Source organism: Sphingomonas elodea ATCC 31461, from assembly GCF_000226955.1.
Classification (GTDB): Bacteria; Pseudomonadota; Alphaproteobacteria; order Sphingomonadales; family Sphingomonadaceae; genus Sphingomonas; species Sphingomonas elodea.
In genome coordinates this window covers 1-57,671 of the sequence record NZ_AGFU01000023.1, presented here as the reverse complement: position 1 = coordinate 57,671, position 57,671 = coordinate 1, and the positions used below count along the sequence as shown (strand labels likewise).

Annotated in this window: 42 protein-coding genes and 3 pseudogenes (1 of these 45 running past the window's edge); 15 read left to right on the top strand and 30 right to left on the bottom strand. The window is 68.7% G+C overall.

All coding sequences use genetic code 11. From position 1 onward, the window contains the following. On the top strand, window positions 1-234 hold the 3' portion of the coding sequence (locus KK7_RS0107820) for a hypothetical protein (protein WP_010544089.1). It extends 120 nt beyond the left edge of the window; the window shows 234 of its 354 coding nt (coding positions 121-354); its start codon lies beyond the left edge, outside the window; it ends in the stop codon at window positions 232-234. Between the two features lie 53 nt (window positions 235-287). Here the strand turns inward: KK7_RS0107820 and KK7_RS20315 are convergent, their stop codons facing one another. The 3 genes from KK7_RS20315 to KK7_RS0107805 all read right to left on the bottom strand — a co-directional run bounded on the left by KK7_RS20315 (window position 288) and on the right by KK7_RS0107805 (window position 5,248). Then, entirely contained in the window at window positions 288-758 is a 471-nt protein-coding gene (locus KK7_RS20315; protein WP_157999993.1) for a cell wall hydrolase, read from the bottom strand. Window positions 759-1,099: 341 nt separating this feature from the next. Then, a complete protein-coding gene (locus tag KK7_RS0107810) occupies window positions 1,100-2,620 on the bottom strand; it encodes a tryptophan halogenase family protein (RefSeq protein WP_010544087.1) in 1,521 nt (506 codons plus the stop codon). Window positions 2,621-2,695: 75 nt separating this feature from the next. Continuing rightward, the gene (locus tag KK7_RS0107805) at window positions 2,696-5,248 is read right to left on the bottom strand and encodes a TonB-dependent receptor domain-containing protein (RefSeq protein ID WP_010544086.1); all 2,553 of its coding nucleotides are present in this window, start codon (window positions 5,246-5,248) and stop codon (window positions 2,696-2,698) included. A 151-nt stretch (window positions 5,249-5,399) separates the two neighbouring features. Between KK7_RS0107805 and KK7_RS0107800 the strand changes: the two genes are divergently transcribed. Further along, on the top strand, window positions 5,400-6,422 hold the full coding sequence (locus KK7_RS0107800) for a LacI family DNA-binding transcriptional regulator (protein WP_010544085.1): 1,023 nt from the start codon (window positions 5,400-5,402) through the stop codon (window positions 6,420-6,422). A gap of 9 nt (window positions 6,423-6,431) precedes the next feature. On the opposite strand, the gene KK7_RS0107795 is transcribed toward KK7_RS0107800, so the two are convergent. The 4 genes from KK7_RS0107795 to KK7_RS0107780 all read right to left on the bottom strand — a co-directional run bounded on the left by KK7_RS0107795 (window position 6,432) and on the right by KK7_RS0107780 (window position 11,217). Further along, window positions 6,432-7,574, bottom strand: a complete 1,143-nt coding sequence (locus KK7_RS0107795) for a glycoside hydrolase family 68 protein (protein WP_010544084.1) — start codon at window positions 7,572-7,574, stop codon at window positions 6,432-6,434. 32 nt (window positions 7,575-7,606) lie between these two features. Continuing rightward, window positions 7,607-8,923 (bottom strand): MFS transporter, encoded by a 1,317-nt coding sequence (locus KK7_RS0107790; RefSeq protein ID WP_010544083.1) that lies wholly within the window; start codon window positions 8,921-8,923, stop codon window positions 7,607-7,609. A gap of 117 nt (window positions 8,924-9,040) precedes the next feature. Then, complete coding sequence (locus KK7_RS0107785; RefSeq protein ID WP_010544082.1) at window positions 9,041-10,486, bottom strand: hypothetical protein; 1,446 nt, start codon at window positions 10,484-10,486, stop codon at window positions 9,041-9,043. Next, on the bottom strand, window positions 10,483-11,217 hold the full coding sequence (locus KK7_RS0107780) for an ABC transporter ATP-binding protein (RefSeq protein WP_010544081.1): 735 nt from the start codon (window positions 11,215-11,217) through the stop codon (window positions 10,483-10,485). The genes KK7_RS0107785 and KK7_RS0107780 overlap by 4 nt, the downstream gene beginning before the upstream one ends. A 115-nt stretch (window positions 11,218-11,332) precedes the next feature. Here KK7_RS0107780 and KK7_RS0107775 point away from each other — a divergent pair, with 115 nt between their 5' ends. Together KK7_RS0107775 and KK7_RS0107770 are read left to right on the top strand one after the other, a co-directional pair. Beyond that, window positions 11,333-11,536, top strand: coding sequence for a hypothetical protein (locus tag KK7_RS0107775; protein ID WP_237709163.1), 204 nt, complete (start codon window positions 11,333-11,335; stop codon window positions 11,534-11,536). 118 nt (window positions 11,537-11,654) lie between these two features. Continuing rightward, window positions 11,655-15,386, top strand: a complete 3,732-nt coding sequence (locus tag KK7_RS0107770) for a LamG-like jellyroll fold domain-containing protein (RefSeq protein ID WP_010544079.1) — start codon at window positions 11,655-11,657, stop codon at window positions 15,384-15,386. On the opposite strand, the gene KK7_RS0107765 is transcribed toward KK7_RS0107770, so the two are convergent. From KK7_RS0107765 to KK7_RS20295, 9 genes and pseudogenes are all read right to left on the bottom strand, one after another. After that, the gene (locus tag KK7_RS0107765; RefSeq protein ID WP_157999992.1) at window positions 15,383-16,063 is read right to left on the bottom strand and encodes a TorF family putative porin; all 681 of its coding nucleotides are present in this window, start codon (window positions 16,061-16,063) and stop codon (window positions 15,383-15,385) included. The genes KK7_RS0107770 and KK7_RS0107765 overlap by 4 nt on opposite strands. A 22-nt stretch (window positions 16,064-16,085) precedes the next feature. After that, window positions 16,086-17,276: a S8 family peptidase gene (locus KK7_RS0107760; protein ID WP_010544077.1), complete on the bottom strand. Its 1,191-nt coding sequence runs from the start codon at window positions 17,274-17,276 to the stop codon at window positions 16,086-16,088. Beyond that, window positions 17,273-17,893 (bottom strand): anti-sigma factor family protein, encoded by a 621-nt coding sequence (locus KK7_RS21500; protein WP_010544076.1) that lies wholly within the window; start codon window positions 17,891-17,893, stop codon window positions 17,273-17,275. The genes KK7_RS0107760 and KK7_RS21500 overlap by 4 nt, the downstream gene beginning before the upstream one ends. A gap of 2 nt (window positions 17,894-17,895) precedes the next feature. Beyond that, the gene (locus tag KK7_RS0107750; protein ID WP_010544075.1) at window positions 17,896-18,486 is read right to left on the bottom strand and encodes an RNA polymerase sigma factor; all 591 of its coding nucleotides are present in this window, start codon (window positions 18,484-18,486) and stop codon (window positions 17,896-17,898) included. A gap of 110 nt (window positions 18,487-18,596) precedes the next feature. Further along, entirely contained in the window at window positions 18,597-19,247 is a 651-nt protein-coding gene (locus KK7_RS0107745) for a PEPxxWA-CTERM sorting domain-containing protein (protein ID WP_010544074.1), read from the bottom strand. A gap of 176 nt (window positions 19,248-19,423) precedes the next feature. After that, window positions 19,424-20,885 (bottom strand): annotated as a pseudogene (locus tag KK7_RS20310) (tryptophan halogenase family protein). Window positions 20,886-20,919: 34 nt separating this feature from the next. Then, complete coding sequence (locus KK7_RS20305) at window positions 20,920-21,390, bottom strand: SapC family protein (RefSeq protein ID WP_010544072.1); 471 nt, start codon at window positions 21,388-21,390, stop codon at window positions 20,920-20,922. Between the two features lie 40 nt (window positions 21,391-21,430). Then, window positions 21,431-22,717, bottom strand: a pseudogene (locus KK7_RS20300) (TonB-dependent receptor domain-containing protein); the annotation flags it as partial. A gap of 71 nt (window positions 22,718-22,788) precedes the next feature. Next, window positions 22,789-25,017: pseudogene (locus tag KK7_RS20295) on the bottom strand (beta-glucosidase). A 407-nt stretch (window positions 25,018-25,424) separates the two neighbouring features. Here KK7_RS20295 and KK7_RS0107720 point away from each other — a divergent pair. Further along, window positions 25,425-26,621, top strand: coding sequence for an MFS transporter (locus KK7_RS0107720; RefSeq protein ID WP_010544070.1), 1,197 nt, complete (start codon window positions 25,425-25,427; stop codon window positions 26,619-26,621). Continuing rightward, window positions 26,621-27,646: a LacI family DNA-binding transcriptional regulator gene (locus KK7_RS0107715; protein ID WP_010544069.1), complete on the top strand. Its 1,026-nt coding sequence runs from the start codon at window positions 26,621-26,623 to the stop codon at window positions 27,644-27,646. Before KK7_RS0107720 ends, KK7_RS0107715 begins: the two co-directional genes overlap by 1 nt. Here KK7_RS0107715 and KK7_RS0107710 read toward each other — a convergent pair. Then, a complete protein-coding gene (locus tag KK7_RS0107710; protein WP_010544068.1) occupies window positions 27,643-28,296 on the bottom strand; it encodes an outer membrane protein in 654 nt (217 codons plus the stop codon). The genes KK7_RS0107715 and KK7_RS0107710 overlap by 4 nt on opposite strands. A 194-nt stretch (window positions 28,297-28,490) precedes the next feature. On the opposite strand from KK7_RS0107710, the gene KK7_RS0107705 reads away from it, so the two are divergent. Continuing rightward, entirely contained in the window at window positions 28,491-29,246 is a 756-nt protein-coding gene (locus KK7_RS0107705; RefSeq protein WP_010544067.1) for an IclR family transcriptional regulator, read from the top strand. A gap of 16 nt (window positions 29,247-29,262) precedes the next feature. Here the strand turns inward: KK7_RS0107705 and KK7_RS0107700 are convergent, their stop codons facing one another. From KK7_RS0107700 to rhmD, 5 genes are all read right to left on the bottom strand, one after another. After that, window positions 29,263-32,898 (bottom strand): TonB-dependent receptor, encoded by a 3,636-nt coding sequence (locus KK7_RS0107700; protein ID WP_010544066.1) that lies wholly within the window; start codon window positions 32,896-32,898, stop codon window positions 29,263-29,265. 251 nt (window positions 32,899-33,149) lie between these two features. Continuing rightward, complete coding sequence (locus KK7_RS0107695) at window positions 33,150-34,055, bottom strand: amidohydrolase family protein (RefSeq protein WP_010544065.1); 906 nt, start codon at window positions 34,053-34,055, stop codon at window positions 33,150-33,152. Window positions 34,056-34,071: 16 nt separating this feature from the next. Then, a complete protein-coding gene (locus tag KK7_RS0107690) occupies window positions 34,072-34,821 on the bottom strand; it encodes an SDR family NAD(P)-dependent oxidoreductase (protein ID WP_010544064.1) in 750 nt (249 codons plus the stop codon). Further along, window positions 34,818-35,675, bottom strand: coding sequence for a 2,4-didehydro-3-deoxy-L-rhamnonate hydrolase (locus KK7_RS0107685; protein ID WP_010544063.1), 858 nt, complete (start codon window positions 35,673-35,675; stop codon window positions 34,818-34,820). Before KK7_RS0107685 ends, KK7_RS0107690 begins: the two co-directional genes overlap by 4 nt. Window positions 35,676-35,686: 11 nt before the next feature. Then, window positions 35,687-36,877 carry an L-rhamnonate dehydratase gene (gene rhmD / locus KK7_RS0107680; protein WP_010544062.1) on the bottom strand — a complete coding sequence of 397 codons (1,191 nt, stop codon included), beginning with the start codon at window positions 36,875-36,877 and terminating at the stop codon, window positions 35,687-35,689. A 194-nt stretch (window positions 36,878-37,071) separates the two neighbouring features. On the opposite strand from rhmD, the gene KK7_RS0107675 reads away from it, so the two are divergent. From KK7_RS0107675 to KK7_RS0107665, 3 genes are read left to right on the top strand one after another with little or no spacing between them, the layout of a single operon-like run. Beyond that, window positions 37,072-37,908, top strand: coding sequence for an IclR family transcriptional regulator (locus tag KK7_RS0107675; protein ID WP_010544061.1), 837 nt, complete (start codon window positions 37,072-37,074; stop codon window positions 37,906-37,908). A gap of 13 nt (window positions 37,909-37,921) precedes the next feature. Further along, a complete protein-coding gene (locus tag KK7_RS0107670) occupies window positions 37,922-38,686 on the top strand; it encodes an L-rhamnose 1-dehydrogenase Lra1 (RefSeq protein ID WP_010544060.1) in 765 nt (254 codons plus the stop codon). After that, window positions 38,683-39,462 (top strand): rhamnogalacturonan acetylesterase, encoded by a 780-nt coding sequence (locus KK7_RS0107665; RefSeq protein WP_010544059.1) that lies wholly within the window; start codon window positions 38,683-38,685, stop codon window positions 39,460-39,462. Before KK7_RS0107670 ends, KK7_RS0107665 begins: the two co-directional genes overlap by 4 nt. Here the strand turns inward: KK7_RS0107665 and KK7_RS0107660 are convergent. Genes KK7_RS0107660 through KK7_RS0107645 form a run of 4 tightly spaced genes read right to left on the bottom strand, consistent with a single transcriptional unit; the run spans window position 39,459 to window position 43,001 of the window. Then, window positions 39,459-40,175, bottom strand: a complete 717-nt coding sequence (locus KK7_RS0107660; RefSeq protein WP_010544058.1) for a hypothetical protein — start codon at window positions 40,173-40,175, stop codon at window positions 39,459-39,461. The genes KK7_RS0107665 and KK7_RS0107660 overlap by 4 nt on opposite strands. Window positions 40,176-40,234: 59 nt before the next feature. After that, window positions 40,235-41,269, bottom strand: coding sequence for an aldo/keto reductase (locus KK7_RS0107655; RefSeq protein ID WP_010544057.1), 1,035 nt, complete (start codon window positions 41,267-41,269; stop codon window positions 40,235-40,237). Next, a complete protein-coding gene (locus tag KK7_RS0107650; protein WP_010544056.1) occupies window positions 41,266-42,141 on the bottom strand; it encodes an amidohydrolase family protein in 876 nt (291 codons plus the stop codon). Before KK7_RS0107650 ends, KK7_RS0107655 begins: the two co-directional genes overlap by 4 nt. Before the next feature lie 5 nt (window positions 42,142-42,146). After that, on the bottom strand, window positions 42,147-43,001 hold the full coding sequence (locus KK7_RS0107645; RefSeq protein ID WP_010544055.1) for a fumarylacetoacetate hydrolase family protein: 855 nt from the start codon (window positions 42,999-43,001) through the stop codon (window positions 42,147-42,149). A 307-nt stretch (window positions 43,002-43,308) separates the two neighbouring features. Here KK7_RS0107645 and KK7_RS0107640 point away from each other — a divergent pair, with 307 nt between their 5' ends. Both KK7_RS0107640 and KK7_RS0107635 read left to right on the top strand, forming a co-directional pair. Next, window positions 43,309-44,322 carry a zinc-binding alcohol dehydrogenase family protein gene (locus KK7_RS0107640; protein ID WP_010544054.1) on the top strand — a complete coding sequence of 338 codons (1,014 nt, stop codon included), beginning with the start codon at window positions 43,309-43,311 and terminating at the stop codon, window positions 44,320-44,322. A gap of 70 nt (window positions 44,323-44,392) precedes the next feature. Then, window positions 44,393-45,214 (top strand): IclR family transcriptional regulator, encoded by an 822-nt coding sequence (locus KK7_RS0107635; protein ID WP_010544053.1) that lies wholly within the window; start codon window positions 44,393-44,395, stop codon window positions 45,212-45,214. A 4-nt stretch (window positions 45,215-45,218) separates the two neighbouring features. Here the strand turns inward: KK7_RS0107635 and KK7_RS0107630 are convergent, their stop codons facing one another. From KK7_RS0107630 to KK7_RS0107620, 3 genes are read right to left on the bottom strand one after another with little or no spacing between them, the layout of a single operon-like run. Beyond that, window positions 45,219-46,646: an SLC5 family protein gene (locus KK7_RS0107630; RefSeq protein WP_010544052.1), complete on the bottom strand. Its 1,428-nt coding sequence runs from the start codon at window positions 46,644-46,646 to the stop codon at window positions 45,219-45,221. Beyond that, window positions 46,643-47,911: an alpha/beta hydrolase family protein gene (locus KK7_RS0107625; protein ID WP_010544051.1), complete on the bottom strand. Its 1,269-nt coding sequence runs from the start codon at window positions 47,909-47,911 to the stop codon at window positions 46,643-46,645. Before KK7_RS0107625 ends, KK7_RS0107630 begins: the two co-directional genes overlap by 4 nt. Beyond that, window positions 47,908-49,869, bottom strand: coding sequence for a beta-galactosidase (locus KK7_RS0107620; protein ID WP_010544050.1), 1,962 nt, complete (start codon window positions 49,867-49,869; stop codon window positions 47,908-47,910). The genes KK7_RS0107625 and KK7_RS0107620 overlap by 4 nt, the downstream gene beginning before the upstream one ends. A 202-nt stretch (window positions 49,870-50,071) precedes the next feature. On the opposite strand from KK7_RS0107620, the gene KK7_RS0107615 reads away from it, so the two are divergent. Beyond that, window positions 50,072-52,192: an alpha-galactosidase gene (locus KK7_RS0107615; protein ID WP_010544049.1), complete on the top strand. Its 2,121-nt coding sequence runs from the start codon at window positions 50,072-50,074 to the stop codon at window positions 52,190-52,192. Window positions 52,193-52,262: 70 nt separating this feature from the next. On the opposite strand, the gene KK7_RS0107610 is transcribed toward KK7_RS0107615, so the two are convergent. Continuing rightward, window positions 52,263-54,977, bottom strand: a complete 2,715-nt coding sequence (locus KK7_RS0107610; protein ID WP_010544048.1) for a TonB-dependent receptor — start codon at window positions 54,975-54,977, stop codon at window positions 52,263-52,265. 288 nt (window positions 54,978-55,265) lie between these two features. Here KK7_RS0107610 and KK7_RS0107605 point away from each other — a divergent pair, with 288 nt between their 5' ends. Both KK7_RS0107605 and KK7_RS0107600 read left to right on the top strand, forming a co-directional pair. Beyond that, complete coding sequence (locus KK7_RS0107605; RefSeq protein ID WP_010544047.1) at window positions 55,266-56,033, top strand: ATP-binding cassette domain-containing protein; 768 nt, start codon at window positions 55,266-55,268, stop codon at window positions 56,031-56,033. After that, window positions 56,030-57,553, top strand: coding sequence for an ABC transporter permease/substrate-binding protein (locus tag KK7_RS0107600; protein WP_010544046.1), 1,524 nt, complete (start codon window positions 56,030-56,032; stop codon window positions 57,551-57,553). Before KK7_RS0107605 ends, KK7_RS0107600 begins: the two co-directional genes overlap by 4 nt. Window positions 57,554-57,671 lie beyond the last annotated feature (118 nt).

Sequence of the window (57,671 nt, the reverse complement as noted above, 5' to 3'; positions counted from 1 at the left end):
GCGTTGCTGCTCGCGCTGGTCCAGGGGCCGGCCATGGCCGACTGGGCAGACGACCTGCCGCCCGGCCCGGTCGCCGCCGCGCTCCAGCCGCACGCCCATGCCTGGGCGGACCTGACCACCCGCGCGCACCTCGATGCGCCCGCCGCATGGCTGCGGCAGCACTGGAAGGCGGCGCAAGGCGCGCGCTTCGGGGCGGAGGAACCGGGAGAAGCGGGAGCGACGGCCGCGCCCTGAGCGGTCAGCGCCTGCTCGGAAATGCGCTCTTCCGCGAAGTTCCGAACGGTTTCTCAGCGGTAGAAGACGTGCCCGGCGACCCGCGCGACGCGGGTGCGGTTCGGCATGTCATAGCCGGCGGTGTGGAAGAACAGCGCGCCCGGCACCACGTCCTCGCCCTCGCCCTTCAGCGTCGTCCTGGCGATCTCGACCGCGCCGTCCCAGCGATCGTCGCCGCGCTCCGGATGATAGGCGTCGACATCGAAGAACTGGCCGGGCTGCTTGACGACGGCGCAGGCGCTCTTGGCGAAGCGGCCGTCTTCCATGCGGGCGCGGATCACCTGGGCGACCGCGAACTGGCCCTTGAGCGGCTGGTTGCCGGCTTCATGGATGATGACCTTGGCGACACAGGCGACGTCGCGCGGACTGGGTTCGGGTGCGGGCATTTCCGCCGCCGGCTGGGCGGCGGCGAGGGCCTCGACCGACTGGTCCTGTACTGGTGGGGAAGCCACGGGCTGCGCGGGGCTTGCCGCGGATAGTTTCATGCTCGTCGTTCCGCCGAGCATGACCGGCAACAGACATAGAACCATCGGGAGACGCTTGATCATCTAGCTATTCTTCTGTGCGCGGGGGCGCCCTGCGCATCGAAGAAATGCAAGCAGGAGAAGATGCGCCGGGTAACCCCCACGTCTCGCCCCCACGCGTGATCCGCGCCGACAGGCGGCTCCGGACGACATCATGGCGGGCTGAACGAGGCGCGGCCGCTAGCAGCAAACGCCGGACAGGTCAAAATCGGGGGCGGCGAACTGTCCCGTGACGGGACGGACAGAGAGAATCCCGAGGCATTCCGGCGCCGCCCGAGGCACGGGCGGCGAACCCGGATGCGTCAGCCAAGCCGCCGCGACTCGCCCCCCGCACCGCACAGGGCCGCGACATAATCGGCGTGAGTCGGCATCGTTTCGGCGGCACGGGCCATGGCGTCGGCGAGCTTGGCGAGATGCGCCCGCCCGTCGATGCCGCGCGCCGCCAGCAGCGGATCCCGCGCCTGCGGCCGGTTGCCCTGCCCGATATGTACCGCCAGCCAGGACGGGGCCGCGAACAGGTCGAACTCGCGCGCCACCAGCCGGCCGGCGCTGCGGAAATGGTCGATCTTCCACTGCAGCGTGTCGGGCACCGGCATCGCCGCGCAGTAGCGCCACAGTTCGGAATCGTCCCGGGTTGTCAGCTTGTAGTGGAGGATCAGGAAATCGCGGATCCGCTCGAACTCGGCGATCGAGATGCGGTTGAACTCGTCGACCAGCAGCGGATCCATGTCGCGCGTCGGGAACAGCGCGAGCAGCTTCGAGATGCCCGCCTGGATCAGGTGCAGGCTGGTCGATTCGAGCGGCTCGAGAAAGCCGCTCGACAGCCCGATGGCGACGACATTGTGGCTCCAGAAGCGCCGCCGGTGACCGGTGGTGAAGCGCAGCGTGCGCGGATCGGCGAGCGGCGCGCCCTCGAGATTGGCGAGCAGCAGCGCGGTAGCTTCATCCTCGCCCATATAGGCGCTGCAATGGACATGGCCGTTGCCGGTGCGGTGCTGGAGCGGGATGCGCCACTGCCAGCCGGCAGGCCGTGCGGTGGAGCGGGTATAGGGGGTGAAGTCGCCGCGCTCGCACGGCACCGCGATCGCCCGGTCGCAGGGCAGCCAGTGGCGCCAGTCGACATAGCCGGTGCCGAGCGTTTCCTCGATCAGCAGCCCGCGAAAGCCCGAGCAGTCGATGAACAGATCGGCGGCGATCCGCTGTCCGTCCTCCAGAACCACTGCCGCGATGTTGCCGCGCTCGCCTTCTCGCTCCGCACCCTGGATCCGCGCGTCGATCCGCATGACGCCGCGCGCCTCGGCATAGTCGCGCAGCAGCGCGGCATAGAGCCCCGCGTCGAAATGATAGGCATAGTCGAAGGTGGAGCCGACGCTGCGCGGATCGGGGAGCGGCGGCGAGAAGCGGCCGCGCTTGGCGGCCGCCCAGGCCATCGAGAGATCGTCGAGCGCAGGCGCTCCGCCTCTGGCCGCCGCATCCAGCCAATATTGGTGCAGCGGCACCAGGTCGAAATCGCGGCCGAAGGGGCCGAAGGGGTGGAAATAGCGCGCGCCGATCCGTCCCCAGTCGACGAACTCGATGCCGAGCTTGAACGAGCCCTTGGTGCGCCGCACGAACGCGGCCTCGTCGATGCCGAGCGTGCGGTTGAACAGCCGGATCGGCGGGATCGTCGCCTCGCCGACGCCGACGGTGCCGATCTCGCTCGATTCGACCAGCGTGATCGCCACGTCGCGCCCCAGCGCATTGGCCAGCGCTGCCGCCGTCATCCAGCCCGCCGAGCCGCCGCCGGCGATCAGGATGCAGCGGATGCGGCGATCGTCGGTCATCGCGGTACCTTAAAGCAAGCCCGGCGCGGCGGCGGAAGGGGGGATGCCGCCGCGCCGGGTTCCGAGGGTCGCCCCTTAGAAGCGATAGCCGGCCGAGACCGAGACCGTGCGGCCCTGGCCGACGCGGTTGGTCGCGGCATAGGGCACGCCGTACAGCCGCCCGAGCGCGGAGAGGTCGGCCACGCTGCCCTGGTCGAGCCGCCCGGCCTGATCCCAGGCGTTAAACAGGTTGTTGGCGTTGAGCGACACCTCCAGCCGTTCGAGCGGGCGCACCCGCACGAACGCGCTAACGATGTTCGAGCCCTTCTGCTTCAGCAGATTGTCGTCCTGCGGATAGCTGTCGGTCTGGCCGATCAGGGTGAAGCCGATCGCCGCCTTGCCGAAATCATAGGTCGGCGCGATCGTGTACATCAGGTCCGGCGTGGCGCGCGGCGTCTTGCCGGCATTGCCGCTGATCAGGTCCTCGGCGATCCGCGAATGGGTGTAGACCACATTGGCGAGCAGCGAGAAGCCGCCATTGGTGTACTGCGATTCGAGTTCGATGCCCCAGGTCTTGTACCGCTGGAAGGTCTGGCGCTGGGTGGTCAGGTCGAAATTATACTCCGTCGCCTGGCTGCGGAAGCCGGTGACGAACAGGCCGTAATTGCCGCCTGCCAGCCGCCCGCGCTGCTTGACGCCGAATTCCTGCTGGGTGACCGGATTGACCACCACCGCCTGGCCGATCGAGGTGAGCTGCCCCGTCGCGGTGAAGGCGCCGGCGAAGTCCGAGACGACGCGGTCGGCATTGGCGCGGTTGCCGCGCGAGACGCGGACGAACGCGCTGGTGCTGGGCGTGAAGCGATAGTTTCCGCCGAACGACCAGCTGGTATAATCGACCTTGTAGTCGATCGGCTGGGCCCCGGCGAAATTGGTCAGATAGACATTCTGCTCGGCGACGCTCAGCGTGCCGTCGCGGTTGATGTCGCGGCTGGTGCGGGCGCCGGTGGGGAAGAAGGTGCCGCCGCCTTTCATGTTGTCGAAGCGCACGCTGCCGTCGAGATCCAGCGCGTCATCGGCATAGTTGAGCGACAGATAGGGCGCATCGGTGGTGTAGTGCAGGTCGTACTCGCGGCTCGTGCCGCCCCACATGTTGTTGTAGCCGGTGAGGCCGGCATCGGTGAGCCGCGTGCCGTTCGCGCTGTACAGGTCGATCAGGGCGCCGCCGGGCACCGCTTCGGTGAGGCTGGCGTTCCAGTGCCAGTTCATCGCGATCTGCTGGCGCGAATGGTACCAGCCGGCGCGCGCGGTGACCTTGCCGGTGCCCAGGTCGAACTTGCCGGTGACGCCCAGGTCGTTCGCCCAATGGTCCATGCCGGTCATGTCGGTATAGAGATTGGGATTCTGGTTGACGACGGTGGCGCCGGCCACGGTCTGCCCGGCACGAGGGCCGTTGGCATAGACCGCGCGGGCCGCCGTATAGGTGGTGCCGCCGGCGGCGATCGAGTAGGCGCCCGCGCCGGTGGTCAGGCCCGCCACATTGGTGAGGCTGCCGAAGAACGGCGCGGAGAATTTGCCGCTGTTCCAGCTATAGGCGAACTTGTCGTCGATCTCGAACGCGCCGGTGCCCCAGTGGAACTGGGCGCCGACGCTGCGCGACTTCACATGGATGCCATCGGCATTGTCGCCGATCTTGGTCGACCCGTCCGGGTTCACCGTGGTGAAGAAGCGGTTGAGGTTGGAGAAATTGGTGTCCGAGCGGGCGTCGAAGCCGGGCAGCGCGCTGTAGCCGGTGATCTTGTTGCCCTGCACCTGCACCTGCATCGGCGATGCGGTATAGGTCGGCGCGCGATCGTCCAGCACCTTGAACAGCAGGCGGACATAGCCGCGATCGGCATCGAAGCTCTGGGTGACGTTGCCCTTGATCTGATAGCCCTGCAGCGCACGCCACGGCGTGTCGCGCGGGCCGTCGCCGGTGCGGTAGAAGCCGCCGACATTGGCACGCAGCGTCGACGTGATCGGGCCGCCGACGTTGAAGTCGAGCCGGCTCTCGTTATAGCCGAGGCCGGTGGTGGCGCGCACCTCGCCGCCGGCGGTCTCGCCGGTCTTGGAGACATAGTTGATCACCGCACCCGGCGCCTGGCTGGCGAAGGTGGAGGCCGAGCCGCCGCGGATCGCCTGGACGCGATCGACGGTCAGGTCGTAGCGGGTCCAATAGTCGTTGTTGCCGAAGGCGATGTCGCCGAACTCGACGACGGGCACGCCGTCTTCCTGCAGCTGGACATATTTGGAGCCGCCCGAGGCGAGCGGCAGGCCGCGCACGGTGATGTTCGAGTTGCCGCCCGGGCCCGCCGTCGATTCGGCGCGGATGCCGGGGATCAGGCGGAAGACTTCGGCTTCGGAACGCGGCGCGAGGTTCTGCACCGATTCGGCGGAAATGTCGGTGACCGAGACCGAGCTCTGCATCTTGCTGCGGCTGGTCGGAACGGCGGTGACGACGATCTCGTCGAGGAAGCTGCCCTGCTGCGCCTCGGCGCTGTCGGCGGGCGGCGGCGGCGGCGGCGTCTCCTGGGCGAAGGCGCTGCCCGCGCCCAGCGTCGCCAGCGCGACGGCATGCAGAGAAACCAGCGAACGCAAATGGCGACGTGCCATGAACCTCTCCCGGATTGGTGGCGGCCCCTCTCACGGGGGCGCCTTCATTCTTCGGGATATATCACACGACAATCGATTGCAACAAGAAATCACAATCGATTGCATCCGCATCCGCTTGCCCTCCGGGTTTGTACGGGTCAGAAGCGGGAGTGTGACCGACGCCCAGCCTTTCGATCGCCCTGTCCGCACGCTCGCCGATCTCGCACGGCTGGCCGGCGTCTCCGCCGGCACCGTCTCCCGCGCGCTCGCCGACAAGTCGCTGGTGAACCCCGAAACGCGTCGCCGCATCCAGGCGCTCGCCGCGGAGCACGGCTTTCGTCCCAACCAGATGGCGAGCCGGCTGCGGACACAGCGGACCGGCGTGATCGGCGTGGTCGTGCCGCTCGGGCACGAGCGGCGGCAGCATCTCTCGGACCCGTTCTTCATGACGCTGCTTGGCCATCTCGCCGATGCGCTGACCGAGAACGGCTATGACCTGATGCTCTCGCGCGTCATCCCCGATGCTGCCGACTGGCTGGAGCGGATCGTCGATTCCGGCATGCTCGACGGCGTGCTGCTGATCGGCCAGTCCGACCAGATGGAGGCGATCGAGCGGGTCGCCCGGCGCTATCGCCCGCTCGTCGCCTGGGGCAGCGTGCTGCCGGGCCAGGTCCATTGCGCCATCGGCACCGAGAATATCGCCGGGGGGAAGCTCGCGGCCGAGCATCTGATCGCCCGCGGCGTGCGGCGCATCGCGTTTCTGGGCGAATTGCGCGCGCCCGAAATCCACGCCCGCTATGCCGGCGTCCGGGCGGCGGTGGAAGCGGCCGGCCTGCCCGCGCCGCTCCAGCTCGACGCGCATCTCGCCTCGGACATGATGGAACAGGAGATCGCCGCGCACATGGCCCGCCATATCGACCGGATCGACGGCATCGTCGCCGGCTCGGACGTGCTGGCGATGACCACGCTGCGCGTGCTCGCCGACCAGGGCATGAGCGTACCGGGCGACGTGCCGGTGGTGGGCTATGACGATCTGCCGCTGGCGCTCCAGACGGTGCCGCGGCTGACCACGGTGAAGCAGGACATTGCGACGGGCGCCCGCGCGATGGTCGATGCGCTGTTCGCCCGCATCGGCGGCCGGGATGCGCCCTCCATGGTGATGCCGCCGGAGCTCGTCATCCGCGATTCCGCCTGAGCGAACGCATCAGGCGGCGATCGTCACCCGGTCGCCGTCGAAGCGCAGCGCGAAGAATGGTGCCGGCACGCCGCCGAACTGGCGCCGGCGGCCTTCCGCATCGGCGATCGCACCCGCGCCCGCCGCGCCCAGCCCGGCATAGTCGACGAAGCTCAGCACCTCGCCCTCGCCGGTCACCCACCAGCAATAGGCCTGGGCCGGCTCGGCGGGCGGGTTGCCGGCGACGAAGCCGGTGCCGTTGAGCGGTCGCCACGGGCCGGCGAGCGTTTCCGCCACCATCCCGTAAAGGCCGGTGGGCGCCGTGATGCCCGCCGCAAAGCGCCGGGCCTGGGTAGACCAGAACAGATAATAGCGGCCGCCCTGCACCACGATATGGGGCCGCTCCAGCTCGCTGTTCACGCCGCTTGCATCGAGCAGCGGAGTGCCGAGCTGCCAGCGCCCGCCCACCCGGGTGGCGATGCCGATCACACCGTTCACGGGACCCTGGTTCCAGCCGGCATTGGCGGTGAACAGGATATGCTCGCGCCCGTCCGCCGGATCGCGGAAATAGCCCGGATCGCGAAAGCCCTTGATGCCGTGCGCGGGCGCGATCGCCTCGTCGGCGACCGCATAGCAGGCGCCGTCGGCCGCGACGAACTCCTCGGGCGAGCTCCACCCCTCGAGCCGGGCATCGTCCCCGTCGAGCAGGAAACGGCCGGTGGTGACGAACAGCCGCTGCTCGAAGGTGGTCGGCTGTCCGCGCCGGCCGGCGGCGGTGAAATACTGGGTCAGCGTCTCCCCGTCCGCGCCGAGCACGGCGGAGCCGGACCATTCGCGCGATCCCGGCGTGAAGCCCTCGGGGAAGGCAGGGCCGTGCGCGCGCCAGCCATCGGCGCCGTGGCTGGTCAGCCAGATACGGGCGACGTCATGCCGCGCCTCGGGATCGGCGAACTGCGGCGCGGCGAGGAAGAACCACCAGCTGCGGCCGCCGCGGATCACGGTCGCGCCGGCGGCATCGGCGATCTGCCACATGTCCCACACGTCCATGTCCGGGATCACCGGCGTCCGGTCCGGTGCCAGCACCGGCAGGGCGGCGCCCGGCTGGGTCGCGATTCCGGCGACGGCCTCGCGGGTCCAGGAAGCGCAGGTCGCGGCGGGGGCGTCAGACGTCACGGAAAACCTCTCGGATGGAAGGGAAGGACGGCTCATGCGGCCGGCGTGCGTTCGCGGGCGGTGAACACCGCCGCCGCGGCGCAGAACATCAGCACGCCGCACAAGGTGAGCACATGGCGCGGATCGCTGCCCATCAGCGGCCCGTAATAGAAAGGCAGCGTGACCGAGAGCAGCAGCATCGGGATCACGATCATCATGTTGAAGATGCCCATGTACACGCCGGTGCGCTCGGGCGGGATCGAGCCCGCGAGGATCACATAGGGATTTCCCATGATGCTCGCCCAGCCGAGCCCCACGCCGATCGCGGGGACGAACAGCATCGCCTTGTCCTCGACATGCGGCAGCCAGAGCATGCCGATGCCGGCCAGCACCAGGCAGAGCGCGTGGAGGCTCGCCGCGCCCAGGCGGCGGGCGATCGGCACCATGGCGAAGGCGGCGACGAAGGCGACGGCGTTGTAGAAGGCGGCGATCTCGCCATTGGTGAGCACGGCGGCGCGGAAGCCGTCCGAGGCAGGATCGACGGTGCCGTAGACCGAGCGGCCGATCGCGTAGATCACATAATACCAGTAGGCCGCCATCGCGTACCACTGGAACAGGCTCATCAGCGCGAGCTTGCGCATGGCCAGCGGCATGGCGCGGATCGCGCTCCAGATTTCCCGCAGCGTGGCGAGCGCCGACTTGGGCTGGGCGCGGATATGCGCGCGCTCGGCATCGGTCAGCGGCAGCTCCGGCACCCGCAGCACCGACCACAGGATCGTCCCCAGCGACAGCGCCGCGCCCACCATGAAGGCGACGCGCGCGGTATAGGGGATGTTGTGCGCATCCACCCAGTCGCGATTCATGCCGGCCCAGACGAGCAGCGAGGGCGTGAGGAAGGCGAGCATCTGCGCCAGACCCGTGAACGCGCTCTGGGTGAGGAAGCCGAGCCCATGCTGGCGGCTGTCGAGCCGGTCCGACACATAGGCGCGGTACGGCTCCATCGTGATGTTGTTGCCCGCATCGAGCAGCCACATCAGCGATACCGCCATCAGGATCGAGCTGCTGAGCGGCATGAAGAACAGGCCCAGCGCGCACATCACCGCGCCGATGAGGAAATAGGGCGTGCGCCGGCCCCAGCGGCTCTCGGTCCGGTCGCTCATCGCGCCGATGATCGGCTGGACGAGCAGCCCGGTCATCGGCCCGGCCAGCTGGAGCAGCGGGATCGAAGCCTCGGACGCGCCGAGATAGGAATAGATCGGCGCCATGTTGCCCTGTTGCAGACCGAAGCTGAACTGCAGGCCAAGGAACCCGAGGTTCATCTCCAGGATGCGCCATAAGGGCAGATGCGGCTTGCCGCTTCCCATGTTCATCGTCGCACCTCTCCGCCGGCAGATTCTGCTCTCTTATGCCTCTTATGCGGGCAATTGCGTCAGAGGGCAACAATCGATTGCATTATTTCATCGCCGAGCACTCACCCGTCGCGGGGGTCAGACGAGATAGACGAGCACCCCGGCGACGAGCCCAAGGATCAGCGCGATAAGGAATTCGAACAGGTTGCGGACGATGCCCCCGCCCCTCTGGCGCCGCTGGAAAGTCGAGCGGGGCGCCGGCTGGGCGTGGGCGACTTCGAGATAGCCGACCGCGGCCCCCGCCCCGGCGGTGAAGACCAGCGCCACCAGGGCGCCGAGGATCGTCTGGAAGGCGATCGCGATCGGCAGGAGCAGGCCGAGCGGCGCGGCCAGCGCCATCGCCGCGAGCAGCTTGGCGAAATCGAGATCGTCCTTGGCGACGGGCGCGACCTTCAGCAGGTCCGGCGCGTCCTCGGCCGAGGCGGCAAGCCAGGCGAGGCTCGACACCAGCTGCCCGGCGATCACCACGCTGGTGAAGGCCAGCGTCGGCGCCAGCGGCAGCGCGCGCCCGTCGCGAAACGCGACCAGCAGGATCGGGGCGAGATAGACGATCCGCAGCAGCATCTGGAAGACCAGTGCCGGATCGCGCAGCAGCAGCCGCAGCTCCTTGGCGAAGATCGTCGCGAACAGCCCCTGCTGGAAGTGCCGGGCGATCCCGCCCTTGGCAGCGCGCTTCGATGCCGGGCGCGTGCCCCCGGCGCGGTAGCTCTGGAGGAACAGATGGCGCATCGCCCAGCCGGTGAGCGCGAACAGCAGCGCCGCGCCGCCGAACAGCAGCAGGATCGCCAGCGGCTCGCCAAAGGCGGCTCGCCCAGGCAGGCTGCCGATCGCCCCGTTGCCATAGCCGCGCGTGCGCATCGTCTCGAACAGCAGTGACAGCCCGGACTGGCGATTCTCGTGCTCCTGGTTGAAGATCTGGGTGACCAGGAAGAAGCTGGCGCCCGCCAGTGCCGCGAGGATCTGCCCTACCGTACGCGCCGCGCGCGGACCGGCGGTGCGGGCCAGCGCCAGCGTCACCCCCAGGCCGATACAGGCCGCGGTGAGCGCCAGCGCCACCAGCAGCGCCACCGCGCCGAGCAGGCCGGGATGGCCGAATGCCGCCACCGGCACCAGGATCGGCAGCAGGAACAGCGAGAAGGTGAGCATCACCCCGCCGGCGATGCCGAGCAATTTGGCCGAGACCACCGTGCGCGGATCGAGCGGGGCGGAAAAGAGCAGGTCGAGATCGCCCGCCTCGTACAGCGTGCGCTGCGCGGCGAGCAGCGACTGGGTGATCATGAAGGTGAACAGCAGCAGGCTCGCGGTCAGCACCGCCAGCCAGGCGATCGGCCCGCCCCGGATGGGGGTATCGGCAAGCATCGTGCTGAAGAAGATGCCGAGACCGGTATAGCCGAGCAGCACCAGCCCGCCTACGATCCATCGTGTCCGGCCCCCGCCGGCCGCGCGCAGATTGCCGCGCAGCTCGTGGAGCGTCAGCCAGGCGAGCCCGCCCGGCGGCAGCCGCCGCATCGCCCAGCCGATCATGCGCGGCTCGTCAGGCGGATGAAGGTATCTTCCAGCGTCATGTCCTCGGCGCCGGCGAGCGCGCGGAGTTCCTCCAGCGTGCCCTCGGCCAGCAGCCTGCCGCCGGCGATGATGCCGATCCGGTCGGCCAGCCGCTCGGCCACCTCGAGGATATGGGTGGTGACGATCACCGTCTTGCCGGCATCGACCGCGGCGCGGAGCGCATCCTTCACCGATCGCGCCATCGCGGCATCGAGCCCGGTCAGCGGCTCGTCGAGGATCAGCAGCTGCGGATCGTGGATCAGCGCGCCGGCCAGCGCCACCTTCTGCTGCATGCCGCGCGAGAAGCCCTCGCAGCGCGTGTCGCGCACCTCCCATAGCTCCAGCCAGCGCAGCAGTCGCTCCGCCTCGGGCGCGGCCTGATCGGGCGGGATCCGCCAGAGCCCCGCGACGAAGCCGAGATATTCGGCCGGGGTCAGCTTGTCGTAGAGCATCGGCTCGTCGGGCAGCCAGGCGGTGATCGCCTTGGCCTCTTGGGGGCGGCGGCGTGCGTCGATGCCGAAGATCTCGATCTCGCCGGCATCGGGCTCGGTGAGACCCACCGCCATGCGCAGCGTCGTCGTCTTGCCCGCGCCGTTGGGGCCGAGCAGCGCGTAGAGCTGCCCCGCGCCGACGGTGAGGTCGAGGCCGGTGATGACGGGCTTGCCGAAGGATTTTTGCAGGCCGGCGATGCGAAGCGCGGGAATGGACATCGGCACTGATCCTAGCGACGGCGCGCTTCGTCGCAAGCGCGCCGTTATGGACCTTTTTCGGCGTTCGTTCGTCCCCAGCTTCCGCCAGAATGCCGGGAGGGGAAGGATGTTCGCCATGCCAAGCACGATCGCACCGGAGGTGATCGCCTGCATCGCCGAGGGGCGGCCGCCCACGCCGGGCGAGCTCGCGCGCGTCGCCGAGCGGGTGCGCGCCGACCTGGGGAGCGACCGTCCTGCCTTCGCCTGGGGGGCGACGGACGGACCGGACCAGCTCAGCCTGCGCGTGGCCGAGCTCGCACTGCTCGGCAGCCGCCGCTAAGGATCGCTGCCGCCCCATTGGCATCCGCCTCCCGAGTTGCTACCGGTGTCAGCAACGGGGATGTTCGCGACCATGCAGCGCGGACGGCCCGGCAAAACAACGGGTTGGGAGGGACCATATGCGGCGTTGGGGCATTTCGATCTGGGCACTTGCCGTCGCCGCGCCCGCCCTTGCCCAGCCCGCCGCCCGCGAAGACGGCCTCCTTTTCCATCTTTCCGCCGACAAGAGCCTGACCGCCGATATCGCGGCCGGGGATCCGGTCCCCAATTTCCGCTCGGGCGTCACCGTCACGCCCGACGGCGCGATCGGCGGCGCGGCGCGCTGGGCGGACGAAGGCTATGTCGCCTGGAACGCCCCCGGCAACATGCGTGCGCAGCGCGGCACCCTCGCCTTCTTCTGGCGCGCCCGCACCCCGCTGGGCGAGGCGCCCTTCGTGCTCTTCCGCGCCGGCTTCGCCGACCATTCGAGCTGGGACATGGCGTTCCTGCGGATCGACTGGAACGGCCACGGCTTCGACGCCTTCGTCACCGATGCCAATCTTTCGCGCATCCGCGTCTCTTTCCGGCTCGATCGGGTCCCGTCGCCCGAGGAATGGCAGCACCTCGCCTTTGCCTGGGACGAGACCATCGGCGTGCGGCTGTTCCTCAACGGACGCGAAGTTGCCCGCCGCAACCAGGTCGCCGATCTCGATTCCGGGCTCGACCAGTTCGGCATGGCCGGCCGGGTGATCAGCCCGCACCAGGTGCAGAGCCGCTACAACTTCATGCGCGGCAGCGACCTGGACGAGATCCGCGTCTACGACCGGATGCTCGGTGCGGCCGACGTCGCCGCGCTTGCCGCGCGCGGGCTGCCCGGCGCGGCCCCTGCGCGCGACACCGCTGCCGAGCGCGCCGCCTGGCTCCATCGCTATGGTTGGGACAGGGCCGCGCCGCCGGTCCTCGCCGAAAAGGTCACCCGCGTCCGCAAGGTCGAGTTCGCCGATGCGCGCGACCAGAAGCAATGGATGTGGAAGGGCGTGGACGGCATCGCCGAGACGACCTGGCCCGGCGTCTACAACCGCTCGCGCCTGCCCGGCCGCGACGATTATTTCGAGCTGCCCGACTGGAACACCTATGTCGAGGGCGGCAAGACCTATACGCTGACCGTTCCTGCCGGCGAGGCGTTCAACCGGGTGGAGATCCGCGGCGCCGCGTACGGTGACCTCGCCTGGTCGGCGGATGGGGCGCAGTTCGCCAAGCTGGCGGATCGCACGAAGGGCGTGGTCCGCTCGGTCGATGCGCTGGCCGAGCACAAGGGCGGCGTGCTCCGCTTCACCAATGTGATGCAGGAGCAGCCGATCCAGGAGGTCTGGGCCTACAGAATCGACGGCGCATCCGAGCCCGAAGGCAGCTTCAAGCTCAGCTACCGGGTCAATGCCAAGGCCGCCGCCAATCTCGCCGCGCTGGACGGGCTCAACCGCTATATCGCCGGTCGCTTCGCCCCCGACGAGCGCAGCACCGTCCTCGCCATGCCCAAATCGGGCGTCCGCGCCGCGGTCGGCGCCGGGGCGGCGGGGGATAGCGGCGCGGCCGTGCGTCCGGCCAGCCCCAAGCCGATCGTCCACATCCTCATTCCCTCGAACCTCAACCAGGCCCCGCCCGACCAGCCGCTGGCGCGCGCGTTCAACTATGGGTGGCGCAACCTGCATGACGGGCTGGACGGCATCGCGATCGACCTGCCCGCGCTGCGCGCCACGCCCGATGCGCAGGGGCTGATCCCGCTCAACATCCGCGTCCATGATCCGATCTGGCCGCAGCGCGACATGCTCGACCTGTCGGTATCGGTCCGCCCTGGCGAGGCGCGGACGCTGTGGCTCGACCTGCGCGACCGGATCCTCAGCGACGACAGCCTGTTCCTGACGGTCGCTTCCGCCGCGCCGGACTTCGATGCAGACGCGCTGGACGGCGCCGAGATCCGCCTGGTCTTCAAGCCGCGTGCCGAGGCGCTGCCGGAGCATGTCGCCGATCGCTTCAATCAGGTGAAGGACAATTGGGGCTTCCTGGTCGAGGAGCACACTTCGTCCGAGCGCGCCGCGCTCTATCGCCGGGTGCGCGGCGATGCGAGCGACCTGCTCCGCGTCGATCCCGAGAACAAGGCGATGCGGGCCTATTGGGCGGATATCGACTATCGGCCCGAGAACATGCCCGCCGGGGCCCTGCCGCCCCTCCCCGCCGGCGTCCCCGCCTGGGCGGCGCGGCAGCTGCAGGACCTGGCGCTCACCCGCCGCTTCGTCGAATGGTGGATCGACAATCGCCAGGTGCCGTACGGCGATTTCGGCGGCGGGATCAGCGACGATTCCGATCTGATGGCGCAGTGGCCCGGCCTCGCGCTGATGGGGGTGATCCCGGACAAGGTGAACGCTTCGCTGCGCGCGCTCGACGATGCAGCCTATCGCAACGGCATGATCGTCGACGGCCTCGGCTATATCACCACGGACGAACTCCACGCCTATGAGGAGGGGCTGAACGCCGATGCGGCGCGCCTCTACCTCAACTGGGGCGAGCCCAGGACCGTCGAGCGGCTGTTCGCCACCACGCGCGCGCTGGGCAAGGTGATCCTGCCCAATCCGGCCGGGCACCTCCACTTCGCCAGCAACTGGTACGGCGCGCGCAAGATGTACCGCGAAGGCGCGTTCGAGTGGCAGAAGCCGTACAGCTACACGGTGATGCACGCGCCGATCCTGCTCGGCGTGTTCAACGCGAGCCCCAGCGCGCGGCGACTGGTGACCGGGCTCGCCGATGGCTGGCTGGCGCACGGCAAGCAGGACGGCGAGGGTCGCTGGAGCTTCCCCAACGAGATCAACTGGCGCACCGATGCGACGCGCGTCGGCGACGGTGGCGGCGTGAGCACGCCGCTTCAGACCGCGTGGAGCGCGTACCGCTTCACCGGCGACGCGAAGTATCTCCGCCCGCTTCAGGCCAGGCCCGGCGCGATCGGCGAGATCAACGAGAATGGCGCGGTGCTGCCCGAGACCAAGGCGATGGTCGCGGCCAAGGGCGATAGCGAGGCGGCACGGATCGCCGCCTGGACGCGCAGCGGCGATCCGGCGGGGCTGGTGCCGCTGCACGAGGCAGCGATCCAGGAAAAGACGGCGCGGCTCACCATGATGACCGAAGGCCATTGGTGGACCGATCGCGTCGAGAGCGAGAACCAGTGGCTCCAGCGCGAACGGCTGGGCGGCATCGCGCTCCGCCGCAACCAGACCTATCCGGGCAATGCGGTGAGCTGGCGCTTCGCCCGGGACGAGGCCGCCGAGCAGGTCGCGCTGCTGGTGCCGGGCGCGACGCCCACCGGCTTCACGGTGGAGGCGTTCAACACCAGCAGCATGGCGCAGGATGCCACGATGACGACCTGGAACGTCACCGCAGGCCGCTGGACGATGCGCGGTCCGGACGGTGCGGTGAAGACGCTCGATCTCGGCCGGTCGAGCGACGTGGCGATCCGCTTCCCGGCAGGGGCCAGCCGCTGGACCTTCGCGCTGGAACGGGCCGGCGACCCGGTCGAGCTGCGCCCCGATCTCGGCATCGGCCGCGACGACGTGGTGGTGCGCGGGCGAAGCGTGACGGTTACCGTCCACAGCCTCGGCCATGCGGCGACGACGGGCGGCACGCTAATCGTCTCCGGCGCGTCCGGCGAACTCGGCCGCGCGACGGTGCCGGCCCTGCAGGCGCCGGCCGACCTCACCCCGCGCGCGGCGACGGTGCAGGTGCGGCTTGCGAGCCCGACCACCCCGACCGAGGTCCGCGTCGCCCTTCCCGGCGATGCACCGGAGGTGACGCTGCACAACAACCGGGTCCGCCTGGACCGCTAGAAGCCGATCGACGCCGAGAGGGTCACGGCCTGGCGGCTCCGCGCGCGGGCGCCGTCATAGTCCTTGCCCGGCATGCCGTCGCCCCAGGCGAGCCGGGCATCGACCCTGCCGAGCTGCCTCGCCACGCCGAGGCTATAGTCGAACTGGGTACGCGCCATGCCCCCCCAGGGGCGCTGGCGCAGCACCGTCATCAGCCCGGCATGGCCGAGCAGGCGCCACCCCGTCGCTGGCCGCGCCACGCCGTCTAGGGTGCCGTACAGCGTGTGGACGCCGTGCCGGAGATAATCGGGCGAATAGAGCACCCGCGCGGCCAGGCTGCGGCCGCTCGCCCCCAGATACAGCTCGGTATAGCCGGAACCGCTCGCGCCCGATCCGGCCCCGCGAAACTCCCGCCGCGTAAGGCCCAGGTCGAGGACGAGCCCGTTCCGCAGCCGCCGGGCATAGCCCGCATCGACGCCGGCCGACACGAGGTCCAGTCCGCTGCGCAGCGCCGCGACCGTGGTGGAGGCATCGACATAGACGCCGGAGCGATCGTCATAGCCGAGCGACAGCGTCGCCGCCGGCCGCCCGGCACTGAGGCTTCGGCCGCGCCAGCGCTCGTCGCTGGTCGCGGAGACTTCGCCGCTCCACTGGGCATGCGCATCCCCGGCGGCAAGCCCCGCGACGAGCAGGAGCATCGCCGCCGCCACTGCCCGACCGCTATCGGCGCGCCACGTCCGCCGGACAGCCTTCCTTCCCCACCACGGTCGCACAGGCATCGATCTCTCCGCCGCCGGGCCTAGCAGATGCGGGCATGGCGCGTCTGCCCGGCTTGGCATCATGTTCGCGCCGCAGTGCCAGCAGGCCGCTGACCTGCGCCGCGGCATAGGAGGACCCGTTCACCAGCGACCAGCGGCCGCCCGGCTGGGCGGTGGGGATATCCCGCCCGGGGGCGACATAGGCGCTGCCCGCGGGCGCCTCGGCCACCGCGACCACGCCGGGCATGGACGCGGGGAAGCCGCCGCCGGGCAGCCGGGGGTCGACCGCCGCCACCACCATCGCGCCGCGATCCAGCCCGGCCCGCAGCAGCGTCTCCAGCAGCCGGCTGGGCGGTCCGCTGAGGCTGAGGTTGATCACGTCGGCGCGCTGCTCCACCGCGAAGCTCACCGCCCGGGCAAGGCTGAGGCTGTCGCACAGGGTCACGGCCGTGGCGCCGGCGCCTTCCTGCCGACAGGCCCGCAGCGCGAGCAGCGACGCGGCGGGCGCGATGCCGACGATGCCGACGCCGTTGTTCGCCCGCGCCGCGATCACCCCGGCGATGCCGGTGCCGTGGTTCTCGGCCGGAACGGCGCCTTCGCCGACGAAATCCCTCGCGACGCCGACCTGGCCGGCAAGGTCGGGGTGCCGGGCATCCACCTTGCTGTCGATCACCGCGACGCGCGCGCCCCGTCCCGTCGCGACCCGGTGCAGGGCGGAAAGGTGCCATGCCCGCGCGGTAGGCTGGGCGGGATAGAGCGGATCATTGGGGCCTGCTCGTCCCTGCGCCTCGAAGGTCGAGATCGGCTCGGACCATTCCACGGCGCTGTCGCGCGCGACCTGGGCGGCAACCGTCGCCGCCGATCGGTCGGCGGGGACGGCCATGATGAAACAATCGATACCGATCATCGGCATCGGCCAGTTGCCGGCGAGTTGCAGACCGTTCCGTCGCGCGACCGCCGCCGCGATCCGCCGCCGCCCTGCCGCCGAACCGTCCTCGCCATAGCCGCCGCCATAGCCGCTGCCGGCGCGAAAGTGCGGCGGGGCGAGGCGGAGCATTACCAGAATGCGCGCGCCACCCGGCGCCTCCTCCGCCGTCGCCGGCGCGGCGACGAGCAGGGCCAGGGCGAGCAGCAGCGCCGCCAGCCCCCTCATGGCGCGGGATCGATGGGCTGGACCATCACCACCCCCGGCGCCGCGCGCAGCCGGGCGATGGCGGCACGCCGCTGCTCGGGCGCGATGGCGAGCAGATAGGCACCCGCGGCCGTCGGTCCGTCGACCAGCCGTGCGTTGGACGCCGCGATCGTCTGCCGCAGCGCCGCCTCGCGGGTGTCCGGCGCGAACATCACCAGGATGTTGCCGGCAGGGCGCGCCTCGGGAGCCCCGAGCGCATGGTACGCGCCCGCGCTCGGCACGGCCGGCTGGCGAAACTGGAGCACGACGCCGATGCCCAGCAGCAACAGCGCCGCCTGCGCGCCCAGCATCCATCCGGCGTTCACCACGAAGCGGCGGGGCAGGCGCTGCGGCGGCGCGGGCTCGGCAAGATCGGCGACCAGTCGCTCCCACCCGCCCGGCGCGGCGGCGGGCAGATCGGCGACCGCGAGGCGCAGGCGTCGCTCGGCGGCGAGCTCGGCACGGCATGCCTCGCACTGAGGGAGATGCGTCTCGACGAGCAGCCGGTCGCCGGGCTCGATCGCGCCGGTCACATACCAGGGCAGCAGCTGCTGCGTCGCCTCGTGCGGGTCGCCGCGCAAATGGTGAAGGTCGCCCATCGTCAGATCCAGTCCGCCAGTTCGCCGGCCATCGCCCGGCGCAGATGGCGCCGCGCGTGGAACATGCGGGTCTTCACCGTGTCCACCGGGCACCCCAGTATCTCGGCGATCTCGCGATAGCCGATCTCGTGAAAATAGGTGAGGTCCACAACCGCGCGATGCTCGGCCGACAGCCCGGCCATCGCCCGGCGCAGCGCGTGGCGGGTGCGATCCTGCGAAAGCGCCGCATCCACGGCGGCGGCGGTGTCGGGCAGCTCGGCCAGCCCGGCATCGTCGGGCGGTTCCTCGTCGCGAACCCGCGCCCGCACCGCCTTGCGATAGGCGATGGCGAACAGCCAGGTCGACAAACGGCTCGCGCCGGTGAAGTCGCTCGCCTTCTGCCACAGCACCATCAGCGTGTCGTTGACCACCTCCTCCACCAGCGGCGGGCGGCGCACCAGCGTGCCGACGAAGCGGGCGAGACGCGGCTGGTAGCGGCGATAGAGCTGCTCGAAGGCCCGCAAGTCGCGCGCGCGCACGGCGACGACGAGGCCCATCTCCTCCTCGTGCATCGACATCGGCGGCTGCCGGTCCTGCGGGTCGATCTGCGTCACGCGCCTCCTTCGCTCGCACTGTAGTGCCGGGCCGGGGGCGGAAGGTTCAACATGGCCGAAAAAATGTGCCGGCCGGGGCGTGGCGGCTCCCGGCCGGCAGGCGACCGGCCTCAGCCGAACGCGAGCGTCGTGCGGCGGCGGCGATAGCGCAGCGCGCCGCCGGCAAGGCCCGCGCCGATCACCAGCATGCCCCAGGTCGCCGGCTCGGGCACCGCGGCGGCAAGCGTCGCGTTCTCGGGCGCGAAATCGCTGATCCCGGCATTGCCGCCGCCCGAACGCGGCCACAGGTTGAAACCGTACCGCTCCGGCGCGAAGCCGGTGCTCGGCAGCAGCGACAGCGGCACCTTCACGGTGAGGATGTTGCCGGCGATCGCGATCCAGTTCGAGTCGAGCGCCGTGCCGCCGATCGTGCCGGTGCCGTTCTTCTGCACCACGATCGCCTGATCGAAGATCACATTGCCCTGGCCGATGCCGCCGAAGGGCCGGATCGCGCCCGCACCCGTGTTCACGCCGTACACGTAGAAGCCGGGCGTCCCGGGGGTAATGGCGCCGGCAAAGGTGGTGCCGAGCGTGAACAGCTGGGCCGCGGAATCATAGCTCACCGAGAAGCTGGTGACGTCGAGATCGGCGAGCTTGGGGCCGGTATAGCCCGAGAGGAAGTCCCCGGTGGCATCGGTGACGGTCTGGGTCTGGGTCTGCGCCAGCGCCGGGGCGGCGAGGACAAGGCTGGTAAGCGCCGCGGCGCTCAGAAGGGTACGCATGCTTGATTCTCCCGTATAGGCACCGGCCCGGTGCTGGGGGCGCACCGGGCCGGGCTCGCACGGCGGATGCGGCGCCCGAAACAGGGGATACGCACGGGTCCGCAGTCGCCGCACTCCATCAGTGGCGGGGCGGCGGCGGATGGTTCAAACGGGGTGGGAAAAATTTGCCGGGTGGCTCAGGCGGCAGCGGGTACCCGCGCCGCCGCATAGCGGGCGATGAATGCGACATGGCCCGGCAGCTTGGCCAGCTGCGCGGCGATTCCGGCGCGGAGATCGGCCAGCGCGCGCTCGAGATCGGCGTCGGGGATCTGCGACGGCATCGGATGGTGCGTGCGCGGGCGTACCCCCTGCCCCAGCATCACCGCGTTCCAGCTGTCGACGCGGAACAGGTCGGTGCCTTCCTGATAGGCGGCGGCCCCGTCCTCGAAGAGTCTGATCCGCGCCGCCAGGCTGTCCGGTACCGCGCGCGCGGCATGGTCGCGCCAGAAGGGCTCGGGGCGGTCGTTGAGCTTATAATGGAGGATGATGAAGTCGCGGATATGCTCCGATTCCGCGCGCGACTGGGCGTTGAAGCGAGCGGCGAAGCTGGCCATGTCGCCATGGCGCGGGAAATTCTGGAGCAGCCGCGTCACCGCGATCATCACCAGGTGGATGCTCGTGGACTCGAGCGGCTCGATGAATCCGCTCGCCAGCCCCAGCGCCACGCAGTTGCGGTTCCACGCCTGTTTGCGCATGCCGGTGGTGAAGCGGATCAGCCGCGGATCGAACAGCGCCCGGCCGGGGACCGCGGCCAACAGCTGCTCCCGCGCCGCATCGTCTGACAGATAGTCGCTGGCATAGACGAAGCCGTTGCCCATCCGGTGCTGCAACGGGATCCGCCAGCGCCAGCCCGCGCCGTGCGCGATCGCGCGGGTATAGGGCACCGGCGCTTGCGTCGTCTCCGACTGGACGGCAAAAGCGCGGTCGGTCGGCAGCCAGTGGCTCCAGTCCTCGAAACCGGTCTTCAGCGTCTCCTCGATCAGCAGGGCGTGGAACCCCGTGCAGTCGATGAACAGGTCGCCTTCGATGCACAGCCCGCCCTCCAGCACCAGTGCGGCGATGTCGTCGGTCTCGGCCTGCTCCACATGGGTGATGCGGCCCTCGACCCGGCGCACGCCCGCCGGTTCGGCGAGCCCGCGAAGGAAGGCGGCATAGGCGAGCGGCATCGGATCGCCGGCGGCGAACTTCTCGGACAGCGCCGCCTGCGTTTCCAGCGAAGTCGCCCAGCGCGCCGCCAAAGCCGCGGCGCTGCGCCTCCAGCCAGAAATGCTGGAAGTCGCACAGGGGAAGCGCGCGACCGATCGTGCCGAACGGGTGGAAATAGCGATCGCCGTCGCGCAGCCAGTTCTCGAAGGCGATGCCCAGCTTGAAGGTGGCGTTGGTTTCGCGGAGGAAGACCTGCTCGTTGATGCCGAGCAGCTTGTGGAAGGTCCAGGCGGTGGGAATGGTGGATTCGCCTACGCCCACCGTGCCGATCGCGTCGGATTCGACCAGCGTGATGTCGAGATTGGGCCCCAGATGCCGGACCAGCGCCGCCGCAGCCACCCAGCCCGCCGTACCGCCGCCGGCGATGACCACCCGAAACTTCTGCTCGCCCATCGCTTCCTCCCCAGGGAATTTTCGTTGTCTCGCCTTAGCCCTCGCGGCGTTCCTTGCGCGCGATCAGGCGCGGCAGATTGCCGAGCGAGGAGAGCTGCCACACCGCGCAGCGCAGGAAATCCTGCGCGTGCAGCGCGGCCAGCGCCTCGCCACCCAATGCGGCGAAACGCCCGCCCTCGATCACCCAGCAGTCGGGGATCTTGTAGCGCCGGCCGGAGGCGAGCTCGATATCGAACGTCACCGGCTCCAGCAGCCGGGCCGCTTCAAACGCCGCGAACATCGGCGCCGAGAGCTGGTCGCCGACATAGACCGCCTGCAACGTCGCCGCGACACGATCGAGATAGGGTGCATTGCCGCCCTGCTTCAGGAACAGCGGCGCGCCTTCGCTGGTCGAGACGCGGGGATGGTCGGTATCGATATGGATCATCGGCTCGCCGGGCTCGCCGACCGCGGCACCGCGGTCGAGCCGGATCCGCAGATCGGCATGGTCGATATTGTTGAGCACGGCGCGAGGCGAGCGGCCCTTCCGTGCAAAGTGGCGGGCTTCAGAAGCGGAAGCGCGCGCCGACCAGATAGCGGGCCGAGCCTTCGGACTCGTACCAGGTGTTGATGTAATCGCGACTGTAGCTGCGAACGCCCTCCTCGAGGAGGTTGATGCCTTCGAAGCTCAGCGCGATGTTGCGGGTCAGGTCATAATTGATGCTGAGATCGACCTGGCCGTACGGATCGTTGAACACCGGGTTGTGCGCAGCCCCACGGTTGACGTCGCTCAGGAACTTGCCGCGCCAGTTGTACGAAAGGCGCGCCGAGAGCCCGTGCTTGTCATAGATCAGCGTGGCATTGGCGGTGTCGCTCAGGCCGACCAGCGCGAACTGGTTGGCCGTCGGATCGGCGGTGATGTCGAAGCCGATATTGCCGCGCACCAGCGTGTAGCTCGCGGCGATACCGAAACCGGTATTGCCGAGGAAATACTGGCCGGCGAGCTCGACGCCGTAGATCTCGGCGTCCTTGTTGTTGATCGGCGTGTTGACCGAGAAGTTGAGCAGCGGGTCGGCCGAGGTCGGCAGCACGTCGATCGCGGCGAGCGTGTTGCTGATATAGGTCGAGCCGAAGGTGCGCGTGGCCGGCACATAGTTCGCCTGCAGCTCCTGCGTCGCCTGGGCGACGTTGCCGCCATACTTCTGCAGGATCGCCGCGCTGGTGAACAGGTTGACGTTGCTGATGTCGCCGCCGAGCCCGGTGACGATGTTGCGCGCCGACGTGGCCAGCGGGCCCGCGGTTGGGTCGCGCAGACCGAACAGGTTGCGCTGGACCACCGTGTTGCCGATGAAATTGTGCACCCGCTTGTCGAAGAAACCGACCGAGAGATACACGTCGCGGCGCGGATACCATTCGAGCGAGATGTCGAAGTTATCCGAATCCAGCGGCTTGAGCGCCGGATTGTTCTGGTTGCCGGTCGCGACGCCGCCCAGCGAGGTCGGGTTGTTGAGCGCGCCCGCGCCGGTGGAGGCGAACAGGTTGCCGTACGGCGCGCGCGAGATCGTCTTGCTGTACGACACGCGACCGATCAGGTTCTTCGCGGCTTCGATCTGAAAGTCGATCTGGGGCAGCAGATTGTCGTAGCTGCCGCGGCCGTTCACCGCCTGCTGGTCCGCCGAGTTGAGCACCGAGAAGTCGTTGTCCGCTTCCCACACGATCGCCAGCGGCACCGTCTGGTAGGAGACCGACTTCACCTTGGTGTGCTCGTAGCGCACGCCGGCGACCACGGTGGCGTTGCGCCCGCCCAGCTCGCCCTTCCAGGTGAGCTGGCCATAGGCGGCCCAGATGTCCGTTCGAGCGACGCGCGGATGCCGACGAGAACGTTGTCGATTCCTTCTTCACATTCACCCAGTTCTTTCTGTTTTCACTCGGAAATTACTCTCTCTGGCACATCCACCGCGTGCTGGACGATGGCGGCGGCGGAGTCCTGGCCGAGCGCAAGGCGATAGCGGCCGGGCGCGATCGCCCAGCGGCCGTCCCGCCAGCGGGCGAGCGCATGCGGGTCGGCGGCGATGGTCAGCTGCACGGCTTCGCCCGGCTGCAGCCACTGGCGCTTCCATCCGGCGAGGCGCGGCGCGCCGCCCTGCGGATCGGTGACGTAGAGCTGCGGCACGACCGCGCCGGCGCGCACGCCCTGGTTGCGCACCGTGAAGGTCACCGCCGGCTTGCTCCCCCCGATAAATCGCGGGGCGGAAAAGCCTAAGCGCGTGTAGCTGAGGCCGTAGCCGAACGGGAACAACGGCTGGGTGCCCTTGGCCGCGTACCAGCGATACCCGACATTCGCGCCTTCCTGATAGGTCACGTCCCAGCTCGGCAGCGCGCTGCCGTCGCCGGCGCCGGCAGCGCTTGCGGCGTTCGAATTGAGTCCGGCGGGCACCACCGGTGTCGGACGCGGCAGTTGCTCCGCGCGCTTCGGGAAGCTGATCGGCAGGCGGCCGGAGGGATTGACGTCGCCGAACAGGATGCCGGCGATCGCCTCGCCGCCGCGCTGGCCGGGATACCAGGCCTGGAGCACCGCCGGCACCTGGTCCAGCCACGGCATCAGCACCGGCCCGCCGGTTTCCAGCACCACGATCGTCTTCGCATTCGCCGTGGCGACGGCAGCGATCAGCGCGTCCTGATGATCCGGCAGAGAGAGCGAGTCGACGTCCTGCGCCTCGGTGGTCCACTGGGTGGCGAACACGACCACCACATCCGCTTCCCTGGCGGCGGCCGCCGCTGCCGCCGCGTCCTGCCCGTCGACATAGGTCACCTGCGCGCCCGGTGCCTTGGCGCGGATCGCCTGGAGCGGCGACGAGGCATGCCAGGTCACCCGCGCGAACGAGGCCGCCGCACCGCTTGTCAGCGGGATCTCGACCGGCGCACCGCCCACCGAGCGCACCTGGCTGGAGCCACCGCCGGAAAGCACGCCGACATCGGCATGACCGGCGACGAGCAGGATCTTCTTTGCCGTCCTGGCGAGCGGCAGCAGATCGCCCTGGTTGCGCAGCAGCACCATGCCCGCCTCGGCGACCCGCTGCGCGACCTGGGCGTGCGCGGCATAGTCGATCGGCTGGGCGGTGACGGGGGGCGGATGGTTGTAGAGGCCGCTGGCGATCACCCCGGTCAGGATGCGGCGGACCATCTCGTCCAGCCGTGCCTCGGAAAGCTGGCCCGCCTTGATCGCCGCGTCGATCCTGTCCGGCGCGAAGCAGATTTCACGGTCGAGTTCCTGGCCCGATTCCTGATCGAGCCCGGCGGCCGCTGCCTTGACCGTCGAGTGCACCGCACCCCAGTCGCTCATCACCCAGCCGGTATAGCGCCAGTCGCCGCGCAGAATATTCGGTGAGCATGCGCCGGCTCTCGCAGGCATAATCGCCCTCGATTCGGTTATAGGCGCACATTACCGAGCCCGGCTTGCCCAGCTTGATCGCCAGTTCAAAGGCCAGCAGGTCGCTTTCGCGCAGCGCCGTCTCGTCGATCCGCGCATTGAGCACCGCGCGGCCGGTCTCCTGCGCGTTGAGGATGAAGTGCTTGACGGTCGAGACGATGTGGTTCGACTGGACACCGTCGATCGCCGCGCCCGCCATGTGGCCGGCGAGCAGCGGATCCTCGCCCAGATATTCGAAGTTGCGGCCGTTCCAGGCGTCGCGGGTGAGGTTCACGCCGCCGGCGAGCAGCACGTTGAAGGTCTTGGCGCGCTTCCGCGCCGATCATCGCGCCGCCCGCGCGCCATCTCGACGTCGAAGGTCGCCGCCGTGGCGAGGCCCGAGGGCAGCGCCGTGGCGACATCGCCCTTGCGCTGCTCGATCTGGTTGGCGACGCCCAGGCTGGCATCGCTCTCCCGCAAGGTCGGGATGCCGAGCCGGGGCACGCCGGGCACATAGCCGGCGGAAGGGATCATGTCGGCGGGCGCGGGCTCGGCGCGCGGCGGGAACAGGCCGTGGACCAGCTGGAGCTTCTCGGCATGCGTCATCGCGCGGACCAGCGCTTCGGCGCGGGCTTCGGGGGCAAGCCGCGTGTCCTGCCAGGCCGGCGGCGCGCTCCGGGCGCCGGCGAGCGCTGGCGCGGTACCGGCGAGCAAGACAAGGGCGAGGGCGCGGGCAGCGTTCATCGGCGCGGGAAATCCTGTTGCAGCAGCTTGGCGCACGCGGTCGCCCGCCCGGGACCGGGCCCGTCGATCCGGCGCGTGGGGAAAGGAAAAAATGCGGCCGCCGCCCATCGGGCAGGCAGCGGCCGCAGGGAATCCGCCCTTGAGGAGGGGGCCGGAACCGAAACCGCGTCGAGGGTAACAGGAAAGAGGCGCGGCGCGGGCGCGGTTGCGTGACGTACGGCAGCGATGCCCGGCATATACCCGCTCCCACGTGTTCCGTATTTTTACGGAGCCTTGTATCTGACATCGATGTCTGACGGAGTGTGACAGCGATGTCAAGCACAGGCAAGACCGGGCGTTGCGCAGCCGCCGCGCGCCGCTAAGGTCGGGGGGTGCAAGCCTCTCCCCCTCCCCTCGCGCGCGCCGAAATGGTCGCGCGGCTGTTCCGACGCTCGATCGGCATCTTCTTCCTGGGCGGATTCGTCACCGCGCTGGTCGGCCTGCTGGTGCCGCGGCTGACGCTGGTCGACGGGCTCGACTATACGCGAGCGACCTTCGTCCAGTTCGCCTTCCACTCCAGCTATCTGCTGTTCGCGCTGCCGATCACCATGCTCCTGGTGCGCACCGGCTATATGCGCGCGATTGCCATCGGGCTGGCGGTGATGACACTGGCGTGCGTTGCGCTGGGCGGTGCCGCCTGGATCGGCAGCTATGCGCTGCTGCTGGCGGCGCTGCTCGCGCTTTCCACCGGCATCACGTTCCTCCAGATCGCGGCCAATGTCGTGCAGCCGCTGGTGGCGACCGAAGGCGGCGGCGCGGCGCGGCTTACCCTGCTCCAAGGCTTCAATTCGATTGGGACGGTACTGGCGCCGCTGCTCGGCGCGGGGCTGCTGCTCCATGCCGGCGGCGGGTTCGGGCGATTGCCGCTCGCCCTACCCTTCCTCGCCTGCGCGCTGGCGCTGGCCGGGCTCTGTCTTGCCTTCTGGCAGGCACGCGACCTGCTGGCCGATCATCCCGCGCCGCGCCGCCTGCCGCTGGCCGAGCTGATCCGCGTCCTGCGCACGCCGCGGCTGGCCTGGGGCAGCCTGGCGATGTTCGGCTATGTCGGGGCCGAAGTGACGATCGGCAGCCTGCTTACCAACTATCTCGCCCAGCCGGCGATCCTGGGAGCCGATCCGGCAACGGCCGGGCGGCTGGTGAGCCTCTATTGGGGTGGTGCGATGCTCGGGCGCTTTGCCGGGGCCTTCGGTCTCGCCCGCATCGCCCCGGCGCGCCTGCTTGCCATGGTGGCGATTGCCGCCGTCGCCCTGATCGCGATCGCGACTCAGACGCAGGGCCCGCTGGGCGCCGCCGCGCTGCTCGGCGTCGGGCTGTGCAATGCGATCATGTACCCGACGATCTTCGCACTCGCGCTTCCCGAGGATCGCGGTGCGGCCGCCTATGCCTCGATGATCCTGTGCATGGCGGTGGTCGGCGGCGCGGTGGTGCCGTTCGCCACGGGCGCGCTGGCGGATCGCCTCGGGCTGGCGACGGCGCTCGGGCTGCCGCTGCTCTGCTATCTGGGGATCGCGGCCTTCGCGCTGATGGTAGCGCTATCGGCCGCAACGCGATACGCTACGCGATAATGAAGCCGCTGACCCTAAAGGACGTCGCCGCCCGTGCGGGCGTTTCCCCCAAGACGGTATCGCGCGTCATCAACGGCGAGGCCTATGTCCGGCCGGAGCTGCGCGCCGCGGTGCAGCGCGTGGTCGACGAGCTCGGCTATCGTCCCAACGCCTTCGCCCGCGAGCTTTCCAGTTCCCGCTCGTTCCTGCTCGGCCTCTATTTCGACGATCCCTCTTCGGCTTATGCCGCCGATCTCCAGCGCGGCGCGCTCGCCCGCTGCCGGGTGCTCAGCTATCACCTTGTCGTCGAGCAGGTGAGCCGCGACGGCGAGGGCTGGCTGGCGGAATGCGAGGCGTCGCTGCGCTCGATGCGGCTGGGTGGCGCGATCCTCACCCCCCCGCTGTGCGACTGGCCCGAACTGCTCGATCTGTTCGCACGGATGGACGTGCCGGTGGTGCGGATCTCGCCCGGCGACTTCCCGGGCCGGACCGCGGCGGTGGAGATGGACGAATGCGGCGCCGCCCGCGAGCTGACCGAGGCGCTAATCGCCCTCGGTCACCGCACGATCGGCTTCATCCAGGGCAATCCCGAACACCACGCCGCCGCGCGCCGTCTGGAGGGGTTCCGCGCAGCGATGGCGGCGGCGGACCTGCCGGTATCGCCGCAGCACACGCTGCAGGGCGACTTCACCTTCCGCTCGGGACTGGAGGCCGGCGAACGGCTGCTCGCCGCGGCGGACCGGCCGAGTGCGATCTTCGCCGCCAATGACGAGATGGCGCTCGGCGTCCTGGTCGCGGCGATGCGCGCAGGCATCGCCGTGCCGGACCGGCTGTCGATCGTCGGCTTCGACGATGCTGCGCTCGCTCGCATGGCTTGGCCGCCGCTCAGCACCGTCCGCCAGCCGCATGTCGAGATGGCGGCGGCGGCGATCGACCTGCTCGACGGCATCGCCCGCAACGACGATGCGCTGGGCAACGACCGCACCCGTCGCCTGCCCTATACGCTGGTGCTGCGCGACAGCAGCGGGCCAGCCCCCACCAGTTAGAAACGGACGCCCAATCCGCCGCTGATCTGGTGGCGATCGAAGTCGAGCTTGATCGGGGATCCGTCGAGGTTGAACTCGAAGCCGTTATAGTTGGTGAACTGATACTCGATCTTGGCATAGGCGCGGCCGGGGAGCCGCGCCTGCAGGCCCAGGCCGACATGGAAGCCGTCCAGCGTGTCCGAACCTTTGCCATTCAACGCCGGAAACAGGGCGCTGGTGCGCTCGTCCTTGATCTGGCCGTTCGACCAGCCGCCCTGCGCGTAGAAGGCCACCCCGTGCGACATCACCCCGGCGCGGAGGCCGAGCGTCAGATTGCGCCCGGCATGGACGCAGTAGCGCGCGATGCTCGACGGTGCGGTACAGGCCGCCGCCGTCGATCCGGACAGCCCGGCATAGCCGCCGACGAAGGTCGCGCTGCTCGTCGCCACGTCATACCCGATCTCGCCGCCATAGCTGATGCCGGTCTGGCCGCCGGTCACCTCGCCCGCGTCCACCGTGCCGCCGCCGGCGGACTGGAGGCGCAGCACCGGCCGGTCCCAGCCCGCCACCAGTTCCAGTCGCACGCCCCCCGCCGGCGTCTCCAGCGCGCCCTGCGCCGCGGCCGGTGCCGCCACGACGCATAGCGCCAGCCCCATGATTGCAATCCGCATGTCCGATCCCCTGTAGATCCGCGCCGTCCCGGGGTGCGGGCGGCTTTCGTGCACCACGGATTCCTAACGAATGTTCAATGGCTTGCTGGATAGGCTTCGCAATCCGGTGCGGCAGTCGTCCGGCAAGCCACTTTACCCGGCTCGGCGACCTGCCTAGTCCTGAGGTGGAAACGAATGCAGGCAAAAGGGATCGCATGACCGAGGAAAAGGCCGCAGGGCGCGCGGGGACGCAGACGCTCGAACGCGGGCTCGATCTGCTCGATCTGCTCGCCGAGCGGCCGCACACCGTGCGCGAACTGGCGTCCGGGTCCGGCCTGACGGTGTCGACCGCCAGGCGGCTGGCGCTGGCGCTGATCGATCGCGGCTTCGCCGTCGGCGAGCGTGACGGTAGCCTGCGGCTGGGCCCGAAGCTGATGCAGCTGGGCGTGCGGGCGCAGGAACGGCTGAATGTGGTCGAACTGGCGCGCGACCGGCTCCGGGCTCTGGCCGACGCCACCAACATGCCTGCCTTTCTCGGCGAGCGCGACGGCGATCATTCGGTGCATTTGCACCGGGTGGGCGGCGGCCAGCGTGTGGTGGTGACGACCCCGGTGGGTACCAGGCGCCCGCTCCCGGAGACGAGCCTGGGCAAGGCGCTGCTGCTCGACGAGACACCGGCCGCGCTCGACGCTCTGCTTGGACGCCGCCCCGCGCCGCAGCCGAGCTTCCCGACCGATCTTGCTGCCGATCGCGGCCGCGGCGTCGTGGTGCATCGCAGCCCGCCGCCGGACGATCTGCGCGCCGTTGCCGCCCCGATCCGCGACGCGGCGGGCCGGATCGTCGCCGCCATCAGCGTAGTCAGCCCGGCACAATATGTCGACGATGCCGCACTGGACGGCATCGTCGCGGAGGTTCGTACGGCGGCGGGGGAAATCAGCGCCGCCCTGGGTCACCACGCAGCGACGCGGTGACCGGCGCGGCCTCCCGTCAGCCGCCGAAGCGGAGACGGACACCGCCCATGAGACGACGGCCACCATAGATCAGCCGCATGACGCGCGGCGTGCCATCGGCGAAGCGAACATAGTCGCCCGTCGAGAAAGTCTGCGATTCGCGCGTCATGTTCCGCCCTTCCATATAGACCTGGAAATTGCGGTTGATGTTGTACGAAATCTTCATGTCGAAGAAGGTGGTTTCGTCGGAGAAGCGCGGCACGCCCGGATTATAGCCCGGTGCGACCAGGCGGACATTGGTCCACTGCTCGCCGGGATAGTTCGTATCGATATTGTTGCCACCGCACGGCGTGATGCAGTTGAAGCTGGCGCTGCGCTTCTGCATGGCCAGACGCAGGTTCAACTTGCCGTCGTCATACCAGATCGAGGCGTTGGTGTTATACCGCGATTCGTTCGGCGGCAGCATGATGTCGCCGGTCAACGGATCCTGCTGGCCGGACGTCGCGGCCGAGGCGAGGATCGAGAAGTTCACGTCCGCACCGGTATATTTCAGGAACCAGGGCAGGAAGGTGAACGCCGTCTTTGCCTGGAATTCCCAGATGTCCCGCTTGTAGCCGGGGCCATTGTCCCAGGTCGGCACGTTGAACTGCACATCGGCCAGCGGCAGCCCCGTGCCCGGATCGGTTTCAGTGCTGCCGGCGAAGGGCCGCTCGATACGGGTGACCTGGATCGGGTTGCCGACCTTCACGTCCAGCTTGCCATAGGTGGCAGAGATCAGCGTGTCGCGGTTGGGATACCATTCGAGGCTGGCATTGTAGCTCCAGGCCGTGAACGGCTTGAGGGCGGGATTGCCGACGCGGCCGGCGGTGCAGTTGTTGACGTCCTCGCCCTCGGTCAGTGTCAGGCGCTCGTCGATGGTGCATGTTCCGCCGGGCACCAGATTGTTCATGTTGGGCCGCGCTACCGTCTTGCCGCCATAGACGCGGAAGACGAGCGAGTCGTCGAAGCCCCACAGGTTGAGGTTGAAGGTCGGCAGCCAGTCGCGCGTCGTGCGGTCGAGCGTCACCAGCTGGCTGAACGTCTGGGTGATGAAGCCGCCCGGTGCGTTGGGGTTCGCCGCGTCGAACGCCGGGGTCACCCGGATCGAATTCAGCGTCTGGAGTCCCGTGCCCTTCACCCGGACGAACACACCGCGCAGACCGACATTGCCGGTAACCCGAATGCCGCGCGGCAGATTCTGTTCGAAGTCGAACATGCCGTAGACGTTCTGGATCGTCTCGTCCGCCCGCGTGACCGGCTGGTCATAGGTCTTGCCGTCGCTGCCGACACAGGTCTGCAGGCAGTCGAAATTCATGAACTGCGACGCGCCCAGCGCCTCGAACAGCTTGTCGGTGCGGATACCCTGCCACGAGGGTGGCAGATTGCCGCGATTGGGCAGATCGCCGAAATACGAGGAATCAGGGGCTTCCAACGTACGCGCGAACAGATCCTGCAGCTGCTGCGGGGTCAGCGTGTCGGTGCCCGACCGCGCGGAACGCGGATCGGTGCTGGGCACATAGCCATAGTTGCACGATACGGTGGACGTGGCGGTCGGCTGGCAGGCGCGCAAACTGCCGCGGACGATGGCCGTCGGCACATAGACGCCGGGCACGAAGCCGGGCTGGCCGAAGGTGCCGATGGGCGAGCTGACCGTATAGCCGCCATTGTTCCAGCGCTGAATCTCGTTGTTGCGGTACATCCCGCCGACCTTCACCCGCTTGATGAAGGGCAGGATGCCATCGGTGTCATAGGTCAGATCGAGCCGCGCGATCTTCTCGGTCGCTTCGCCCAGGGCCGGCGTATACTGCACGGCGAAGGTGGGTGTGGTGAGCGGCAGCTGGCCGACCGTATAGGCAGGCGTGGCCGGGTTGAATTCGGTTGCCAGCACCGCATTCTGGCCAAGGCAGGTCGGGGCCGTGCCCGCGCCGATGCAGCGCGGGGCGGTAAGCTGCACGAAATTCGCAGGGTTGGTCTCGTCGTAATTGGCCGGCAGCTGGATGTCCCACAGGCCGTTCGACTGCAGCTTCAGCTGCGCATCGCCGTACATGTAGGACCGCGAGGTGCGCATGTCGCCGCGACTCGTCGTGGCCTTGGTCATGCCGGCCATGCCTTCGAGCAGAACGCGGTCCCCCTGCCATTCGAAGCCGGTCTGGTAATAACTGGTCTTGGTGTTGATCCGGTTCTCGATCTGATCGATGTTCACCGAATTGTTGGTGAGCGTCATCGCGGTGACATTGTGCTTGGAGTCGACCACGATGCTGCTGGGCACGACGTTCAGAACGTTGCCGATCGTCGCGTTGTTGGCGACGTTGTTCAGGCCGTCGAACAGATAATATCCGGCGCCCGCATTGGGGTTGAGGGTGCGGGCGCGAGGATAGCCCGTGGCCGAATCCAGGAAGGTCCCGGTGACATTCTGGTTGAACAGCGTGACCGGGTTGCGGCTGCGGAACTGATCGTGGACCTTGCGATTGGCGAGGGTCGCCTTGCCGAACACGGTCAGCCGATCGGTGATGCGGAAATCAAGGCGGCCGTCGAAGGAATAGCGCTCGTCGGTCTGCGTGCTGGTGAAATTGCGGATCAGCGACGGCGTATAGTCGTTCCACTGATTGAGGCAGGTCTGCTGTTCGAGGATGCGCTGGGCGCGGGCCGCCGCGGCTGCGGTACCGTTATGCGGGAACAAGGTGAAGCAGTCGGCCTTGGTCTTGGCCGATGCCGATTTCGTGATCAGGCTGCGCGGCGTCTCCAGGCTGTTGGCGAACACGACGTCTGCGGCATCGGTACCGATCGTGTTGACATTGTATTCGAACGTCTTGTCCGGCGACTGGTCGAAGTCGAACAAGCGCGCATAGCCGCGATTGCCGCTCGTCGTCGTCTCGTACATGTGGCCGTTGTTCTGCAATTTACTGTACGTGCCGGTAAGGATCACGCCCAGACGATCGTCGAAGAACTTGTTGGCGAACACGCCGTTGACGTCGGGCGTCCAATCCTTGCCGAGCGAATTCTGGCCTGCGCCCGCGCGCAGCGAGAAATAGGGCTTCTTGAAATCCAGGCCCGTACGTGTCTTGATCTGGACGGTGCCGCCCAGGCCGCCTTCCGTCATGTCGGCGGTGGAGCCCTTCACCACGTCGACCGATTTGACGATCTCCGCCGGAAGTTCGCGAAGGTCGGCGCCGCGCCCGCCGGCGCCGGCAATTGCCAGCCCGTTGGTGCTCTGCACGCCGATGCCATCGAGTTCGACGCGGGTCAGGTCCGGTCCGTTGCCGCGCAGCGCGATGCCGTCGCCTTCACCGAATTCGTTGCGGCTGAGCGCCACGCCGGGCACGCGCGAGATCGCTTCGTTGACGTTGCGATCGGGGAAGGAGCCGATGTCGTCCGCGACGATCGAATCGGTGGCGGTACGCGCGTTCTTCTTGCGGTCGTTGGCCGATTGCTGGCTGGCGCGCGAACCGACGACGACGATCGCCTCTTCCTGCGCTTCGGTGAGCTGGCTGCTCATGTTGGGCGCCGGCACGCTCTCTCGCGCCTGGCTGGTCTGCGCCGCGGCACTGCCGATGCCGCCGCCCAGCATTACCGCCAGCGCGGCCAAGCTGGCCGTGGCAGCGATATGACGCCGTGAATGGTGTGCCCTGTTCATTACGTTCCCTCTCCTGTTCCGGTCAGCGGCACCCGTGGGGGGATCCCGTCCCCTGCCGCCCAACGTCCCGGGAAGTGTGACTCTATGGCCGCTACTCCCACATTGTGAATGTACGCTTCACTTAATAGAACGATATCAGCTTTTGCGGACCATGCAAGGGTCTCGGAACTGCGCCGACAAATTGTCAGTGACGGACACAGGAATCCGCGGTCCAAAGCGGGACCCGCAGGCATCGGCTCCGGGCGATGTTGCTAGAGGCGGAGCCCCAGCCGATAGATGCGATTCGCATTGCCGGCGAACAGCGCCCGCCGTTCGTCGTCGGAAAAGCCGCGCGTGATCGCATCGTAGGCATCGAGATGCCCGGCGAAGCTGCCGAACAGCTTGTCCGTGGGGAAATCGCTGGCGAAGAGGGCGCGATCCGCGCCGAAGATCTCGATCGCCTCCAGCACATAGGGGCGGATCTGCGCCTGGGTCCAGGGCCGATGGGTAAAGCCCATGCCGGAAAGCTTGGTGGCGACATTCGGCAGCGCGGCGAGCGCGCGCATGCCGGCCTGCCACAGGTCCCATTCACCCGGCACGGCCATGCCGGTGTGATTGACGATCACCTGCACCTCCGGATGGCGTGCGATGAGCCGGGCGATCCCCGCGAACTGACCTGGATAGGCCTGCAGATCGAAACTCAGCCCGTACCGGCCGAGCGCCGCGAAGCCATGCGCCCAGGCCGGATCCTCGGTCACGTCGCGCGGCGTGTAGCTGCGCCGGGAGTCGGGGTGCCAGTTGACGATGTGGCGAATGCCGCGCACCGCCGGATGGGCCGCATGCGCCGCCAGCCGCGCCTCGATTTGAGGATCGTCGAGCGCGGCGAAGCCGATGATCGCGTTCGGCATGCCGCGTTCGTCCGCCATCGCCTGCAGCCATTCGGTTTCGGCGAGCGCCGCCTCGGGCGCCGCGCCGGCATCGACATGGACGATGCCGCGCACGTCCCAGCCCTCCGCATCCGCCAGATAGTCGTCGAGCAGATAGGTGCGCGCGATCGGCTCGACGCTGCCGTTCGGGCCGTCGTCGGCGAAGGGCGGGGTCAGCCAGGGGTAGGAAATCCGGTCCAGATCCCAGAGATGCACATGCGCATCGACGAACGGCAGATCGCGGGCCATCATTCCCTCCCCAGATCGCTCAAAACGTCGTCCGGCCGCCCGAGGTGTCGAAGGTCGAGGCGGTGGTGAAGCTGCACTCCTCGCTCGCCATGAAGCAGATCATCGCGGCGCTTTCTTCCGCCTCGCCCAGCCGGCCCATCGGGATCTTCGAGCGCATGTATTCGACCTGGCTCGGCGGCAGCTGGGCGAGGATCGGGCTCTCGAACGTGGCCGGGGTCAGCGCGTTGGCGATCACGCCCTTGCCGGCCAGTTCCTTGCCCAGCGACTTGGTGAAGCCGATCACGCCGGCCTTGGAGGCCGAATAGGCCGAGGCGTTGGGATTGCCCTCCTTGCCCGCCACCGAGGCGACGTTGACGATGCGGCCATAGCCGTTGGCCAGCATGTGCGGCACCACCGCGCGGCAGCAATAGAACAGGCCGCTCAGGTTGATGTCGATCACGCGGCGCCAGCTGTCGAGCGGGAACTCGTGCACCGGCACGGTCGCGCCGGTGATGCCGGCCGAGCATACCAGGATGTCGATCCTACCCAGCGCCGCCGCCGTCGCGTCCGCCGCACGGGCGACCGCCTCGGCATCGGAGACGTCGAGCTGCTCGACATGTGCACCGCCCAGTTCGGCCGCCGCCACGGCTAGCTGATCGGGGTTGAGATCCCAGAGCGCGACCTGGCCGCCCTCCGCCTCCATCCGCCGGGCGACCGCGAGGCCGAGGCCCGAGGCGCCGCCGGTGATCACCGCCGTGCGCCCGGCGAAGCGTCCCGCAAAGGCGCTCATCCGAGCACCGCGTCGCCGAGGTGGCGCCATGCGACGACGTTCTGCTGCTGCTCGCCCAGACCGGCGATGCCCAGCCGCATCGTGTCACCCGCCTTGAGGAAGATCGATTCCGGCTTCTTGCCCTCGCCCACGCCCGGCGGCGTACCGGTGATCAGCACGTCGCCCGGATAGAGGGTCACATATTCGCTGACATAGGCAATGATCTCGGCGACGGTGAAGATCATCGTGCGGGTGTTGCCGGTCTGCATGCGCGCGCCGTTGACGTCGAGGAACATGTCGAGATCCTGCGGGTCGGCGATCTCGTCCGCCGTCACCAGCCAGGGGCCGAGTGGGCAGAAGCTGTCGTGGCCCTTGCCCTTGCTCCACTGGCTGCCGCGCTGCTTCTGGTTGAAGCGCTCGGACACGTCGTTCGCCACCGCATAGCCGGCCACATGGGAAAGCGCGTCGGCCTTGTCGACATAGCGCGCGGTCTTGCCGATCACCACCGCCAGCTCGACTTCCCAGTCGCTGTGCGTCGACCCGCGCGGCAGCATCACCTCGTCATTGGGACCGGTCAGGCTCGACAGCGCCTTCATGAACATCACCGGCTCGGTCGGGATCGGCAGGTTCGATTCGATCGCATGGTCCTCATAGTTGAGGCCGATCGCGACGATCTTGCCGATGCCCTTGAGCGGCACGCCGAGGCGCACGCCCTCGTCCACCAGCGGCAGGCCGGCGGGGTCGATCGCGCCAAGCCCGGCGATCGCCTCGATCGTCAGCTCGGCGATGTGGCCGGACAGGTCGCGAACGCGGCCCTCGGTGTCGATCAGGCCGGGGCGTTCCTCGCCCCGCTCTCCAAAGCGGCAGAATTTCATGGGCGTCTCTCTCAGTGCGAATAGGGGCGGTGCATGGCGAGGTCGCGGTTGAGCTCGACGCCGAAACCGGGCTTGTCGAGCGCGCTCGCGCGGAGCCGGCCATTCTGCGGCACGGGCTCGCCCAGCAATTGCGGGTGGAACATCGGCACCACCTCGGTGGGTCCGGGATGCATCATCAGGAACTCGGCGAAGGGCGAGTTGTGGCGGGTGATGACGAAATGGTAGCTGTAGACCGATGACCCGTGCGGCACGACCAGCTTGCCGCGCGCATCGGCCAGCGCCGAGATTTTGAGCAGCTCGGTCACGCCGCCGCACCAGCCCACATCGGGCTGGATGATGTCGCAGCAGTCCATCTCGAGCAGCATGCGGAAGCCCCAGCGGGTCGCCTCATGCTCGCCGGTGGTGACCAGCATGCCCCTGGGCACGTTGCGCTTGAGCTCGGCATAGCCCCAGTAATCGTCGGGGCTGATCGCCTCCTCGATCCATTTCAGGCCATGCTCGTGCGCGGCGATGGCGAGGCGGGTGGCATAGTCGACGTCGAGCGCCATCCAGCAATCCCACATCAGCCAGAAGTCGGGGCCGACGCGCGACCGCATCTCGGCCAGCTCGGCGATGTTCTTCCTAAGTCCCTCGATCCCCTCGGCCGGGCCGTGGTGGAGCGGCAGCTTGCCGCCGATGAAGCCCAGCTCCTTGGCGATGTCCGGCCGCGCGCCGGTGGCGTAGAACTGCAGCTCGTCGCGCACCGCGCCGCCGAGCATGTGATAGACCGGCTCGCCGCGCAGCTTGCCGAGCAGGTCCCACAGCGCCAGGTCGACGCCGGAAATGGCGTTCACCACCAGCCCCTTGCGCCCGTAATACTGCGTCGAGAAGTACATCTGGTCCCAGATCTTCTCATAGTCGGTCGGGCTGCGGCCCTCGAGGAAGCGGGCGAGGTGCTTCTCGACGATGTAGCAGGCGGGCTCGCCGCCGGTGGTCACCGCGAAGCCGATCGTGCCGTCCTCGGCCTCGATCTCGACGATCAGCGTGCCGAGCACGTTGATCCCGAAGCTCTGCCGACTTGCACGATATTCCGGATAGCGGCTCATCGGCGTCGCGATGTGATCGTCGATCCAGTGGCCCTCGCCCTGGTCATGATAATCGGCGCCCCCGCCGCGGACGGTATAGGCGCGCACATGCTTGATCTTTGAGAGTCCGGCTACCACGGCTCGACGCTTCCCTTCTGGCGTCCATCCCAGATGGCTGGACGGTTTCCGACAATATGAAATCCGGGCGCGCAGCGTGCCAGCATGTGGTACGTCCGCGCCCAAGAGGTTCGGGTGGGTCGCAGCCGCGATCGGCTGCCCGGCATCCTCCTGAATGCTTTACTTTCTCACTTTATGGGATAGGATGATAATTAATGGAACGCCCCACGTCAAATACTGAAAGCTCGGAAGGCGCCGCGTCGGCCGCCGGAGCCTCCAAGATTCAGGGCAGCCAGACGCTGCTGCGCGGGCTCGACATGCTCGACAAGGTCATCGAAGGTCCTGTGAAACTGGCGGAATTGTCGGCTCGCATGGGGCTGACGCGCTCGACGACGCACCGCCTCGCAAATGCGCTGATCGATCGCGGCTTTCTCGGCTATCTGCCCCGCGACGGCTATCAGTTGGGACCGAAACTGATCCAGCTGGGCTTCCTGGCGCAGAGCCAGGCAGACATCGTCCAGATCGCCCGCCCGCGCATGGAAGCGCTGGCGGCCGAAACCGAGGACACGGTGCATCTCGGCCGAATGGACGGCGATCTGGCGCTCTATCTCGACAAGATTCCCGGCCGTCGCCGCGTGGAAATCTCCAGCCGCATCGGCGACCGCCAGCCACTGACCTCGACCGGGCTCGGCAAGGCGCTGCTGATCGACACAGCCGAAAGCGAGTGGGAACGGCTCTACGCCGCCGATGCGGGCCGCGGCCAGCAGCATACCGATCACGGCCTGTGGTTCGGACGGATGCGTGCCTACGCGGCCGCCGGCCACGCCTTCGACCTCGAGGAGAATGAGGACCTGATCCGCTGCGTGGCGGCGCCGGTGCGCGACGTGTCGGGCCGGATCGTCGCGGCGATCAGCGTGTCGAGCGCGGCGCAATATATGGACGATGATCGCATGGCGGCCCTGAGCGCGCAGGTGCGCGGCACGGCGGAAGCGATCAGCACCGATCTCGGCTGGAGCGCGGAGATGCGCCCGGCCCGCAAACAACGACGATAAGGGAGAGAGCGTAGTGAAGCTGTTGGAGGGGAAGACGGTGCTCGTCACCGGCGGGTCGACCGGGATCGGCCGGGCGGCGGCGATCGGGGCGGCCGAGGCCGGCGCGGATGTGGCGATCAACTATCACAGCCGCGACGACGATGCCGCAGCGGTGGTCGCCGCGATCGAAGCCAAGGGCCGGCGCGGCCTGGCGGTGAAGGGCGACGTCGCCGATCCCGCCACCGCCACCGATTTCGTCGCCCGCGCGGTCGACGCGTTGGGCAAGGTCGACGTGCTGGTCTCGAACGCCGGCATCTGCCCCTTCCACGCGTTCCTCGATATGCCGGCGGAGACCGTGCAGCGGACGATGCAGGTCAACCTGCTCGGCGGCTATTTCATGTGCCAGGCGGCGGCGAACCAGATGGTCGCGCAAGGCCATGGCGGCGCCATCGTCGCGGTCTCGTCGATCTCGGCGCTGGTCGGCGGCGAATATCAGACGCACTACACCCCCACCAAGGCGGGGCTCCATTCGCTGATGCAATCGGCGGCGATCGCGCTGGGGCGGCACGGCATCCGCTGCAACTCGGTGCTGCCGGGCACGATCCTCACCGAGATCAACAAGGACGATCTCGCCGACGACGAGAAGCGGAAATACATGGAAGGCCGGGTGCCGCTCGGCCGGCTGGGCCAGCCCGAGGATCTTGCCGGGCCGATCGTGTTCCTCGCCTCCGACATGGCGGCCTATGTCACCGGCGCCGCGCTGCTGGTCGACGGCGGCGCCTTCGTGAACCTGCAATGAGGGGGGCGCTGCTCGCCGCGGCGCTCGCCGTCGCCACGCCCGCCGGCGCGCAAACGCTGTTCATCGCCAGCGATTCGACCGCGCAGACCTATGCCGCCAATCGCTATCCGCAGACCGGCTGGGGTCAGATGCTGCCGTGCGGGATGGCGGCCGATGCCGTGGTGGTGAACCGCGCGATCGGCGGGCGCAGCACCAAGTCCTTCCTCGCGGAGGGCCGCTGGGATTCGCTGCTCGCCGAGGCCAAGCCCGGCGACGTCGTGCTGATCCAGTTCGGCCACAATGATGCGAGCACGGGCAAGCCCGAACGCTATGCCCCCGCCGCCACGCTCTACCGCGACAATCTGCTGCGGATGATCTGGGAGGCGCGCGGGCGCGGGCTGGTGCCGGTGCTGGTCACCCCGCCGGTGCGGCGCAGCTTCGACGGGACACGCGTGAAGGCCGACTTCGCCGCCTATAGCGAAGTGATGCGCGCGCTGGTTTCGAGCACCAGCACGCCGCTGCTCGATCTGGAGGCGCGCTCGGCCGAGCTGCTCCAGCGGCTCGGGCCGGACGGCTCGCGCAAGCTGTACCTTCACTACACGCCCGAGGATAAAGTGGCCGGCTTTCCCAAGGGGATCGACGACGACACCCATTTCAGCGAACTCGGCGCCCGTGCGCTAGCCGATCTGGTCGCGCAGGAACTGAAGGGCCTGAAGCTGCCGATCGCCGAAAAGGTGCTGGCGACGCGCCCGGACCTCACTCGCACGACGCCGCTCGGCAGCGCCGCCTGCCACTAGCTGGCGCGCAGGCCGCGGCGTTCGTCAAGGGGCAGTACCAGGTCCGCCCGACCCGGCATTTCCGCGAGGATATGCCGGGTCAGCCGCTCATAATGCTGGATGAAGCGGGCGACGGCGGCATCGTCCATCACGCCCGGACCGCTGGCCCCCGAGGCGCGCAGGGCATGTTCCTGCTCGCGCCGCCACTGCAGCACCGCATCCCAGCCGGGCGCCTCGAGCAGCACCAGCCGGTCGATCCGCGCGAACAGCGCCTGATACGGGCCGCCAAGCGCCGCGTTCCACGCCCGTCGCCAGGCCCCCTGCCCGTCTTCGTCGCGCTCCAGCGGGTTGACCGGCGCGACGAGTTCGGCCTCGTCGATCGGGCGGGCACCGACGCACCAGCCCTCGAACAGAACCAGGCGCGGCGCGCGCACCGCGACCTGGTCGGCGGGGGCCGCGCGGTCGTCGATCGCCTTGTCGAAGCGCGGCAGCCGCACCGGCTCGCCGGCGCGCAGCGCATCCAGTGTCGCGATCCCGAGATCGACATCGTGTGTGCCCGGCACCCCGCGCGTTGCGAACAGCGGGTGGACGGTTGCCGCCAGATCGGACCGCTCGGCGCGGGTGCGGTAGAGGTTGTCGAGCGACAGCACCAGTGTCCCCGGCACCGCCCGCGCGACGGCGGCGGCCAGCGTCGACTTGCCGCTCCCTTGCGCCCCGCAAAGGCCGAGCACCACCGGCGCCCTTGTCTCGGCCAGCAGCCGAGCGACATAGCCGAGCAGGGCGGCTTCGGGCGTCAGGCGGCGTCCTCGGGCACCGGCGCGTCGGCACGGAGCAGGCCGGCGGCGCGCAGCTCCTGCCAGAAGGCGGCGGGGATCGCCTCGCGGTAAAGCTCCACCGTCTGCGCCACCCGCGCGGCGCTGCCGATGCCGGGAATGACGCTGGCGACCTGCGGATGTGCCAGCACGAAGGCCAGTGCTGCCGCCGGCAGCCGCACGCCGTGGCGATCGGCCACCGCCTCGATGCCGCGCACCTTCGCCACCACGGTCTCGGGCGCGGGGCCGTAGTCATAGTGAAGCGTGCCGCCGCGCTTGGTGCCCGTGGCCAGGATGCCGCTATTGTACGGCCCGCCGATCACGATCGAGGTGCCGGCCGCCGCGCAGGCGGGGAAGAGCGCATCCAACGCATTCTGCTCGAGCAGCGTGTAGCGCCCGGCGAGCAGGATCGCATCGAGCCGCGCTTCCTGCATCACGTCCAGGCATACCTGGATCTCGTTCACCCCCACCCCGAAGCCGGCGATGCTGCCCTCGTCGCGCAGCCGCTCCAGCGCCTTCAGCCCACCGCCGGTGGTCAGCTGCTGCCAATAGCCTCCGGCCGCGTCGCCATGCGTATAGCCGCCGATATCATGGACATAGAGCAGGTCGACCCGCGCCACCCCCAGCCGCTGGAGGCTGTGTTCATGGCTGCGCAGGATGCCGTCATGGCTATAGTCGTAGCGCATGCGGAAGGGCATCGGCGAGCGGAAACCGTCGCGCTCGCGATCGTCCGTCACCGAGGGATCGGGATCCATCAGCCGCCCGACCTTGGTGGAGATCACCACGTCCGGCTGCAGCCGCACTGCCTCGCCGACCCGGCGCTCGGAGAGACCACGCCCGTAATGGGGGGCAGTGTCGACATAGCGCAGCCCCGCGGCCAGCGCCGCGTCGATCGCGCCGCGCGCATCGGCATCGCTGACCGGCGCGTAGAGATTGCCGAGCGAGGCGGCGCCGAAGCCGAGTTCGGGAACGGTCAGGCCGGTGCGGCCGATCGGGCGGTGGGGAATGGCAGTCACAGGTGGAGATCCAGTCGATAGATACGGTTGGCGTTGCGGCCCCAGAGGTCGCGGCGCTCATCGTCCGAATAGCCGGCGAGCAGCGCCTCGTAAGCGGCGAGCGTGGTGTCCAATGGCGCGAACAGCCGATCGGTGGGAAAGTTGCTGGCGACCATCACCCGCCTGATGCCGAACAGCTCGATCACCTCCTCCACGATCGGCGCAAAGGCGGCGGGATCGAACGGCGAGGCGACGAAGCCGGCGCCGGAGAGCTTGATGGCAACCTGCGGCATTGCGGCCAGGGCGGTAAGCCCGGCGCGCCATGCTTCCAGACCATCCTGCGGGATCGGCAGCCCGAGATGGTTGACGATCACCGGCACGTCCGGATGCGCCGCCGCTACCTCCGCCAGCCCCGCGAGCTGCGGGGGGAAGCCGTGAAAGTCGTAGCTGAGCCCATGCTGCGCCAGCAGCCCGAAGCCGCGGCGCCATGCCGGGTCCATCGTCAGGTCGCGCGAATACGCCTGGCGGGATGGGTCGGGGTGCCAGTTGATCAGGTGGCGGATGCCGACCACCCGCGCCCGCGCCGCCTGACGCGCAAGCACCGCCTCGACATCGGGCGCATCCAGCGCCACCCGGGCGACGATCGCGCTCGGCAGCCCCTCGGCATCGGCGATGCTGTTCAGCCAGTCGGTCTCGCGCTCGCCGTCGTCCGGATGGGCGCCGGCATCGACATGCACGGCCCCAACCAGATTCCAGTCGGCCGCCGCGGCGCGGTGCTGCGCCACCGTATAGGTCGCGGCGATCGACGCCTTGTCTGCCTCGTCCAGCCACGGATAGCGCAGCCGCTCCCGGTCCCAGAGGTGGAGATGCGCGTCGACGAACGGCGGCCGCATGCGCCTCAGCCCCGCGGCGTCCAGGCGACGAAGTCCTGGCGCTGTTCGCCCAGCTTCTCGATGCCCAGCGTCACCACGTCGCCGGCCTTGAGATACCAGGGCTCGGGCTTCTGGCCCATGCCGACGCCCGGCGGCGTCCCCGTCGTGATGATGTCGCCCGGCTCCAGCGTCATGAACTGTGAGCAATAGGCGATGATCTCGGCGACGGTGAAGATCATCGTCCTGGTGTTGCCGTCCTGCACGCGCTTGCCGTTGACCGCGCACCACATCGACAGGTTCTGCGGATCTCCCACCTCGTCGGACGTGACCAGCCAGGGGCCCACCGGGCCGAAGGTGGGGAAGCCCTTGCCCTTGTCCCAGGTCGCGCCGCGCTCGATCTGCCAGTGGCGCTCGGACACGTCGTTGATCACGCAATAGCCTGCGACATGGCTCAGCGCGTCTTCCACCGACACATATTCGGCGCGGGTGCCGATCACGACGCCCAGCTCGACCTCCCAGTCGGTCTTTTGGGAATCGCGGGGGATGACGACGGGGTCGTTCGGGCCCTGCAGGCAGCTCACCCATTTGTTGAATACCACCGGCTCGGCCGGGATCGGCAGGTTCGATTCCGCGGCATGGTCGGCATAGTTGAGGCCGATCGCGATGAACTTGCGCGTGCCCGACACCGGCACGCCGTAGCGCGGGCTGCCTTCGACCAGCGGCAGGCTGGCGGGATCGATCGCGGCGATCCTGGCGAGCGCGTCCGGCCCCAGCGTCTCCGGCGTGATGTCGGCATGGCCGGCGAGCGACCGCAGGCGGCCGTCCGCATCGATCAGGCCGGGCTGTTCCTGGCCAGGGGCGCCATAGCGACAGAGCTTCATGCGGGTTCCTTTTTCTGGTTTCCGGAGGGGAGGGGCAGAGGGAGCAGCGATAGCAGGTTCGGCGCGCCGTGCGAGCAAATCGGCCGCGGCCATCGCGCGGTTCGGCGCGTGCCGCCTGTCGCTTTCGTCCGTGGTTGATTCGCTGCACCCATGAAAACGCGGTCTCATAAAAGCGGCGGGCAGCCAAGATCGGGACCAGGCTTTATATGCTGTCGTCCCTGCAGCCTTGCTTTCGCCTATGATATTTCGATATCACCGCAACCAAATTCAGGAAAGCGCATCCCAGTGGTGCCGGGGAGTAGACAGGATGAAGGCACTGGTTTGCGTGGGTCCGCATCAAGCCCATATCGAAGAGCGACCCCGCCCCGAGCCCCGCGAGGGCGAGGTGCTGATCCGCATGCGCCGCGTCGGCATCTGCGGCACGGACTATCACATCTTCGACGGAAGCCAGCCCTTCTTCACCTATCCCCGCCTGATCGGCCACGAGCTTTCGGGCGAGATCGCCGAGGCGCCGGAGGGCAGTGGCCTGGCGCCGGGCGACATCGTTACCGTCAATCCCTATCTGCCCTGCGGCACCTGCGTCGCCTGCCGTCGCGGCCGGCCGAACTGCTGCAGCCGGATCAGCGTGCTGGGCGTGCACGCCGATGGCGGCATGGCGGAATATATGACGGCCCCGCTCCACGCGGTGATCCCCACTCCCGGCCTCTCGCTCGATCACGCCGCCATGGTGGAGTTCCTCGCGATCGGCGCCCATGCCGTGCGCCGGGCCGCGATCGAGCCGGGTGCCCGCGTGCTCGTCACCGGCGCGGGCCCGATCGGGATCGGTTGCGCCTTGTTTGCCCGCATCGCAGGTGCCGCGGAGGTGACGCTGCTCGATCGCAGCGCCCGGCGGCTGGCGACCGCTGCAGAGGCCTTCGGCTTCACGGACGGCGTGATCGCCGGACCGGAGGCGACCGAGCAGCTCGAAGCGCGCACCGGTGGCGAGATGTTCGATTATCTGTTCGACGCGACCGGCAACATCCAGGCGATGAACGCCGGCCTCGCCAACCTCGCGCATGCCGGCACCTATGTGCTGGTCGGCCTCAACCGCGATACGCTGAGCTTTCCCGATCCCGAATTCCACAAGCGCGAGACGACGCTGCTCGCCAGCCGCAACGCGCTCTCGGCCGATTTCGAGCAGGTGGTGGCGGCAATCCGCGACGGCACCATCCCGATCGACCGCTTCCTCACCCACCGCGTGGCGCTGGCCGAAGCGCCCGCGGCGCTGCCCGGGCTGATCGCCGTGCAGGAATCGGTGCTCAAGGCCCTCGTCACCATCTGATCGGCACCACCGCTTCCTTGGCGCCGCGATTGCGGCTAGCGCTGGTGCCGAACCAGAATAGCGAGACGCCATGCCGAAACGAACCGGAGCCCCTTCCCAGCGCAAGGGCAGCTACAGCGCGCCGGCGCTCGACAAGGCATTCCTCATCATCGAACTGCTGGCGAACAACCCGCAAGGGCTGCTGGCCAGCGAGATGGCCGCGGCGCTCGGTCGTTCGCTGGGCGAACTGTTCCGCATCGTGGTGGTGATGGAAGAGGCCGGCTATCTCCAGAAGTCGGAGCTCACCGATCGCTATACCGCGACCTACAAGTTCCTCGACGTCGCCTATCGCGCCACTCCGGCGCGCAAGCTGGTCGTCACCGCCCAGCCGGAGATGCAGGCACTGGCCGCGACGATCGGCCAGTCATGCCATCTGGTGGTGGCGAAGGCCGGCGAAGGACTGGTCATCGCGCGCGAGGAAAATCCGGGCACCCGCAGCTTCGCGCTCCGGATCGGCGCGACGATCGACCTGATCGACAGCTGCTCGGGCCATGTCCTGCTCGCCTTCGCCAGCGAGGAGCGCGCCGTCCGGATGCGGGAGCGCGCCTCCGCCTTGCGGGACACGCCGATCGACGAGGCGACGCTCGCCACGCATCTGCGCACCGCCCGCGCCGATGGCTATTGCCTGCGGCAGAGCCCCATCACCCGCGGCGTGACCGACATCAGTTGCCCGGTGCTTGGCTTCGACGGCGAACTGCTCGCCGCGCTGACCGTCCCCTATCTGGAGGTCGTCGACGGATCGCAGTTGATGTCCGTCGAGCAATCGCTGCAGGAACTGATCCGCACCGCGCGGCGCATTTCGGAGGCGCTCGGCTGGCGCCCGGCGGCGGCGGCCGAAACCACCCCCGCCTGAGCCTTCAGCCTCGTGCGGGTCGCCACGTCGCCCGGTTGCCGAACGCCAGCCGGTTGACGCTGAGCGACACGCCGATGCTGAAGAACAGCGTGATCGCGATCATGTGGATATAGTGGAGCGGCGCCCAGACGAACGTCGCGAAAGCGTAGAAGGCCACGCCCGCCACCAGCCCGCAGATCGCCGCGCGCGCATCGACGCCGCGGAACAGCAGCGCGACGAGGAATACCGACAGCACCGGCATGCTGGTCAGCCCGTTGAGTTGCTGCACCAGGTTGATGATGCTGGTGGCGCCCGCATAGATCGGCACGATCGCGATCGCGAGGATCACGAACAGGATGTTGCTGATCAGGTTCAGCTTCGCGACATTGGGGTTCGGATCGATATATTTCTCGTGCAGGTCGCACACATAGAGCGTCGCCGAGGAATTGAGCAGGCTGGTGAAGTGCGCCAGCACCGCCGAGGCGATGGCGGCGGCGAAGATGCCCGACATCCAGGTGGGCAGCACCGTCCACACGATCTTGCCGTACGCCGCGTCGCCCAGATGCCCGAACAGCTTGTACGATACGATGCCGGGAATGACGACGATCGCCGGCACCACCAGCAGGCGGATCGCGGTCGCCGCCATCACGCCCTTCTGCGCCTCGCGCAGATTGGGGGCGGCCATCGCGCGCTGCGTGATCGTCTGGTTGGTCGACCAGTAGAACATCTGGATGAACAGGATGCCGGTGAACAGGGTCGGCCACGGAATCGGCGAGTCCGGGCCGCCCAGCATGGTCAGCCGCTCCGGCGGGATGCCGGAAAAGTCCCAGTGGATCGCAGCCAGCGACAGAAACACTACCAGCATCGCCATGCCGAGCAGCAGCACGCCGCTATAGGTGTCGGTGATCGCCGCCGCGCGCAGCCCGCCGAAGATCGAGTAGAGCGATCCCGCCACGCCGAACACCGCCGCCAGCAGCACCGTCGGCACGGTGAGGCCGAACATCGACTTCATCATCAGCGCGCCCGAATAGAGGACGATCGGCTGGTAGATCAGGATATTGCCGAGCAGGAACACCGTGGCGATGGTCGCCCGGATGTTGACGTCGCCGTACTTCTTCTCGAGCAGCTCGGTAACGGTGGTGCAGTTGTTGCGATAATAGATCGGCAGGAAGATGAAGGCGAGCATCGTCAGCCCCGCCACCGCCGCCAGCTCCCACCAGGCGAGCAGCGCCATCTGGTTGCCGTTCATGCCGATCAGCTGGTCGGTCGACAGGTTGGTGATGGTGATCGAGCCGGCGATGTAGAACCACGATAGCCCGCCCCCGGCGAGGAAGAATTCGCGGTTGCTGTTCTCGGCCGAGCGCCCCTCGCCCCGGCATTTCCAGTAGGTGATGAAGGCGACGAGGGCGGTAAGGGCCGCGGCGATCAGCGCCTGGTTCTGCTGCAGGTTCATGGACGCGCTCCCGGGGCGGCGTGATGGAGTTCAAGGCCGAGCGCCCAGCGGCGCTGGAAGCCCGGCCAATAGCCGCGCGATCCGGAATCGTCGGGTGCGGCATAGCGCGCACCGACGCTCTGGCCGGCGCCGAGCGGCCAGGCGCCGTCGGCTGCCTTTTCGGTGGGGACGGTCAGCAAGGCGCCATGTGCGCTATCGTTCTTCAGCGTACGATCGAGAAAGGCGGTCACGAAGTGCCGGTTGATCGCAAGGATACGATCGCGCCGCCAGACCGGTTCTTCCAGCCGCTCGACCCATTCGAAGCTGGGATCGGGGATGCCTGCCACGCCGTCCCCGACGATGTTATGACGAGCATTCTGGTACACCAGCATCGTCCGGTCGGCGCCGACGGCATTCTGGTAGAGCCATTCGACGCCTTCGCCATAGCCGCTCACATCATCCTGATCGCCGACGGCGAACAGGATCGGAACGGTGATGTTGGCGACCGCCTTCGGGGTCCATGCCCGAAGCGGAGGCGTGGCGCCCCAGGGGGCGAAGGCGACGATCGCCTTCACGCCCGCCGGCGCCTGCGCCTCGAGCGACGATCCTTCGGCATAGGCGTCCATGCCCGGCGCGATCTTGAAGAAGGGATTTTTGGGGTCGAGCCCCGCCCCGGCGGTGATCAGCGCGCCGAAACCGCCCATCGAATAGCCGATCAGCGCGATCGCGGTCGGATCATAGCTGTTCGCCAGCGGACCACGGGTCGCCCGCCGGGTGAGTTCGGCGATGACGAAGCGCTGGTCGGCGCTGCGCGTCTGCACCACCCGCGCGAAGGAGCGCAGCCCCTCTTCGGGTTTCGCGGGCTCGATATCGGTATGGTCGATCGCGGCGACGACATAGCCGTGCGAGGCGAGCCCCTCGGCGAGATCGCTGAACCCCGTCGCCCAGTTGCGATAGCCGTGCGAGAAGACGACCAGCGGGAAGCGCTTGCCGGTAAGTGCCGGTACATCGACCCGCGCGACACCGACATGGCCACCGGTCGCGGCCGGCCCCGGCGTCTTCATCACATAGTGCGCGGGCGCGCCGCCCTGCCCGGCAGAGGGATACCAGATGGTCAACGGCAGATCCCGCTTCTGTGCCGGATCGGTCAGGTCCATCCGCAGCACGCCGACCGGATAGGCGCCGGGCTGCGCGAGTTCCGGTACATCGGGCAGGCCTTGCGCCACCGCCGGGCTGGCGAGCACCGCCGCGAGCACGAGGCCCGCGCCGCGCAGCACCGCGATCACTTCTCGCTCCAGATGGCAACGTCGCGCGGGGCGATGGTGTGGCCGCCGAGCACGAAGGTCGCGTCCTGCGGTGCCGGCGCCATCGCGGCGGTCTCGGCATAGTTGAAGGCAAAGACGAGGCCGCCGCGCCGGCAGATCCGCAGATCCTCGGACAGCCGCACCGTCGCCACGCCCACCTCGGCACAGAGCGCCTCCAGCAGGTCGGTCAGCAGCGTCGCGTCGGAAAGGGTCGCGAGATACAGCGCCTTGTCCTTGCGGACCAGCGCCGCGCCGCCATCCTCGAACCGGCCCAGCGTCTCGACCGAGGCATCCAGCCCCAGCTCCTCGCGCCAGCCGCCGCTCGGATAGACGCGGCCGTTCCACGCAATGCTGCCCTCGCAGCCCGGACGCAGCGTCTCGACCGACTGCACCTGGATCGGCAGCACCGCCTGCAGGGCGCCGGGCGCCAGCGTCTCGGGCAGGGTGAAATCCTCGGTCTTGGCGCCCGAGCGCGCGCCATAGAGCACCACCGCGCCGCCGCGCGCCAGATGCGCCGCCGTGTCCGCCCGCGCGATCGCCAGCGAAGGCACGACGATCAGCCTGTAATCCGCCGGATCGCCGTCCGGGGCGATAAAGTCGACATCCACGCCCAGCCGGCGGAACGCCTGGTAATAGCCGAGCAGGATGCGTGTATAGTCGTAGCTGTCGCCCTGCCGCTCGATATCGCCGAGCCACTGCGCCTCGACATCGACGACCAGCGCCACCCTGGCACGGCCGCGCGGGCGCTCCTCCAGGCCGAGCAGGGCAAGGTCGCGGACGACCGCCTCGACCTCGGGCCACGCCGCCGCCGCGCTGCTGTCGGGCCGGAGCAGGCCGGCGTGCATCTGCTCCTGCGCGAAGGGCGCCTGGCGCCAGCGGAAATAGCTGACCACGCCGGCGCCGTGCGCGAACGCCTCCAGCGTCCACAGCCGCACCATGCCCGGCGCGGGGCGCGGATTGTGCATCGCCCAGTTCACGGGCCCCGGCTGCTGCTCCATGATCCAGAAGGCGCCGGGGGCGAGGCCACGGGTCTGGTCGAAGAAGAAGGCGCCGAAATCGGGGTGGCCGGTCCGCATGTAGCGGCGGAATTCCTCGGCGGGCGCGTCCGCCATCCACAGATCGGTGCGGCCGAGCGGATAATTGTCGTACGCCGCGAAATCGAGGTCGCGGGCGAGCCGGTGGTTGTCGACCCCGGTCTCGTTCATCGGGATGAAGTTGTGGGTGATGAACTTGCCCTGCGACAGCCGGCGCAGGATCGCCACCTGCGCATCGTGATAGCGCGCGACCTGGTCGGACGAGAAACGCCGCCACGCCATGCGGTGCGCCGGGCTCGTCTCGGTCACCGCGCCGACCGGCAGTTCGATCTCGTCGAAGCTGCGATATTCCATCGACCAGAAGACGTTGCCCCAGGCGGTGTTGAGCGCCTCGATCGTGCCGTAGCGCGCCTTGCACCAAAGGCGGAACGCATCGCGGGCGACCGGCGACGCGCTGAGCGTGGTGAGGTGACAGCACAACTCGTTGTCGGTCTGCCAGCCCACCACGCCGGGATGGCTGCCGTAACGTTCGGCCAGCGCGGTCACGATCCGCTCGGATTCGCGTAAGTAGACGTCGCTGGAGAAATCATAATGCCGCCGCGAGCCGAAGCCGCGGGTGCGGCCGGTCTCCGGGTCGACCGGCAGGATCTCTGGATAGCGGTCGATCAGCCATTTCGGCGGTGTCGCGGTGGGGGTACCGAGCACCACCTCCAGCCCGGCGGCGGCCAGCGTCTCGATCGCCTCGTCGAGCCAGGCGAAGTCATAGGTGCCGGGCTCGGGCTCGAGCCGCGACCAGGCGAATTCGCCGATGCGGACATAGCGCAGCCCCAGCGCCTTCATGCGGCGGGCATCCTCCGCCCACAGCGCGCGCGACCAATGTTCCGGGTAATAGCAGACGCCAAGCACCTGACTGCATTCCTCTCCGGGCCGCAGCGTGCGTGCGCCGCCACCCTGTTGCTAAATCGTTTGTACCGGCACGCTGCGCTTGGCAAGATTGCGTCGCGCACCGCACTGGCTTGTTGATCATCATATTTATACCATAATAAACCTCGGTCAATAACGACTGCGCCGCGGACGCACGCCCCGCCCGCCGAGAGAGGATTGCACTGTGACCGACCCGTTTGTCCGGCTCGATGGCCGCGCCACCTGCCTGATCGTCGATTGCCGCGGCGAGGCGCCGGCGATCCTCTACTGGGGCCGCCGCCTGCCCGACGATCTCGATCCCGCCGCGCTGGCGCTGCTGGGCGTGCGGCAGGAAGCCCCCTGCTCGCCCGCGACCACGCCGCCCTTGGGCCTCACGCCGCTGATCGGTGCGGGCTTTCCCGGCCGCCCCGGGCTGTCGGCGCATCGCGACGGCCAAGGCTGGGCGACCTGGACCGCGATCACCGCGATACACCGGATCGACGCCGCAACCGTCGAGATCGATTCGGAAGATACCGCCCACGGCATCGGCCTCGTCCACCGGCTGCATCTTGCCGGCGACGTGCTGCGGATGCGGACCACGCTGATCAACCGCGGCGACACCGCGCTCAGCGTCGAGGCGTGCGATGCCCCCGCCCTGCCGGCCCCCGAGGCGGTGACCGACTGGACGCTGTTCGAGGGCCGCTGGTCGGGCGAGCTGCAGACCCGCCGCGTGGCCCGCGCGATGGGCGCGGTGGCGCGCGAGAACCGGCGCGGCCGCACCAGCCATGATGCCTTCCCCGCGATCCTCGCCGAAGTCGGGCCCTGCGGCGAGCAGGCGGGCGAGGTGTTCGGCGTGCAGCTCGCCTGGAGCGGCAACCATCGGCTCTGGGCGGAGACGCTGTCCGACGGACGCGCCTATCTCCAGCTGGGCGAGCTGTTCCTGCCGGGCGAGTGCCGGCTGGCGCCGGGCGCGCGCTATACCAGCCCCGATCTGGTCTGCGCCTGGTCCGATGCCGGGCGCAGCGGCCTCGCCCGCGCCTTCCACGCCCATGTCCGCGCGCGGCCGCAGCACGATCGGCTGCGCGCCAAGCCGCGGCCGGTCCACTACAACACCTGGGAAGCGGTCTATTTCGACCACAAGCCCGCGGCCCTGATGGCGCTGGCAGACAAAGCCGCCGCGATCGGCATCGAGCGGTTCGTGCTCGACGATGGCTGGTTCCTCGGCCGCCGCGACGACACCGTGGGCCTCGGCGACTGGATCGTCGATCCGGCGATCTACTCGGACGGCCTGGGGCCGCTGGTGGCGCATGTGCGCAAGCTCGGCATGGAGTTCGGCCTGTGGGTGGAACCCGAGATGGTCAATCCGGACAGCGAGCTGTTCCGCGCCCATCCAGAGTGGGTGCTCGGCACACCCCCTGCCCCGCAGCTGCGCTTCCGCAACCAGCTGGTGCTCGATTTCGGTCAGGCGGCGGTGCGCGAGCATCTGTTCGAACGGATCGATGCGCTGCTGCGCGAACACGCCATCGCCTATCTCAAATGGGACATGAACCGCGACATCACCCATCCCGGCGGCGCCGGCGGGGCCGCCGGCGCGCATGCCCATGTGCTCGGGCTGTACGAGGTGCTCGCCCGGCTGCGCGCGGCGCATCCTTCGGTCGAGATCGAAAGCTGCTCGGCCGGCGGCGGCCGTACCGACTTCGGCATTCTCGACTATACCGACCGCGTGTGGACCTCGGACACCAACGACGCGCTCGACCGGCTGACGATCCAGCGCGGCCTCTCCACCTTCGTGCCGGCCGAGCTGATGGGCGCGCATGTCGGCCCGGCCGATTGCCACATCACCGGCCGACGGGTGGGCATGGCGACGCGCGTCGCCACCGCACTGTTCGGCCATTTTGGCGTGGAAGCAGACCTCAACGCGATGGAGGATGCCGAGCGGGCCGAGCTCGCCGCCGGCATCGCGCTCCACAAGCGGCACCGCGCGCTGATTCATACAGGCGACCTCTACCGGCTCGACCGGCCGGAAAGCGAGATCGCCTTCGGCATCGTCGCCGCCGACCAGCGGGAGGCGCTGTTCTCCTACACCCAGGTCACCGAGCCGCGCGGCTATTTTGCCGCTCCCTTGCGGCTCGACGGGCTCGATCCGGCGGCGCGCTACCGGGTGACGCTGGCCTGGCCGGGCAGCGGCTATCCCGCCTCGCCGCTGTTCGCAGCACTGGGCGAAGGCGCGGTGTTCTCGGGCGCGGCGTTGATGGCGGCCGGGCTCCAGCCGCCGCGCCTCAAGCCGCAGGCGGCGTTCCTGCTCCACCTCGAACGGATCGCCTGATCCGCTTCGGGGCCAACGAAAAAGGCGGGGCCCGAAAGCCCCGCCTTCCTGCTTGGTCCGCGGCGTCCGATCAGAAGCGGGCGCGCACCCCAAGGGCGTAGCGCGGACCGGTTTCGGTATAGCTCAGGAACTTGTTGACCGTCCCGTCATAGGTCTGGACCACCGCGTTGGTGACGTTGATCGCCTCGGCGACCAGCGACACGCTCTTGGTGACGGCATAGCTCGCCTGCAGGTCCACCTGGCCGGCGCCGCGGGTGAAGACCGGGTTGCCGCCCGTCGCGTTGGACTGGGTGGAGAGGAAGCCGTCGCGGTGGTTGTAGGCGGCGCGGAACTGGATCGGGCCCTTCTCGTAGAACAGCACCGCATTCTGGCTGTTACCCAGGCCGACCAGCGCGAAGGCGGCGCCGTTGTCGTTGCTGTCGCCCGTGCTCGATTTCACGAAGGTGGCGTTCAGCGTCACGCCCAGGCCGTCGAACGGTGCCGGCAGGTACGAGAAATTGTGTTGGAAGCCGACTTCGAGGCCGTAGACCGTCGCCGCGCCCACGTTTCGCGGACGGCTGACCGCGAAGGTCGCGCGGCCGCCGGCGAACTCGGGCAGGTTAGAGGCATTGGCGATCGTGATCGTCTCGTTGCCCACCGAGGTGACGATGAAGTCGTCGAGCCGCTTGTAGAAGGCGCCGACGGTGAAGAAGCCGGCGTTCTGATAGTACCATTCGTAGCTGAGATCGAGGTTGGTCGACTTGTACGGCTTCAGCGCCGGGTTGCCGCCGCTCGCCTGCAGGTTGCCCGGGCGGGTGACGGTGTAGACCAGCTGCGGCGCGAGGTCGGTCAGGTTCGGACGCGTGACCGTCTGCGACGCGCCGAAGCGGGCCACCATGTCACGCGACAGCTCAAGCTTCGCGTTCAGGCTCGGCAGGAAGCTGTCATAGCTGGTCTGGCCCGATACCGGCACTGCCGTGGGCGAGAGCGGCGCGCGGTACAGCGTGGGATCGTTCGGGGTCGGCAGCAGATCGAGCAGCACCTGGTTCACGCCGGTCGAGGTCAGTTCGGTATGCACGTAGCGCGCACCCAGCGCACCGGTCAGCTTCATGCCGCCGATCTCGCCCTTGAAGTCGATCTGCGCATAGGCGCCGGCAACCTTCTCATGCACCCGGTACGAGCTGGGCTGCACGGTCGCGGCATAGCCGTTGGTCCGCTGGATCTGCGCATAGGTGGTGCCGACCGGCTGACCGGTCGCGCGATCCTGGGCATCGGCCGCCGCCCGGCTCTCGAGGAAGGTGAAATAGCTCTCCGGGTTGAACGCCAGCCAGGCGCGCGGGAAGGTGCCGCCCACGCCGCCCAGGAAGTTGCTGGGGGTGAAGGGCTGGAGCAGGCCGCTCGCCACCGGGATCGAATAGCCGCAATAGGAGCACCAGGTGTCGCTGCTCGACTGGACCAGCTGGTTGTCCTTGGTGCGATCGGTGTAGATCGCACCGAAGCGCAGCGCGGTCAGATGCTCGTAATCGGTCCGCAGCGTCACATCGAGGCGGTTCTCGTACACCGTCTCGCCATAGTTGGAGCCCTGGCGCGTCGCGAAATGGGCGCGGCCGACATTGGGATTGGTGAAGCCGTTGGTCGCCGTCAGGCTCGGCAGGCCGCTGCCGCTGCTGTCCACCTTGATCGGGTTGTTGAACCCGATGACCGCGAAGATCTCGTTGCCGCCATTGTTGTTGCGCGCTTCCGAATAGGAACTGTCGAACGCGACGTCGACCATCGTATTCGGCTTCCACACCGTGTTGAAGCCGACCGACTTGAGCTCCGTCGGCCGGTTGAAGGTGCGCGCGACATAGTCGGTGTGGCCGGTTGCATCCTGGTCGAAGCCGATGACGGTGCGGTTGCCGTCCAGCTTCACGTTGCTGATGTTCGCCGGCGAGTAGAAATGGCCGATCTGGTTGGCGACCGAGCGGACGTCGAACTTGTTGTACACGCCGTCCAGCGTCATCGTCAGCGTGTCGGTCGGCTTCGCCTGGAGCGTGGCGGTGAAGGTCCGCCGCTTGCGGTCCTGGCTGTCGGAATACTGGTTATAGTCCTGCGGCATGGACACGTTGTTCAGCACCGGCGAGCCGTTGGCGCCGCCGACGCTGGTCCGGTAATAGCCGCTCACCGATGCGGTATCGATCCGCGCCTTGCGCTGCTCGTACGAGGCCGAGACGAGCACGCCCAGGCGCCCGTCGAGGAAGGTGTTGCTGTAGAGGCCGAACAGGTCGGGGGTGAACTTGTCCGCCAGGCTCTCGTAATTGGCCTTGGCGCTGAGGATCACGCGCTGGCCGGGCGTGTCGAACGGGCGCGGCGTCTTGAGGTTGATCGTCGAGCCGATGCCGCCTTCCTGGAGATTGGCATTGGCGGTCTTGTAGACGTCGGCACCCGAGATCAGGTCGGCGGGCAGCAGGTCGAAGCTGAACTGGCGGCCGGGATTCTCGGTGGCGAGCGTGCGACCGTTGAGCAGCAGCTGGTTGAACTGCGGGCCGAAGCCGCGGACGGTGACGAAGCGACCCTCGCCGCTGCTCCGATCGACCGAAACGCCGGTGATGCGCTGGAGCGATTCGGCGACGTTGGTGTCGGGGAACTTGCCCAGGTCTTCCGACGCGATCGAATCGACGATCGAGCTGGCGTCGCGCTTGACGTCGATCGAGCGATTGAGGCTGGCGCGCAGGCCGGTGACGACGATTTCGGCTTCCTGGCCGGCGGCTTCGCCCGACTGGTCGGCCGGCGCGGTCTGCGCGCTTGCCGGTACGGCAAGCGTCATTACGGCCAGCGATGCAACGGAAGCGAGCGCCGAACGGCGCACGGAAACGGACACGCGCGAGCGCGTGAAAGTTGCTTTCATAGATCCTCCCCACGGCAGGCGGCTTGTCCGCTTGTGCCAATGCTTTAAACGAGCAAACGATTGCTGCCCTTTGTGGGAAAAATCATATTAATAATTTATTGTCAAGCGAGGCGCCCGCACGGGTGGCATGGTTCCATTCAATCTGTTGCATTTACGCCACTCTGATCGCTTTGACCTTTGAGCCACGATTGCCCACAAGCACTCGCGATGCCGGAGCCCCTGCACAACCTAGCCTTTGATGCAGTGCGCAAGTCCTATGCAACGGGCACGCAGGCGGTGGACGGCGTATCCTGCACGATCCGGGGCGGGAGCTTCGTCGCGCTGGTCGGGGCGTCGGGCTCGGGCAAGTCGACCTTGCTCAAGATGGTCAACCGACTGATAGAGCCCAGCGCGGGCCGCATCACCATCGGCGGCACGCCGGTGGATGCCGAGCCTCCCCATCTGCTGCGCCGCCGGATCGGCTATGTCTTCCAGAATGTCGGGCTGTTCCCGCATCTCACGGTGGGCGAGAATGTCGCGATCGGCCTGCGGCTGGCCGGTGCGCGCGATCGCGACTCCCGCGTCGCCGAACTGCTCCGCCTGGTCGACCTTCCCGAAGCGATGGCGGCGCGTATGCCGGATGCGCTTTCGGGCGGCCAACGTCAGCGCGTCGGCGTCGCCCGGGCTCTCGCCACACGCCCGCGACTGCTGCTGATGGACGAGCCGTTCGGCGCGCTCGACCCGGTCACCCGCGATGCGCTGGGCAAGGCGATCCGCGGCCTTCACGACACGATGGGGCTGACGACGCTTCTCGTTACGCACGATATGGCGGAAGCGCTGCTGCTCGCCGATCGCGTGCTGGTGATGGAGGCGGGCAGGATCGTCGGCGACGCCACGCCGGCCGACCTGCTTGCCGGCAAGGGCGGCGCGGCCGCCGACGCGCTCGTCGCGGTACCGCGCGAACAGGCCGAGCGGCTGGCGGCGCTGGCCCGATGACCGCCGCCTTCACCCGCGTGCCCGATCTGCTGGCCCAGCACCTGCTGCTGGCGCTCGCCGCGCTGCTGCTCGGAATCGCGATCAGCCTGCCCCTGGCGGTGCTGTCGGCCCGACACCGGGGCGTCGCCCGGGTAGCGCTGGGAGTCGCGAGCCTGATCCAGACCGTCCCCAGCCTTGCGCTGCTTGCGCTTTTCTATCCGCTGTTGCTGTCGGTGTCGGCGCTGGTCGGCGGCGGCATTCCGGCGCTCGGCTTCCTGCCCTCGCTGCTGGCGCTCACGCTCTATGCCTTGTTGCCGATCCTGCGGAACGCGGTGACCGGCCTCGTCACCCTCGACCCGGCGGTGCGCGAGGCGGCGGACGGCGTCGGCATGACCCGCTGGCAGACGCTGCGGCTGGTCGAGGCGCCGCTGGTCGCCCCCATGGTGATGGCGGGCATCCGCACCGCTGCCGTCTGGACGATCGGGGCGGCGACCCTGTCCACCACCGTCGGCCAGCCGAGCCTGGGCGACCTGATCTTCGCAGGGCTACAGACGCAGAACTGGACGCTGGTGCTCGCCGGTTGCATCGCCGCCGCCACGCTTGCCTTGGCGGTAGATGCGCTGCTTGGCCTGGCCGAATGGGGGATCGCACGCCGCCGGCGGCTGCTCGTCTGGGCAAGCCTGGGCGCGCTTGCCGCCGGTGCGCTGGCGGCGCTTGCCCCGGCCTGGCCGGCAGCGCGCGGCACGGTGACGATCGGCGCAAAGGGCTTTTCCGAGCAGTATGTCCTTGCCCGGCTGATCGGCGCGCGGCTGCAGGCCGCGGGCTATGCGGTCCGCTACCGTGAGGGGCTGGGCTCCGGCGTTGCCTATGGCGCGCTCGCCAGCAACGCGATCGACGTCTATGTCGACTATTCCGGCACGATCTGGACCAACCAGATGCGCCGCCACGATGTGCCGTCCCGCGCCGCGATCGTCCGAGGGGTCGCAGACTGGGCAAGGCGCACCAAGGGCGTGACCCTGCTCGGGTCCCTCGGCTTCGAAAATGCCTATGCTTTCGTGATGCGCGGCGACGATGCCCGGCGGCGCGGCATCGCCACGATCGCCGATCTCGCCCGCATCGCCCCGTCGTTGAAGCTCGCCACCGACATCGAGTTTCTCGAACGCTCCGAATGGAAGGCGGTGCAGGCTGCCTATGGCCTCCGTTTTGCCGAGGCGCATCCCTATCAGCCGACCTTCATGTACCGCGCCCTCGCCAGCGGCACCGCGGACGTGATCCCCGCCTTCTCGTCCGACGGCCGCATCGCCGCGCAGGGGTTGGCGGTGCTGCGGGACCCCAAGGGGGCGATCCCCGGCTATGACGCGGTGCTGCTGATCGCACCTTCCCGCGCGGGCGACCGCCGCTTCCAGGCCGCGCTCCGCCCGCTGATCGGGGCTATTCCGGTCGAACGGATGCGCGAGGCCAACTACCTGGTCGATCGCGACACGGACCAGCAGAGCCCCGACGCCGCCGCCCGCTGGCTCGACGACCGGCTGAAGCGCTGACCCGGGCGCACCGGATGCGGGGCTGCGTGAGGCGCGTCGCGAAGACAATGGCGGCTAGGATCGCGAGAGGAGCTTAGAGCGGATTTCGACCGAGCTGAATCGTCGAGGGATTCCCAAA

What these genes read in the sequence shown, in the direction of transcription:
- KK7_RS0107600 (WP_010544046.1), top strand. Translation starts at nt 56,030, where the DNA reads ATGACCGCCGCCTTCACCCGCGTGCCCGATCTGCTGGCCCAGCACCTG.
- KK7_RS0107710 (WP_010544068.1), bottom strand. Translation starts at nt 28,296, where the DNA reads ATGCGGATTGCAATCATGGGGCTGGCGCTATGCGTCGTGGCGGCACCG.
- KK7_RS0107705 (WP_010544067.1), top strand. Translation starts at nt 28,491, where the DNA reads ATGACCGAGGAAAAGGCCGCAGGGCGCGCGGGGACGCAGACGCTCGAA.
- KK7_RS0107760 (WP_010544077.1), bottom strand. Translation starts at nt 17,276, where the DNA reads ATGAGGGGGCTGGCGGCGCTGCTGCTCGCCCTGGCCCTGCTCGTCGCC.
- KK7_RS0107635 (WP_010544053.1), top strand. Translation starts at nt 44,393, where the DNA reads ATGCCGAAACGAACCGGAGCCCCTTCCCAGCGCAAGGGCAGCTACAGC.
- KK7_RS0107805 (WP_010544086.1), bottom strand. Translation starts at nt 5,248, where the DNA reads ATGGCACGTCGCCATTTGCGTTCGCTGGTTTCTCTGCATGCCGTCGCG.
- KK7_RS0107790 (WP_010544083.1), bottom strand. Translation starts at nt 8,923, where the DNA reads ATGAACATGGGAAGCGGCAAGCCGCATCTGCCCTTATGGCGCATCCTG.
- KK7_RS0107700 (WP_010544066.1), bottom strand. Translation starts at nt 32,898, where the DNA reads ATGAACAGGGCACACCATTCACGGCGTCATATCGCTGCCACGGCCAGC.
- KK7_RS0107695 (WP_010544065.1), bottom strand. Translation starts at nt 34,055, where the DNA reads ATGATGGCCCGCGATCTGCCGTTCGTCGATGCGCATGTGCATCTCTGG.
- KK7_RS0107810 (WP_010544087.1), bottom strand. Translation starts at nt 2,620, where the DNA reads ATGACCGACGATCGCCGCATCCGCTGCATCCTGATCGCCGGCGGCGGC.
- KK7_RS0107690 (WP_010544064.1), bottom strand. Translation starts at nt 34,821, where the DNA reads ATGAGCGCCTTTGCGGGACGCTTCGCCGGGCGCACGGCGGTGATCACC.
- KK7_RS0107630 (WP_010544052.1), bottom strand. Translation starts at nt 46,646, where the DNA reads ATGAACCTGCAGCAGAACCAGGCGCTGATCGCCGCGGCCCTTACCGCC.
- KK7_RS0107610 (WP_010544048.1), bottom strand. Translation starts at nt 54,977, where the DNA reads ATGACGCTTGCCGTACCGGCAAGCGCGCAGACCGCGCCGGCCGACCAG.
- KK7_RS0107745 (WP_010544074.1), bottom strand. Translation starts at nt 19,247, where the DNA reads ATGCGTACCCTTCTGAGCGCCGCGGCGCTTACCAGCCTTGTCCTCGCC.
- KK7_RS20315 (WP_157999993.1), bottom strand. Translation starts at nt 758, where the DNA reads ATGAAACTATCCGCGGCAAGCCCCGCGCAGCCCGTGGCTTCCCCACCA.
- KK7_RS0107645 (WP_010544055.1), bottom strand. Translation starts at nt 43,001, where the DNA reads ATGAAGCTCTGTCGCTATGGCGCCCCTGGCCAGGAACAGCCCGGCCTG.
- KK7_RS0107640 (WP_010544054.1), top strand. Translation starts at nt 43,309, where the DNA reads ATGAAGGCACTGGTTTGCGTGGGTCCGCATCAAGCCCATATCGAAGAG.
- KK7_RS0107665 (WP_010544059.1), top strand. Translation starts at nt 38,683, where the DNA reads ATGAGGGGGGCGCTGCTCGCCGCGGCGCTCGCCGTCGCCACGCCCGCC.
- KK7_RS0107720 (WP_010544070.1), top strand. Translation starts at nt 25,425, where the DNA reads ATGGTCGCGCGGCTGTTCCGACGCTCGATCGGCATCTTCTTCCTGGGC.
- KK7_RS0107765 (WP_157999992.1), bottom strand. Translation starts at nt 16,063, where the DNA reads ATGCTCCTGCTCGTCGCGGGGCTTGCCGCCGGGGATGCGCATGCCCAG.
- KK7_RS0107675 (WP_010544061.1), top strand. Translation starts at nt 37,072, where the DNA reads ATGGAACGCCCCACGTCAAATACTGAAAGCTCGGAAGGCGCCGCGTCG.
- KK7_RS0107775 (WP_237709163.1), top strand. Translation starts at nt 11,333, where the DNA reads ATGCCAAGCACGATCGCACCGGAGGTGATCGCCTGCATCGCCGAGGGG.
- KK7_RS0107785 (WP_010544082.1), bottom strand. Translation starts at nt 10,486, where the DNA reads ATGATCGGCTGGGCGATGCGGCGGCTGCCGCCGGGCGGGCTCGCCTGG.
- KK7_RS0107770 (WP_010544079.1), top strand. Translation starts at nt 11,655, where the DNA reads ATGCGGCGTTGGGGCATTTCGATCTGGGCACTTGCCGTCGCCGCGCCC.
- KK7_RS0107685 (WP_010544063.1), bottom strand. Translation starts at nt 35,675, where the DNA reads ATGAAATTCTGCCGCTTTGGAGAGCGGGGCGAGGAACGCCCCGGCCTG.
- KK7_RS21500 (WP_010544076.1), bottom strand. Translation starts at nt 17,893, where the DNA reads ATGGGCGACCTTCACCATTTGCGCGGCGACCCGCACGAGGCGACGCAG.
- KK7_RS0107605 (WP_010544047.1), top strand. Translation starts at nt 55,266, where the DNA reads ATGCCGGAGCCCCTGCACAACCTAGCCTTTGATGCAGTGCGCAAGTCC.
- KK7_RS0107715 (WP_010544069.1), top strand. Translation starts at nt 26,621, where the DNA reads ATGAAGCCGCTGACCCTAAAGGACGTCGCCGCCCGTGCGGGCGTTTCC.
- KK7_RS0107650 (WP_010544056.1), bottom strand. Translation starts at nt 42,141, where the DNA reads ATGCGGCCGCCGTTCGTCGACGCGCATCTCCACCTCTGGGACCGGGAG.
- KK7_RS0107780 (WP_010544081.1), bottom strand. Translation starts at nt 11,217, where the DNA reads ATGTCCATTCCCGCGCTTCGCATCGCCGGCCTGCAAAAATCCTTCGGC.